The sequence below is a fragment of the Salinimicrobium profundisediminis genome (genome assembly GCF_026241755.1).
Classification (GTDB): domain Bacteria; phylum Bacteroidota; class Bacteroidia; order Flavobacteriales; family Flavobacteriaceae; genus Salinimicrobium; species Salinimicrobium profundisediminis.
The window spans coordinates 1-49,279 of sequence record NZ_JAPJDA010000029.1 but is presented as its reverse complement, the minus strand read 5'-3'; the positions used below and the strand labels follow the sequence as shown (position 1 = coordinate 49,279).

Genomic DNA, 49,279 nt, shown 5'->3' with positions numbered 1-49,279 from the left:
TAGGTATTATATACCCTCATCACATCTTCTTTGGTCACTTTTTTGATATTTTCTATATCTTTTTCAATGTAACCCGGGTCTCCGGTGAAGACATCATATTGGGCGAGCTGGAAGGATTTTCCAAGTACGCTGCTTATGCCGTTGTAAAAATCGGTTTCAAGACCTGCTTTTATGCGTTCAATATCCCGTTCTGTAACTCCTTCTTTTTCAAAACGATCAAAGGCTTTTTCAATACCGGCTTCAACACTGTCTAAATCTACCCCTGCGTTGGCAGTGACCAGGATTCGAAATTTCCCGGCAATTTGATCAGAGCTGTTGAAGGCTATTGGTTCAGAGGCCAGTTCTTCTTCTTTTACCAGTACTTCATACAGTGGCGCTTCTTTTCCGTCGGAAAGGATCTCTCCCAGGAAATCGAGCGCATAGGCATCGGCAGTATAATGTTCAACTGTAGGCCACACCATATTGAGCTGAGGTGCGGTAGCAAAGTTATCTTCATGGTAAAGCCTTTTAGTTTCTGAAAGCTTTACGTTTTGTACCTCAAGCGGGGCAACTTCCTGACGCTTTTTTATTTCGCCAAAATACTTCTCGATCATTGCTTTGGTCTCGTCCCTGTCAAAATCTCCGGCAATCACCAGGGTGGCGTTGTTGGGGCCATAAAATTTGTCGTAGAATTCCTTAACATCAGCTATAGTGGCACTTTGAAGGTCTTCAAGTTCGCCTATCACCTGCCAGCTGTATGGGTGGCCATCAGGGAAAAGGTTTTTATCGATCACCCAGCCGGTGTGTCCATAAGGGTTGTTGTCTACCCGCTGGCGTTTCTCATTCTGTACTACCTCCTGCTGGTTGGCAAATGCAGCTTCAGTTACAGTATTAATGAAATATCCCATACGGTCAGATTCCAGCCAGAGCACCATTTCAAGTGCATTTTGGGGTACTACTTCATAATAAACAGTACCATCCTGCCAGGTACCGCCGTTTAGGGTTCCACCCACATCCTGGATTTTTTTAAAGAATTGATCTTGTGGTACATTTTCAGATTCCTGGAATAACATGTGTTCAAAGAGATGCGCAAAACCTGTGCGGCCTTTTTTCTCCCGGTTAGAACCCACCCCGTACTGGATGGCAACTGACACAATAGGATCTGACTTGTCCTGGTGCAGTACCACATTTAGACCGTTGTCAAGTTCGTATTTTTCGTACTCAATAGACAGGCTCTGGTCCTGGAGACTGTCAGTTTCTTTTCCCTGCAGGTCATCACAGGAAGTAAAGGTGGAGGTTAACAAGGGCAGCATAAGTGCCATTGCGAGGAACCTTACTTTTTTCATACTTCTTTTGGTTTTAGTTAAAATTTGCTGAATATAATAAGTGCTAAATAGTAATGTGTCTGATTTTCAGCAGTAATGTTACAATATTAAATGAAATGAAGTGAAAAAAATATAAAGTTCTTCAGAAGCTAATGTAGTCACTTATAAAGCTGGGGAAGGAGATAAAGTGACTGTATGATTACTTGTATTCAGAAATCAGGCTGTTCCATTCCATGGTTTTCAGCGTTCCAATAAGAATAGGGTCTATTTGGTTTACAAGTTTAGAGTGCTTTGGGAAACTATAACTGTAGTAGTCTTTTTTGAGGCTGTTTTCAAGAACGGTAAGTTCCTCCTGCAGTTCTTTTTCTTCAATATAATAGCTAAGAATAGGTTTATCGTATACCAGCACGTTTTTATCATTCTCCAGGAGCGCTTCCAGGCCCTCGTTGGCATTGAGAACTTTATAGGAATCAATGTTGTACTGGTCCAGTAATTCCTGTGCACTGGAACTTTTTACGGTATAGATCTCAAATCTTTCCAGATCCTGAACCGTGCCAATTTCATCCTGAATGTTTTGTACGGTAAGGGAAGAGGCAATTCCCGCTGTAAGGGTAGAGATCATGATAATAGCTATGAACATCCAGATAAAACCTACAACTCTCCCACCAAAAGTACGTGGCGACTTATCCCCGTAGCCCACGGTGGTCATGGTCACTGCACTCCACCAGAAGCCCTGGAGTATTCCTTTGGCACCGGGCCCAAATTCTTCTTTGTTCTTTTTTCGTTCAAAGATCCAGACCAGCATTCCAAAAATAAAGATGACCCCCACCAGGATAAGTATGGCCGAGAAGAAGTTCCAGCTAAAAATATTAGAGAGGTATCTCCAGACTGCAGAACCACTTTTTCTTGCAATCCCGGTGTAAGAGATGAAGTAGGGCTGTGAAAAATCCATTTTTTGCATTCTCTTATCGGTAACAGTGATGGGGTTGATGCTAAGATCAACTTTTCCCTGTTCTACCGCCTGTAGCAGCGCATCAAGAGTTTCGAATTGCTTATACTTATAATTAGCATTCAATTCCCTGTTTACCAGCTTCCATGATTCAATACTAAGACCCGCAAAATCGCTTCCCTCCTTCATCACAAAAGGAGGAGCCTCGGTTAATCCAATAATAAGTTCGCCTGCAGTATTTAAAGAATCCTGTGCCTGAGTCGTTACAATGCTTAAACTAAAGAAAAGAAAAAAGATATATTTATTCATAAGGCTAAAATAGGATCTCAATTTATAAATTTATAGATAAAGACCTTTTTAGAGTGCTGAAGAGCAAAAAATGCAGGATAACCTGTAATTTTGTAAGAAAAGTAAACCTTAGATAGGGTGGAGAAATTCTGCAGGGTGATAGTCAATATATTTGATAATTAGTAGGAAAGTGAATTATTGGATATTCCCTGACAGGTAATTTGTTTATTACTTTTAATTATTAGAATATTGTGACCATGGGTAAACAGGGGAAATACCAGATCATACTTGTTCTGCTTGCAGGTCTTGCCTTTGGAATTTATTTCCAGGGCGCTTATGCGCAGGATTCGAAGAACCCACCACCGCCTATGATGCAAAGCACCCAGGACTCCACGACAGATAATGGTTGTGGAGAAACTGATGATCCAGGAGACGGCAGTCCACCACCACCACCGGGTTTTTGCTTACCTATAAACGATTATTTGTTGCCCCTGTTCCTTTCGGGGGTTGCGCTTGGAGCATTCCAGTTATTCAGACTCAGGAAGAAAGAGGAGGAACTTAAGGATTTAACTGAGTAAGTCGCTTTACATACTTCCCAATAACGTCAAATTCCAGGTTGACTCTGGTTCCCTTTTTGATCATTTTAAAAGTGGTATGCTCAAAGGTGTAGGGAATAATAGCCACGCTAAAGTTGTTCTTACCCGAATTCACAACGGTTAAGCTTACCCCGTTTACAGTAATAGAACCTTTTTCTATAGTGATGTTTTGCAGCCCAGGGTCATATTCAAAAGTAAACTCCCAGCTGCCATTCTTTTCCGCCACTGCGGTGCATAAAGCGGTTTGGTCTACATGGCCCTGCACAATATGGCCGTCTAGCCGGGCGCCCAATTGCATACCCCGCTCCAGGTTTACCACATCTCCTTTCTTTAATTCTCCCAGGTTGGTTTTTGAGAGGGTTTCAGCAATAGCAGTAACAGTATATTCCCCCTGTGCAATATCTACCACAGTCAAACATACGCCGTTATGAGCTACACTTTGATCTATCTTCAGCTGTGAAGTAAAGTTGGCTTTAATACTAATATTAAGGTTGTCTCCACTTTTAGTCAGTGCCGTGACTACTCCCAGTTCTTCAATGATGCCTGTAAACATTCTCCTATTATTAATTACCTTTGCAGGTATAAAATTAGTGTAAATACAGGAAAACATTATGAAATCATCCGACAAAATAAAAGTGGGAATTAGTATTGGAGATCTCAACGGAATTGGAAGTGAGATCGTGCTTAAGACTTTTGAGGATGTTAGAATGATGGAGCTCTGCACACCGGTTGTATTTGCATCGGCCAGAACCATTACGTTCATCAAGAAAAAACTCAATATCGATATTGCCTTTCAGGGGGTTGATGATGCAGCCCAGGCCATTGATAATAAGTTCAATGTGGTAAATGTCTGGAAAGAGAATGTGACGGTGAATTTTGGTGAGGAGACAGAAGAGGCCGGCAGGCATGCCTTTCTTTCGTTACAGGCAGCAACCAATGCTCTAAAGCAGGGTGATGTTGATATTCTTGTTACCGCGCCTATAAATAAACACAACATTCAGAGTGAAGAGTTTCGCTTTCCGGGCCATACAGATTATCTGGCAAAGGAATTGGGAGGGGAAAGCCTCATGTTTATGATCACCGATACCTTAAAAGTTGGGCTTTTGACAGATCATGTGGCGGTAAAAGATGTAGCTGCAGCTATAACACCCCAATTGATCGAAAAGAAAGTGAGGATCATTCATAAAACGTTGCAGCAGGATTTCAGGATCTCGCAGCCTAAAATTGCGGTGCTGGGAATTAATCCGCACAGTGGTGACGGCGGAGTTATTGGAAATGAGGATGAGGAGATCATGAAGCCCACTCTTGAAAAAATAAGGAACTCCGGAAAGCTCATTTTTGGCCCCTATTCTGCCGACAGTTTCTTCGGAAGTGGTAATTATAAAAATTTTGATGCAATTATTGCAGCTTATCACGACCAGGGATTAATTCCTTTTAAAACCCTTTCCTTCGGAAGCGGGGTTAATTTCACAGCCGGTCTTAGTAAGGTGCGCACTTCGCCCGATCACGGTACGGCATACGAGATTGCCGGAAAGAACGAGGCCGATCACCACTCATTTAAAGAAGCCGTGTTCAAGGGAATAGATATCTTTAAAAGCCGTCAGGAATATGAAGAACTCACCCAAAACGTCCTGAAGAAACAGGGCAAGAAGATATAAACAAAAAATTGTTCATAAAGAATAGGCAGTTAATTAATTTTTATATCTTTGCACCCGCCTTATCCTGAGGGGTAGGCACTTGAAACTGATGATGAAATGAGGAAACTAAAGGAGTTTACGATCCCCTTTGTGGGTCTTAAACAAGGTAAACACCAGTTCAAGTACGAGGTTGACAATAAGTTCTTTGAACATTTTGATTACGATGAATTTAACAGTGCCAACATAAAGATAGATCTTCTTTTTGAGAAGAAATCGACCATGTTGGAGCTCACTTTTAAAGCATCGGGAATGGTAAACGTTTACTGCGACCTTACAAACGAACCTTATGACCAGCCAATAGACAGTGAGCTATTTCTGGTAATTAAGTTTGGGCAGGAGTATAACGATGACAATGAGGATATTTTGATCTTGCCGCATGGTGAGTACGAGGTAAATATCCAACAGTACATTTATGAAATGCTGGTTTTGGCCGTTCCGTCAAAAAGAGTTCATCCTGGAGTGCTAGATGGCACTTTAAAGTCAGATGTACTTGAAAAGCTGGACGAGTTAAGTCCGCGAGAAAAAGAGACTAAAACAGAGGAGGACATAGATCCCCGCTGGGAAAAATTGAAAAATTTATTAAACGATAAATAATACGCAGCCATGGCACATCCTAAGAGAAAGACCTCAAAGACGAGGAGAGATAAAAGAAGAACGCATTATAAAGCCTCTGTACCACAAATAGCTACAGATCCTACTACAGGAGAAGCTCATTTGTACCACAGGGCACACTGGCATGAAGGTAAATTATACTACCGTGGTCAGGTGTTAATTGACAATACAGAAGAAGTAGAAGCTTAATATTCAAGAGCTTTGAAAATACTCCAAACTCTCACATAGTGAGAGTTTTTTGTTTTAAGTTGATAAAGTGCTAAAAACACCTTAATTTGCACCGCTGTATTGTGAGTTTTATTAGTCTACTGTTTCTCAGTAATTTAACCATTTTGCAGAGGCATTAAATGCATGTTTATGAGTAAAACAACAGCAGCGATTACAGCTGTAGGCGCGTATGTACCGGAATTTGTTCTTTCAAACAAAATCCTTGAGACTATGGTTGATACCAACGACGAGTGGATCACCTCAAGAACCGGCATCAAAGAGCGCCGCATCCTTAAGGATGCTGATAAAGGAACTTCCTACCTGGCAATTAAAGCCGCCCAAAACCTTATAGATAAATCTGGAATAGACCCGGCAGAAATTGACCTGCTAATTATGGCTACGGCAACGCCCGACCTTCCGGTCGCAGCGACAGGTGTTTACGTGGCATCACAAATAGGTGCCGTAAATGCTTTTGCTTACGACCTGCAGGCTGCCTGCTCCAGTTTTCTCTACGGGATGTCTACCGCCGCAGCATATATTGAAAGCGGCAGGTACAAAAAGGTTCTTGTTATAGGGGCCGATAAAATGTCTTCAATTATTGACTATACAGATAGAACTACCTGTATCATCTTTGGAGATGGCGCAGGGGCTGCTTTGTTTGAACCCAATGAAGAAGGTCTTGGGCTACAGGATGAAATTCTTAGAAGCGATGGCGCCGGAAGAGAATTTCTCAAAATTTCTGCCGGTGGCTCTCTTATTCCTGCAACGGCACAAACAGTGGCCGATAAGCAACATTATGTCTTTCAGGATGGAAAGACCGTATTCAAATTTGCCGTTACCAATATGGCCGATGTGAGTGCAAAGATCATGGAGCGAAATAATCTTTCAAATGAAGATGTCAACTGGCTGGTGCCACACCAGGCTAACCGCCGGATTATAGATGCAACTTCAAGCCGAATGGGGATCGATGATTCCAAAGTGCTTATGAATATTCATAGGTATGGTAATACAACTTCGGCTACTTTGCCTTTACTATTAAGCGACTTCGAAAAACAGTTTAAAAAAGGAGATAATCTTATTTTTGCTTCGTTTGGAGGTGGCTTCACCTGGGGTTCTATCTACCTCAAGTGGGCTTATAATTCTTAAAAACACCCAACACTAAATAATATGGATTTAAAAGAAATTCAGAATCTCATCAAGTTTGTGGCAAAATCTGGAGCCAGTGAAGTAAAGCTGGAAATGGATGATGTAAAGATCACCATCAAAACCGGATCTGACGAAAGGGAAACCACAATCCTGCAGCAGGTACCTATGCAGGCTGCACCACAAGTGCAACAGCCGGTGCAGCAACAGCTTTCTTCTCCACAACAACAGGAGAGTGCTACAACCGGGGGCGAAGCCAATGCCGCACAGGAAGATAAAGGATATGTTACTATTAAGTCTCCTATAATTGGAACCTTCTATAGAAAACCATCTCCAGACAAAGGTCCTTTTGTAGAAGTTGGAGACTCTGTAAAAGTAGGTGATGTTCTTTGTGTGATTGAAGCTATGAAGCTCTTCAACGAGATTGAAAGTGAGATTTCCGGAAAGATCGTGAAGGTACTGGTTGATGATTCATCACCAGTAGAATTTGATCAACCTCTATTCCTGGTAGATCCGTCATAATAGCTGTAAGGAGCTACCCTAAAGCCAAAACTAAACAGTATGTTTAAAAAAATATTAATTGCCAACAGGGGAGAAATTGCCTTGCGCGTTATTCGCACCTGTAAAGAAATGGGCATTAAGACCGTTGCGGTATACTCTACCGCCGATGCAGAAAGTCTTCATGTTCGTTTCGCCGATGAAGCAGTTTGCATTGGCCCTCCTCCCAGCAACCTTTCCTATTTAAAGATTTCAAATATCATAGCAGCGGCCGAGATTACCAATGCAGATGCTATTCATCCGGGATATGGTTTTCTTTCTGAAAATGCTAAATTTTCGAAGATCTGTGCTGAACACGATATCAAATTTATTGGTGCCAGCCCCGATATGATAGATAAGATGGGAGATAAAGCCACGGCTAAAGCTACTATGAGAGCTGCCGGGGTGCCTTGTGTTCCCGGGTCAGAAGGCATTCTCGAATCTTATGAAGAAGCCGAGAAGATCGCCAATGATATGGGTTATCCCGTTATGCTGAAAGCTACCGCCGGTGGTGGTGGTAAAGGAATGCGTGCCGTTTGGAAAAAGGAAGATCTGCAAAAAGCATGGGAATCGGCCAGGCAGGAAGCAGGTGCAGCCTTCGGTAACGATGGCATGTACATGGAGAAACTCATTGAGGAGCCGCGACATATTGAGATCCAAATCGTGGGAGACAGTTCAGGTAAAGCCTGTCACCTCTCAGAAAGGGATTGTTCTGTACAGCGACGCCATCAAAAACTTACCGAAGAAACTCCGTCTCCTTTTATGACCGATAAACTTCGGAAACAAATGGGAGATGCTGCAGTTAAAGCAGCCGAATACATCAAGTATGAAGGCGCCGGTACCGTAGAGTTCCTTGTAGATAAACACAGGAACTTCTACTTCATGGAAATGAATACCCGTATTCAGGTAGAGCATCCTATTACCGAACAGGTGATAGATTACGACCTCATTCGGGAACAGATCCTTGTGGCAGCAGGAGTGCCTATCTCAGGTAAGAACTACGAGCCACAGTTACACTCTATTGAGTGCCGGATTAATGCTGAAGACCCATATCACGACTTTAGACCTTCCCCCGGAAAGATTACCAACCTGCATGCACCGGGTGGGCATGGAGTGCGTATAGATACTCATGTGTATAGTGGTTATGTGATTCCGCCTAACTACGACTCTATGATTGCCAAATTGATTACTACCGCCCAAACCCGCGAAGAAGCGATTAGTAAAATGAGACGGGCTCTTGACGAGTTTGTAATTGAAGGTGTGAAAACCACAATTCCGTTTCACAGGCAGTTGATGGATGAGCCAGATTATGTTGCGGGGAACTACACCACCAAGTTCATGGAGAGTTTCAAAATGAAACCAAGAGAGTAATATTATATGGGGATTGCTACAGCGATCCTTAATTACTATACCTTAGACCTCACAGGTTTTCAAAACCTGTGAGGTCTTTTTTATTTATTGTCTTGAATTCCTGCTCCTGGAAGGCAGCGGTATTTTTTATCTCCTTCAGCGAAAAGCGTGTTCCGAAAATTTCATTGCTACTTCAAAATTTATTTCAAAGGTTTTGCTTTACAGGGGTTTAGCAATAAATTCTTATCTTAAAGGAAATGTTTATCTACCGTGGTGGCCGGTGTAGCATTAAACATTTTAGTTAATTCTTTAAACCTAAAATTATGAAGAAGGTATTTTCAGTTCTACTTTTATTATTTCTCAGCAACTCCTTAAGTGCACAGGAGATTACCGGCGACTGGTATGGCGAATTGATTGTACAGGACCGTAATATGGGAATTGTCTTCCATATTTCTGAAAATAAGGATGGCTATACCACTACCTTAGATAGTCCTGCACAAAATGCTTTTGATATTCCTGTTGAGTCTACATCTTTTAAAGATAATGTATTGGAGGTAAAGGCACCGAAGCTTGGAGGGTTCCATTTTAAAGGAAGACTAAAGCAAGAGGAACTTTCCGGCTCATTAAGACAAGGCGGAGCACTCGTTCCTCTTAAACTTTCAAGAGGGAAACCCGAAGACGTAAAAGAAGAGGCAAAAAAAGAATAACTTTGGCTACAAAATGGCATTTTTATGAGCTTTTCTTTTTGGGAACACGATTCCTGGTTTTCTAATATTGATTTTACCATTGTTGGCAGCGGGATTACCGGACTTACCTGCGCCCTGCAATTAAAAACCCGTTATCCCGAAGCAAAGGTGGTAATCCTCGAAAGAGGACTTCTACCCAATGGTGCTAGTACAAAAAATGCGGGTTTTGCTGCTTTTGGAAGCCTTAGCGAAATTCTGGACGACCTGCAGCATCATTCCGAAGAAGAGATGGTAGAACTGGTGAGAAAACGGGTACAGGGGCTTGATCTACTCAAAAGAACTTTGAATAGTGATGGTATTGATTTGCAGGTAAATGGCGGATATGAACTATTTACTGCAGCCGAAGAAGATCTCTTTGAAGCTTGTGTGTCAAAAATGGCAAAAATAAACAGCCTTCTAAACCCCATTTTTGGAGAGGATGTCTTCAGCATAACCAATAATAAATTCGGATTTGCAAAAGTAGATAACAGCCTGATCTACAATAAATTTGAAGGCCAGCTTGATACCGGGAAAATGATGAGTGCCCTGCTTCAGAAGGTGCAGGCAGCCGGCGTGAAGATCCTCAATTCGGTTACCGTAAATGGTTTTGCTGAAGTAGATGATTCCGTAGAAGTAGAAACAGAACATTTTAGTTTTTACACCGGGAATTTGCTTATTGCCACCAATGGCTTTGCTTCACAACTGGGCATTCCAGAGGTTAAGCCGGCCCGGGCACAGGTGTTGATCACAGCTCCTATTCCCAACCTTCATCTAAAAGGCACTTTTCACCTTGAAAAAGGTTTTTATTACTTCAGAAATATTAACGATAGGATTCTGCTGGGCGGAGGCAGGAACCTCAACCTTAAAGGAGAAGAAACCACCGAAATGGCATTGACGGCACTGGTGCAACAGCGGCTTGAAAGCTTGCTCAAAAATGTCATTTTACCCGATACTCCTTATAAGATCGAAAGAAGGTGGAGCGGAATAATGGGCATGGGGGAACAGAAGAAACCTGTGGTTAAAAAAGTTTCGAAACACGTGTTCTGCGGAGTGCGTTTAGGCGGAATGGGTATAGCAATTGGCAGTCTCGTAGGAAAAGAACTGGCCGATCTAATTGAATAAAAATGAAAAGATTTTTCAGGTTTTTACTGAAACTGGTGCTGGGATTGTTTCTCTTCAGCATATTTATGGTTGTGGTCTATAAGTGGGTGCCGGTACCCTTTACTCCGTTAATGGTCATCAGGTACTTTGAAAATCCTGATGAAGACATAAAACATGATTGGGTGCCCATGGAGGAGATTTCTGACAACCTGAAGCTGGCAGTGATTGCCAGTGAAGATCAAAATTTCCCCAGTCACAATGGGTTTGACTATAAAGCGATTCAAAAGGCCATGGAAGACAATAAAAAAGGGAAAAGAGTAAGGGGCGCCAGCACTATTTCGCAGCAAACTGCCAAGAACGTTTTTCTATGGCCACAGCGCAGCTGGTTTAGAAAAGGCCTGGAAGTTTATTTTACCTTTTGGATAGAACTTTTGTGGAGTAAAGAGCGCATTCTTGAGGTTTACCTTAACAGCATAGAAATGGGCAAAAGCGTTTATGGCGCCGAAGCTGCTGCTCAAGCCTGGTTTAAAAAGAGTGCAGAGAACCTTACCGCCTATGAAGCCGCTGCCATTGCAGCCATACTCCCAAATCCTCGGGAATACAGGGCGAATCCTGCCAGCAGTTACATTGGGGGCAGGAAGAGCTGGATTGTGAGGCAAATGAGGAATCTCGGAAAAATTGAGCTTTAATAGAATTTAAGACATTCCAAAAAAACAGGACCAAATAAAATTATATTTACTCAATTTAAAATCAGCAATCAATGAACAGAATACTACCTCTATTATTAATATCCATGTTGTTTTGTTTTCATGGATATTCCCAGGAGACTGAAGAAATAGCTACCCCACACGAGCAGGTACCTTATTCCGGTAAAAACGAATTAAAATTAAATGGAATGTATTTGCTCATTGGTTTCCCCGAGCTTAGCTACGAGCGAATTTTGAATGATGAGTCTGCTTTGGGTATTTCTGTTAACTTTTCTATAGATGATATAGAAATTGATTTTATGGCTATTCCCTATTACAGGATCTATTTTGGTAAAAAACCTGCTGCCGGATTTTTTGTGGAGGGGAATGCGGCCTTTTACGTAGTAGATGATGAAGAATACACCTACTATAACGGGAGTACTTACGAAGTTAAAACTGAAAATGAAATAGGTGCAGGGATAGGTCTTGCGGTAGGATCAAAATTTATGACTGAAAGTGGATGGGTGTTTGAAGTTTTTGGAGGAGCTGGAAGAAACTTTTTAGGTTCAGATAATATAAGCGTTGCTTATCCCAGATTTGGCCTTACAGTTGGCAAGAGATTTTAAAAAACTTCCTGATTGAGGCTTTGACATTAAAATAACAGCAAAGAAAAAATGTCTGAAATAAAAGAAAAGTTGATTGAAGCCTGCGCTGCTTACGTAGAGAAAAAGATCGAAACCGTACAGCATGTCATAGACGATCTTGAAGCTGCTCTAAAACTGGAGACCAAATGCTCTATGGGCGATAAATATGAGACCGAAAGGGCTATGCTGCACCTCGAATTTGAGAAAGTGGCAAACCAGGCCGAAGGTTTTAAAAGGCTTAAAAGAACGCTTAAGGAAGTCCCCACAGGTAGTACGGGGAATGTAGCAGGTTTTGGAAGTATCGTGAAAACTACAGTGGCCAATTATTTTATTGCCATTCCTGCCGGTGAAATTAGTGTGGACAATGAGAAATATTATACTGTAGGGGTAGGTGCTCCAATAGCACAAATATTTATGGGAAAAAAGAAGGGAAGTAGCGTGACGTTTAATGGCAGGGAATTACAAATAGAAGAAATTTTCTAAAGGTAAATATCTGCATTTCTGAATTGCATAATTTCTTCGGAACAAATTCTCACTTAGCCTAACCTTTTTTCAAGTAGATCCTGTTCGATTTGTAAGCGAACAGATTTGCCATTTTCCAGGCCTTCCGGGTGTTCCACGAAAACTGAAGTTCCTTCTATTTCAACTTCAGTAAGAAAAAAACTTCCTTTAAAAAACACATTTTTGACTACCCCCTGATACCTGCCCGATGCTGTCAAATGTATGTCGTGAGGGTAGAGAATTACCTTCTTGCGTACTGGTTGATCGTCAAAGAAGAGGGAAGCCGGGAGTTCATTTACGTCTCCAAACAGGGAAGCAACATAGGCATTTGGCGGGTTATTATAAAGTTCTGTGGGCGATCCCATAGCTATAATCCTTCCGGCTTTCATTACAATGGTCTTGTCGGCAAAAGAAAGTGCATCTGTGCTGTCGTGAGTAGCCAGCATTACGGTAGTGCCCGTTGCTTTCAGGTGGCTAAAGAGGTTCCTGCGCAGTTTGTTCTTTCTGAAATGATCAATATGGCTAAAGGGTTCATCCAGGAGTAAAACTTCAGGAGGATTTGCGAGGGTTCTTGCCAGTGCTACCCGCTGTTGTTGGCCTCCACTCAGGAACTTTGCCTTTGTTTTTGCCAGCTCCTTCATTTCTACCAAAGCGAGAAGCTCGTTTACCCGTTGCTGTTTTTTACGGGGGTAGGCGTTGGAGAGATGTTTGCCCACATTTTCGGCTACTGTCAATGGTGGCATCAGGTCGAAATCCTGCGTGAGGTATTTCATGAAATCTTCGCCGGGAACGAGGTTGAAATTGGGCCCCAGCAACTGCTTTTCTTTCCAGAAGATCTTTCCTTTTACATCATGAAGTCCATAAAGGGACTGGAGCAGGGTGCTTTTACCGCATCCACTGGCGCCAATGATTGATATATTTTCCCCTTTTTGGATGTTAAAGCTGAGGTTCTTTAACACCGGCTTGGCTCCATAAGCAAAAGAAAGGTTTTTGACCTTTAGCATCTTCGTTTGGTTAAGGCTGTAAAATTAGAGCTTTAATAATAAAAAGAGGCTGTCTCAAAGCCTTATTTGTGTTGATCTGCACCTGGTGCAGGTCTCATGTGACTCTAATGATGATCACAGGATCCCTGAAATAAATTCAGAATAACACTTAAGTACTTTCAAACAGCCTCTTTAAAAAGGTCTGAACAAAAATTATTTTACCGGGTTAGGGAGTTTGTTGAATCCCATGTTGTAAAGTGTAAAGCCAAAAATGTCGGCATATTGTTCAATGGTCTTGCTCACCGGGGTACCGGCACCGTGACCTGCATTAGTCTCAATTCTAATCAATACAGGGTCGTCACCTGCCTGTTTATCCTGAAGCTCGGCAGCAAACTTAAAGGAGTGTGCCGGTACTACGCGGTCATCATGGTCTCCTGTAGTGACCAAAGTAGCAGGGTATTCTTCTCCACTTTCTACATTGTGAACAGGAGAGTACCCCTTCAGGTAATTGAACATCTCTTCACTGTCTTCGGCGGTACCGTAATCGTAAGCCCAGCCCGCACCTGCTGTAAAGGTGTGGTAGCGCAGCATATCAAGAACTCCCACTGCCGGCAGGGCAACTTTCATAAGATCTGGTCTTTGGGTCATGGTAGCTCCTACTAAAAGTCCGCCGTTGGAACCTCCCCGAATGGCCAGGTAATCTCTGGAGGTGTAATTATTTTCAATAAGGTATTCGGCAGCGGCAATAAAATCATCAAAAACATTTTGCTTCTGCAATTTAGTTCCGGCATCGTGCCAGTCCTTTCCATATTCCCCGCCACCCCGTAGGTTTGGTACGGCATATATTCCGCCCTGTTCCATCCACACAGCATTGGCAATACTAAAGGAAGGGGTGAGGCTTATATTGAATCCGCCGTAACCGTAAAGGATCGTTGGGTTCTTCCCATTCATTTCAATCCCTTTTTTGTAGGTGATGATCATAGGCACTTTAGTACCGTCTTTAGACGTATAGAAAACCTGTTCGCTGGTATAGTTATCAGGATTAAAGGCCACCTCGGGGCGGTTGTACAACTCTGATGTTCCGGTTTCTACATTGTATTTGTAGATGCTGCCGGGAGTAACATAATTTGTAAAACTGTAATAAAGGTCTTTTTCGTCTTTTTCCCCGCCAAAGCCACTGGCAGTTCCAATTCCGGGAAGATCAATTTCCCTTACCAGTTTTCCTTCATAGTCGTACTGTTTTACATTAGAAACTGCATCCTGCATATATTCAGTAAAAATATATCCGCCTCCGGTTGATGGGCTAAGTACATTTTCGGTTTCAGGAATAAGGTCTTTCCAGTTTTCGGGCTGCGGATTTGCGGCATCTACAGTAACGATCTTTCTGTTTGGCGCGTCTAGATTGGTCACGATAAAAAGCTTGCTGCCGCGGTTGTCCATTACATAACTTTCGCTGTCTTCATGGCCTACTATTGTATCAATAGAAGGATTGTCTTCTGCGAGATCCATCATAAATAGTTTACCTCCCGAAGTTGAAGTCCTTGCCGAGATGAACAGGTAGCGGTTATCTTCTGAAACACTCCCCCCTACATAACGATGCTTTTGCTCGGGAGTAGCGCCAAAGATCACTTTATCTTTACTTTGTGGCGTGCCGAGTTTGTGGTAGTAAAGTTTATGCTGATCTGTCTTGGCTGAAAGTTCGCTTCCTTCAGGTTTGTCATAACTTGAATAGTAGAAACCTTCATTGGCTTTCCAGGAAAGGCCGCTGAATTTTACATCAATCAAAGTATCTTCTTTGATTTCGCGGGTTTCGGCATCCATAACAATAATCTTTCTCCAGTCGCTTCCACCTTCAGAAATACTGTAAGCAAGGGTTTTTCCATCTTCAGAAAAACTCATTCCGGAGAGAGAAGTTGTGCCGTCTTCACTGAATTTATTCGGATCTAAAAATACTTCGGGCGTGGCATTTTCCGATTTTTTGCGGTAAATAACGCTTTGATTTTGGAGTCCGTTATTTTTGCTGAAGTAGATCCAGCCACCTTCTTCACTTGGAGCACTTAATTTCTCGTAATTCCAGAGTTCGGTAAGCCTTTGTTTTAGTTCTTCCCTGAAGGGAATCTGGTTGAGATATTCAAAAGTGACTTCATTTTGTGCCTTTACCCAGGCTTCGGTCTCTGCGCTGCGATCATCTTCGAGCCAGCGGTAAGGGTCTTTCACCTCGTTGCCAAAATAAGTGTCTACGGTATTACCTTTTCGGGTGGTGGGATATTCCAAAGCAGTAGATGGGGTTTGTGTGGTTGTCCCGGGGGCAGGTTCAGGTTGTTGTGAACTTCCGCAGGAGATCAAAGTTCCGGCAGCCAGGGCAGTAATTAATATTCTATTCATTTATCAGTAGTTTAAGAGGTCCTAAAATAGGTAATTTTCTCATTAAAAGATATAAGAAAGGCTGCACAAGAAATATGCAGCCTTTAAATTATTACTCTTCAAAAATGCCATTTTTGGCACCTCATATTTTAAACAAGTTTGTTATCTACCAGGTATTCGGCGATTTGCACCGCATTGGTGGCAGCACCTTTCCGAAGGTTATCGGCTACGATCCACATGTTTAGAGAATTAGCCTGAGAGAGGTCTCTTCTTATACGACCCACAAAAACATCGTCTTTACCTTCGGCATAAATAGGCATGGGATAAGTGTTTACGTCAGTATTATCCTGCACGGTGACTCCCGGGAACTCTTTTAACAGTCTTCGAACGTCATTAACGTCAAAATCCCTGCTAAAAGTGACATTTATAGATTCGCTGTGCCCGCCCACTACCGGAATACGTATAGCGGTGGCTGTAACTTCTACAGCGTTGTCTTTCAGGATCTTTTTAGTCTCGTTGGTGAGCTTCATCTCTTCTTTGGTGTAGCCATTTTCTTCAAAAACGTCACACTGCGGAATGGCATTACGGTGAATAGGGTATGGATATGCCATTTCTCCCTGCTCTCCCTTATATTCGTTCTCTAGCTGCTGTACAGCTTTTACGCCGGTGCCTGTAATAGACTGGTAAGTAGAAACCACCACGCGGGTAATACCGTATTCCTTGTGAAGAGGGGCAAGTGCCATCACCATTTGAATGGTAGAGCAGTTGGGGTTTGCGATAATTTTATCTTCGGAAGTCAATTCTGAAGCATTGATCTCGGGCACAATAAGTTTCTTCTCCGGATGCATTCTCCAGGCCGAGGAATTGTCTATGACGGTAGTACCTGCTTCTGCGAACTTTGGTGCCCATTCAAGGGAAGTTTCACCGCCGGCCGAAAAAAGCGCAATATCTGGCTTTTGTGCCACAGCCTCTTCCAGGCCAATCACTTCATATTCTTTGTTATTGAAGCTTATCTTGTTGCCTACAGATCTTTCTGAAGCTACCGGAAGCAATTCGGTAACCGGAAAGTTTCTTTCTGCCAATACTTTTAACATTACCTGGCCCACCATCCCGGTAGCGCCTACAACTGCTATTTTCATGCTATAGTGATTTAAAGACCTCACAGGCTTCGGAAACCTGTAAGGCTCCATTTCCTGCTCGTCCTGATATTTTATACAAATGTATTGTACTACAAATAATAAAAAGAGTAGACACAAAGAAATTCTGCCTCAAATGACTTTTTATAACCACTTTGTACAGTTTGTTAAATATGGAGGGTTGTAGTAAAAAAAAGACCCCCGGTGGTTCCGGGGGTTTAAGGTTAGGATATGTAGCGTAGCGGTTACTACGTGTTTTAAAGTTCGTTCTCTTGCCGCAAAAATATTTATTTCTTGCTCATGCAGTGATACACAGGCGCGAAAAATGGCATCTTTAGCTGTTCTTTTTCCTTAATTCATCCCGAATTTCGGTAAGTAGCTGTTCCTGTGAAGGGCCTTTAGGTTCAGTGACTTTTGGAGCTTCTTTCGCAGTCTTGGTTCTTTCATAAGCCCGTAAAACCAGGAAAATAAAGAAGGCCACAATCACAAAATAAATAATAGCCTGAATAACATTGCCGTAGGTGAGCACTGCGGCTTCGGCTTCTTTTGCGGCATCCAGGCTTTCATATTCGTTACCGTCAAGAGAAATGAATTTTTGTGAGAAATCAACTCCCCCAGTAATAACACCTATGAGAGGCATGATGATATCGGCTACCACAGAAGAAACTATTTTATTGAAAGCACCTCCTACAACCACGGCGGTAGCAAGGGCAATAATGTCGCCTTTCATTAGAAAAGCCTTGAAATCCTTAAAGAATGCCATAATAAGATTTTTAAGTTAGTAACCTAAATGTATGAATTAATCTGTAATAAGCACTCTCTTCACTCTTTGGGAGATTCCGGTAATCAATTCGTAGGAGATCGTGTTTCCCTTTTCAGCAAAGGCAGTTGCATGTTGAGTTTCTCCAAAAACAATGACTTCATCCCCTTCTTTACAGTCAATTCCGGTAATATCGACCATCACCATGTCCATACAAACATTTCCTAAAATTGGGGCGTAGCTGCCATTAATAGTTACCCCGGCGCGGCCATTGCCGTACTGCCTGTTAATCCCGTCGGCATGACCAATGGGGAGCGTGGCTGTTTTGGTGCGTTTTTCGGCGATAAAGGCGCGGTTGTAGCCCAGGGACTGGCCTTTTTCCAGCACATGGATTTGTGAGACAATGGTTTTAAGCGTTCCAATTGGCCTTAACTTTTCATCATTGGGCTCATCATTTCCAAACCCGTAAAGCCCAATCCCCGATCGCACCATGTCAAAATGGGCTTTGGGATAATTAATGATCCCCGAAGTATTGCAAATGTGCAGCATGGGGCTGTAGCCTAAATCGTCATATAATTTGACAGCTATTTTCCGGAAGGTATGGATTTGCATGAGGGTGAACTCCCGCTCTTTCCAGTCTTCACTTGCGGCCAAATGCGAAAAGAATGATTTCGCTTTAACTGCAGTGGTAGCTGTGAGCAGGTCTTTCACTACATCGGTCTCTTTTTCTGAAAACCCAAGGCGATTGAGTCCGGTGTTGAACTTAATATGTACAGGATATTCTTTCTGATTTTTTTCTTCAGCAGTTTTGACAAATTCCTCTAAAACAAACTTGCTGTAAAGGCTTGGTTCCAGGCAATTTTCAATAATAGCTTCAAAATTGAATGACTGAGGGTGAAGAACCAGGATAGGGGCTTCAATTCCGGCCTCTCTTAAGGCAATACCTTCAGAAGTATAAGCTACCGCAAAATAGTCGGCGCCCAGCTCCACGAGCTTATGGGCTATGCCGGCTACGTCGCTTCCGTAACCAAAGGCCTTGACCACGGCCATAAATTTTACATCTTCATCGAGTTTTGACCTAATGTAATTGTAGTTGTGCGCTAAGGCATCAAGATTTATTTCAAGTACGGTCTCCCTGGCTTTCGGCATGTTCACTTCTTTTGGTGTCTTTTAATTCTTCGGGTTCTGTAACCTCGAAATTTTTTAGCTTTTCTCTTAACCGGGCTTTGTAAAAAGCTCCGCGGCTCAAAGGCTCATATTCTTCGGTCTCTCCCAGCATCACCAGGTCTTCATTTGAAGTCTTGCGGTAGCTGTATTGGGCGAGGTTTCCGGTACGGGTGCAAACGGCGTGTACTTTGGTGACATACTCTGCAGTGGCCATTAAATTTGGCATTGGTCCAAAGGGGTTGCCTTTAAAATCCATATCCAGTCCGGCAACGATCACTCTTACCCCTCTGTTTGCAAGGTCATTGCATACAGAGACAATTTCTTCGTCAAAGAACTGGGCTTCATCAATGCCCACCACATCGCAATCATCGGCCAGCAGCCTGATATTGGCTGCAGCTGGAACAGGGGTGGACCTTATTTCATTAGAATCGTGAGACACCACCATCTCTTCATTGTAGCGGGTATCTATGGCCGGTTTAAAGATTTCGACCTTTTGTTTGGCAAATTTGGCGCGCTTGAGTCTGCGAATCAGCTCTTCGGTCTTCCCAGAGAACATCGAGCCGCATATAACTTCAATCCACCCAAATTGCTCTTTATGATTTACTGTATTTTCAAGAAACATTTTGTATTTTTCAAGACCAAAAAGCAGACTTCGCTTTTGATAAAGGTGACACAAATTTATTAAAAATACAACCGTATTCGGGTTGCAAGAATGAAAGTTATGAAAAAGCAATTGAAAGGGGAATTAGTAGCTTTGGCCGAAAAAGTTGCTCTTTTAAAAGATCAGGACCAGGTCGCGACCGGGGAATTAAAAGAACTTGCCAGGAGATTATACGAAAAGCTTACCGTCTACAATTTTACCGAATCTAATCTCTACACGGCTTCAGAAATAAGAGAGCAGGAAGTAGTAAAAACTGCTCAAAAAGTAGAAGCTCCAAAAGAAAAAGAGGCTCCGGTTAAAGCTTCCGAAGAAAAGAAGGAATCGGTGCCGCCGGTGCAGGAAGAAGATGCTCCAGAACCGGACGAGTATAACCCTACCGGACTTGAATACAACGATTCTGAAGAGATTACCGAGCCAAATACCGAAAAGATCAAGGATATTGTGGCCCAGATGCCACCGGAGACTCAGCAGGTTGACGATCTCTTTGCACATGTAGAACCGCGCAATTACAAGAAGAATGATATGAGCGATATTGGGGGAGTGCATTATGATAACCTGCCGCAGTTTGAACCAGTGAAAAGACAGGGTTCTGCCCAGGAAAAACCAAAATCCCTCAATGACAGGCTCAAGAAAGGTATCAATATTGGACTTAACGACAGAATGGCCTTTGTAAAGCACCTTTTTGACGGGAGTACATCAGATTATAACAGGGTGTTGTCTCAACTTATTACTATAAGGACTAAGGAAGAGGCCTTTAATTTTGTTGCAAACATGGTCAAGCCCGATTATAATAACTGGGAGGGAAAAGAAGACTATGAAAGCAGGTTTTTGGCTATAGTTGAAAAGAACTTCGAATAAGTTTCTATGGCGAAACTATACCTTGTGCCCACGCCTATTGGCAACCTTGAAGATATTACTTTTCGTGCCCTTAGGGTTCTCAAAGAAGTAGATCTCATATTAGCTGAAGATACCCGCAACAGCGGAAAACTGCTAAAACATTTTGAGATAAATACACCTATGCAGAGCCACCACATGCACAATGAACACAAAACGGTAGAAAATGTGGTGCGGCAAATTCAGAATGGGAAAACTGTGGCGTTAATTAGTGATGCCGGGACGCCCGCCATTAGTGACCCCGGATTTTTACTCACCCGGGCCTGTGTTGAAGCAGGGCTCGAAGTAGATTGTCTTCCCGGCGCCACTGCTTTTGTTCCAGCCCTCGTGAACAGTGGGTTGCCCAATGATAAATTCGTTTTTGAAGGTTTTTTACCGGTAAAAAAAGGACGGCAAACCCGGCTGGAATTGCTGGCGCAGGAAACCCGTACCATAATATTATATGAATCGCCGCACAAGCTTCTTAAAACTCTGGGCCAGATAAAAGAATTCTTTGGAGAAGACAGGCAGATTTCTGTATCCCGGGAGATCACCAAACTACATGAGGAAACCGTGAGGGGAACAGCAGCTGAAGTGCTTTCGCACTATGAGACCAAACCTCCTAAAGGAGAGATTGTGGTTGTTGTTGCAGGGAATAAATAGCTACTCTGCGACCTCGATTTTGAGCGTGGTGATTGTTTCAGAAAAAATTTCGGCTCCGTTAGAATCAGCCCTTTTGATCTTTACAACTTCGATCCCGTTAAAGTCGGCTTCTGGAGCGTAAACATAGAAGATGCCTTGCTCGCGGTGCTGAATTTCACTCAGAACCGCATGTGCTGCCTGCTCCGAAATACTGAAACCACCTTCAGTGGGTATTACTTTTGAAAGCAGGTGCTCAAGAGTATCGGCTTTTGAAATGGAAAGTGTTTTTTCAGGTGCTTCTGTTTCTACTGAAGTTATATTTTCGCAGGCCAGGAATATCAGTGCGATGGCGAATAAGAGGATCTTTTTCATTCAGTATAATTTTCAATTAAATTAATAAAGAAATAATTAATTGGCTGAATGAATCTTTATAACTGTGAAATTTCGGTGTCAGATTTTCCTTCAGGTTCTCGATGAGGCCAGTTTGTAGGACGTAAATAATAAAGAACAATAAGTATTTTTGAAAAAAAACTCTATGCGCTGGACACTTAAACCTAAACCCGATCCTTCAACAGTTGAACATCTGCAGGAAGCTTTAGGTGTAGAAAAACCAATAGCTTCATTGCTGGTTCAGCGCGGCATAGAAACATTTGAAGAAGCCAAAAAGTTCTTTCGCCCCAGTCTTGAAGACCTCCACGATCCTTTTCTAATGAAAGATATGGAAGCAGCGGTAAGCAGGATTGAGCTTGCCCTTCAAAAAGGGGAAAATATCATGGTCTTTGGAGATTATGATGTAGACGGCACCACGAGTGTGGCATTGGTTTCTTCTTATCTAAAAAGGATCTACCCAAACGTTGCGACCTATATCCCCGACCGGTATGAAGAAGGATACGGTGTGTCTTATAAAGGGATAGATTTTGCAGCCGATAATGACATTAGCCTCATCATTGCCCTCGATTGCGGAATTAAAGCTATTGAAAAAGTAGCCTATGCCAGTGAAAAGGGCATTGACTTTGTAATTTGTGATCATCACAGGCCGGGGGCAGAAATACCAAAGGCGGTAGCTGTACTGGATCCTAAAAGAGAAGATTGTGAATACCCTTATAAGGAACTCTGCGGATGTGGTGTGGGCTTCAAGCTGTTGCAGGCTCTAAACCAAAAGCGGGGAGAGCCATTTGGAGTGCTCATCCCATACCTGGACCTGGTTGCTACAGCTATTGGGGCCGATATAGTGCCGGTAACCGGCGAAAACCGGATACTTGCCTATCATGGCCTGCAGGTAATAAATGTTGCTCCCCGTGCAGGAATTGGTGCGATCCTCGAACAGGTGAAGAAGGAACAACTCACCCTTACAGATGTGGTTTTTATAGTTGCGCCCCGCATCAATGCAGCCGGAAGGATGAAGCACGGGCTACACGCCGTTAACCTGCTTACTGAAGAAGATAGTGTGCAGGCAAAAATATTTGCAGCCGAAATTGAAGAATACAACACGAGCCGAAGAGAGACAGATAAAGTAATTACTGAAGAAGCACTTGCCCAGATTGACGAACTTTGCGAACAGGAGAGAAAGACCACAGTAGTTTACCGGGAGACCTGGCATAAAGGGGTGATAGGGATTGTAGCCTCGAGGCTTACCGAAACTTATTACCGCCCTACCCTGGTGTTTACCCGCAGCGGTGAAAAACTTGCGGCATCGGCACGTTCTGTCAGTGGTTTTGATGTTTATGATGCTTTGGAAGGCTGCAGTGAATTCATTGAACAATTTGGAGGTCATAAATATGCGGCAGGCTTAACACTGCTCTCTGATCAATATGAGAATTTCAAGAAAAAATTTGAAGAAGTGGTTTCGGCTACAATAGATCCCCGCCTGCTAACTCCCGAAATTCAGATTGATGCCGAAATAGAACTCGGTGATATTACAGATAAGTTCTATAGGATCCTTAAACAGTTTGCACCATTTGGGCCCGGCAATATGTCTCCTGTTTTTATGTCAAAGAATTTGCGGGATACCGGTTACGCCCGCTGTGTGGGTGGAGATGACAAGCACCTGAAAGCCAGGTTTTATCAGAAGGGAAATGATCGCAGCTTTGGCGCCATAGGTTTTGATTTGGGGAAGAAGTGTGAGCTGGTAAGTGAAGGGAAAAAGGTCAAGGCTGCCTATTCTATTGAAGAGAATGAATTTCAGGGCAATATCACGCTACAACTAAATTTAAAAGGCATTGAGGTAAATTAGCGTGACCTTTTGTTAATATTGTTGCTGAATTCTTACAGTACATACCGCCTATTTGCTCTTCAACAATTTTCCATGTACTTCATCTAAAAAAGTTTCTGATAATGAGATGTTTAGCTACTTTAGTAAAGCCATAACATAAGTAGGTTAAGTTCATGGTAGATTTGGGGCAAAAAAAGGTGGAGATATCCACCTTTTTTTATGCGCAGTATTCTGCAAAAAAAAGGCTGCCTTAAAAGCCTTTCCTGGTCAAGCCTGAAGTTGAGGTCCTATTCAACATAGATCCACTAATTCAGAATAACTTTTCAAGTAAGCTTTTAAGACAGCCTTCTGTCTTATTTAAAATCTCTCTCTAATTTGAGACCTTAATTATTTATGTTGTGCATATCGTTTGGAAACTTCTTCCCAGTTGATCACATTGAAGAACGCATCAATATAAGCGGGGCGTTGGTTTTGATACTTTAAATAATAAGCATGCTCCCAAACGTCCATTCCAAGGATTGGATATCCGCCGCAACCTACTCCGGGCATTAAAGGATTATCCTGGTTTGCTGAAGAACATACTTCAAGCTTGCCACCTTCCTGCACGCAAAGCCAAGCCCAACCAGATCCAAACTGGGTAGCACCTGCTTTGGAAAACTCATCTTTAAAAGCTTCGAAAGATCCAAAGTCTTTGTCTATTGCAGAGGCCAGATCTCCCTGAGGCTTTCCACCACCATTAGGTCCCATGATCTCCCAGAAAAGGTTATGGTTAAAATATCCCCCTCCGTTGTTGCGGACAGCTTTATCATCCATGTCAAGGTTATTGAGAATATTCTCAATATTCTTACCTTCCATATCTGTGCCTTTTACGGCATCATTTAATTTGCTGGTATATCCTGCGTGATGTTTATCGTGGTGGATCTCCATTGTTTTTGCGTCAATGTGAGGCTCCAATGCGTCAAATGCATATTTTAATTTTGGTAACTCGAAAGCCATAGTTAAATCGTTTTTATTATTAATTAGGTCAACTTCAAATTTAGAGATAAACCTCATTAATAAGAATTATAAAATGTTATAAAATCCTTAAAGATGTAGCTTTTTAAAAAAGTTAGTTTACAGTTACTTAGAATAATCTCAATTTTTTCTGCATATTTTCCAGCTAATGGATCGGCACGAGAAGGTCAATTAAGATGCATTTCTTACTTTAGTGAAAAAAATTTGAAGGACGCTAACATCTTCAGAATTTACGACGCTTCGGCTGGTTCGGGAAAGACCTATACCCTTGTAAAACAGTATCTTTTACTTCTGCTGTCTTCGCCGAGAATAGACAGTTATAAGAATATACTTGCCATTACCTTTACCAATAAGGCTGTGGGGGAAATGAAATCGCGCATAATTGAGAGCCTGCACGGGCTTGCCAATCCCAGTCGCACCAGCAAAGAAGAAGAATTGCTCACCGTGCTTTCCAAAGACACGGGAATGCCGCCAGAGATCATTCAGAAGAGAAGCAGCGATATCCTAAAGCATATAATTCACAACTATGCAGCCTTTGAAGTTTCTACTATAGATGGTTTCACCCACCGGGTTTTGCGAACCTTTGCCAAAGACCTGGGGCTGCCACTTAATTTTGAAGTGGAACTTAGAACCGATGAAGTACTCGGGGAGGCGGTAGACAGGCTTATAAGCAAAGCTGGAAAAGACAAAGCCATAACCCGGGTTCTGGTCAATTTTGTCCTCTCCCGCACAGATGACGATAAGAGCTGGGACATAGCCCGCGATCTTTTTGCTATTGGGCGTTTGCTCACGCAGGAAACCAGCAGTAAATTCCTGGAGATCCTAAAGACAAAGAAGCCGGATGATTTTGAAGATCTAAAAAAGAAGATCATTCAGGAACAAAAAAAGCTGGAAAGTGCTGTTATTGACACGGCAAATGACTTTTTCCAGTTGCTGGATGAAAACAATCTTGACAATGGATGTTTTAGTGGCGGCTATTGCCCAAAATTTTTTCTGAAGCTTCAAAAAGGGGATTTTAACGTTAACTTTTCCGCAGGTTGGCAAAGGGACCTTGCTGAAAAAGCGCTCTATGCATCTAAACTTGATGCAGCCAAAAAGCAGGTTCTCGATAGCCTTCAGCCGCAAATTGTCGCGCTTTACAATCAGGTAAAAAAATTCATCACCAGCATACAGTTCCTTGAAGCGGTAGACAAGAACCTCGTGCCGCTGTCTCTTTTAAATGCCATACAGGCACAGATTGAAGAGATAAAAGCAGAAAATTCGCTGGTGTTGATTTCCGAATTCAACGCAACGATAGGCAAAGCAGTGAAAGATCAGCCCGCACCTTTTATATATGAGAGGCTGGGAGATCGCTATCGTCATTATTTTATTGATGAATTTCAGGATACCTCCCAGTTACAGTGGGAAAATTTGATCCCGCTTGTTGACAATACACTTTCTATTGAGCATCCGGCCGGCGAATTTGGTTCGCTCACGCTGGTAGGAGATGCAAAACAGTCTATTTACAGGTGGCGTGGCGGTAAAGCCGAACAATTTATGGAGCTATGCCAAAAGCGGCATCCGTTTAGCGTTGAAGACCTGGAAATGCTGGTGCTGCCAAACAACTACAGGAGTGCGAGGACCGTGGTGGAGTTCAATAACGATTTCTTTAAGTATGCTTCAGGATTTTTTCTGAATGAAACCCATAAAAACCTCTTTCTTAACAGCGGCCAGGGCGTTGTGAGCTCCAAAGAAGGTTATGTAAATATCTCCTTTATAGAGGCTGAAAATGCTTCCGAAGAAATGGAGGCGTACCCCATAAGGGTGCTTGAAATTATAACTAAAGTGCAGGAACAGGGCAGGGCACTTTCTGATATCTGTATCCTTACCCGAACACGCCGCGAGAGCATTGCTGTAGCCAATTACCTGAGTGAACATGCTATTCCAGTTATCTCTGCGGAAAGTTTACTCATAAACCGTTCTCCAAAAATCAGGTTTATTACGGCAGTTTTGCAGTATTGCCTCGATCCCGGAGACAGGTCTCTCAAATTTGAGATCCTTGATTATCTTTTGACTGAAACTATTGAAGTAGACAACGATTTCCAATTTTTGGAAGAGCATCTAAAGCCTGAAGGGGAGGAATTCTTTAAAGCTCTGGAAAAAAATGGGATCAATTTTTCACCCGTGGCAGCTACGGCAATGTCGGTTTATGAGGCGGTTGAATATATAATCAGGGCTTTCTCGCTAGAGGCCGTTTCTGATGCTTACCTGCAGTTCTATCTCGATTTTGTTTACGAAGTTTCCAGTACCGAAGGGGTCGCATTTTTCACCTTTTTGGAACAGTGGGAACGAAAGAAAGACGAACTGAGCATTGTGGTACCGAAAGGTGAAAATGCAGTGCAAATAATGACCATTCACAAAGCTAAAGGGCTGGAATTTCCTGTGGTAATTTATCCTTTTGCCAATACCCAGATAAATGACACGGCCAGGGAACATTTTTGGATAGAATTGCCCGAAGAACTCGATACCAATGTAGAAATTGCTTATCTGCGTGCAGCCGATAAGATGAAAGAATGGGATGGCGAAGCGCCTCAAATTTATCATGAGTTGAGCTGTAACAGTCAGCTTGATGCACTCAATGTGCTGTATGTGGCTATGACGCGGCCCGAGCATCAGTTGTATATCATTTCAAAAATGGACCTCGACAAGAAGGGGAACGAAAATACCAACCGCATTTCGGGTCTATTTATATCCTATTTACGGTCTATAGGGAAGTGGAATGACAGTAATGAGTACCACTTCGGAAATATGCATGAAATGATTTCGGAAGAAAAAAAACCTTCAAACACCTTTGAGCAGCAAAGCTTCTTTTCTTCCCCAACCCAGGGCAATGGTATTTCCATCATCACGCGTTCGGGGCTCATGTGGAATACCAAGCAGCAAAAGGCTATTGAAAAAGGTCAGCTTATCCACGATCTTTTTGCGAAAATAGATACGGAAGCAGATGTAGAGCGGGTGCTCGAAAATGGCAAAAATGACGGACTTTTTCCTTCCGAAGAAAAAGAAGAACTTAAAAGATCTATTTTAGAAGTTACAGGCCATAGCGCGTTAAGGAAATATTTTGCCAATGGCGTGGTGAATTATAATGAACGCGCAATAATTTCTGAGGACGGTGCACTCTTAAGACCCGACAGATTAATCTTTTCTGGTAATAAGGTGAATATTATTGACTATAAGACAGGTGCATCAGATCCAAAACACAAGGCGCAGATTTCAGAATATGCTCATATTCTGGCAAAAATGGATTTTGAGATTGAAAACAAGATCCTGGTTTATATAAACGACCAGATTGAAGTAACTTTTGTGTAAAAAGAATGTAATTTTGTAAAAAACCAGTCATTATGTACGGAAAAATGAAAGAATACCTTGAAAAGGAAATAAGCAATATTAAAGAAGAAGGCCTTTATAAAAAAGAAAGGATCATTACTTCACCACAAGGTGCTGAGATCACTCTTGAAGGTGGTAAAAAGGTTCTTAATTTTTGTGCCAACAATTACCTTGGGCTGTCATCACATCCAGAAGTGATACAGGCAGCAAAAGACGCTATGGATACGCATGGCTTTGGGATGTCAAGTGTACGGTTTATATGCGGTACCCAGGATATCCACAAAGAACTGGAGCGCAAGATTGCAGATTTCTACGGGATGGATGATACCATACTTTACGCTGCTGCATTTGATGCTAACGGGGGTGTTTTTGAGCCACTTTTGACTGCTGAAGACGCTATAATTTCTGATTCCCTCAACCACGCTTCCATTATTGATGGGGTAAGGTTGTGTAAGGCAGCTCGCTACCGTTACGAAAATGGAAATATGGAAGAGCTTGAAGCGCAGCTTAAAACAGCTAATGAAAAAGGAGCGCGGTTTAAAATTATTGTTACCGATGGTGTATTCTCCATGGACGGGCTGGTGGCACCCCTTGATAAGATCTGCGATCTTGCCGAAAAGTATGATGCCATGGTTATGATAGATGAATGCCACGCAACAGGATTTATTGGTCAGGACGGGATTGGTACTCTCGAAGAGAAAGGAGTGCTTGGGCGCATAGACATTATTACCGGAACCCTCGGGAAAGCACTGGGAGGTGCAATGGGCGGATATACTGTGGCCAAAAAAGAGGTTATAGAAATTTTGCGTCAAAGATCGCGGCCATATCTATTCTCCAACTCCCTGGCTCCGGCTATTGTGGGAGCTTCTATCAAGGTTTTTGATATGTTATCTAAAGACGACTCTCTTAGGAACAAGGTCAAGGAAAATACAAAATACTTCAAAAAAGGTATAAAAGATGCCGGATTTGAAATCATTGACGGGAAAGCTGCCATTGTACCGGTAATGCTTTATGATGCAAAACTTTCACAAAAAATGGCCGACAGGCTTTTAGAGGAAGGGATCTATGTAATTGGATTCTTCTACCCTGTAGTGCCTAAAGGAAAAGCGAGAATAAGGGTACAGCTCTCGGCTGCCCACACTCAGGAACACCTTGATAAAGCTATTGCCGCCTTTAAAAAAGTGGGAAAAGAGCTTGATATCATTAAATAAGGTTAAAAATAAAAAAGGTGTTTCTGTCTAGGAACACCTTTTTTACATCCATTTCGGGCTTCTTCATCCTTTATATCAGATACTTTAGGAAAGCTTTTTACAGGGCAGAATAACACAACAGCAAAACCTAAAAAATTGTTAATATTTTAAGGTTTTCGCAAAATAATTATGTTGTAAATCCTTTGTAACTGCTCCAAATGCCAGTCTTATTAAGAAAACTTTATTAAATTGGGCTTTGTTAATACTGAATATCGGTCTACTTTTGTTTCTGCTAACTAATTAAAATATTAAACTCAGCAATATGAAACATCTAAACAGATTATTATTGGCTTCACTATGCATTCTGAGCTTCAGCACTATGCAGGCGCAGGATGACAATAATCCATGGGCTATTGGAATAGGAGTAAACGCAGTGGATTTTTATCCTACAGGTGAAGACGCACCTCTAGGGGGGTATTTTGATGAATTCTTCAACACCGGAGATCACTGGAATGTACTTGCAGGTATTTCTAGAATCTCTGTTGCCCGTAACATTGGCGCAGGGTTCTATTTTGAAGCAGCTGGTTCGGTTAACCAAATCGGTAAATATGGAGATGAAGGATGGGATGACCTAATGTATTACGGTCTTGACGGTACCTTCAACTACAGCTTTCGTAATGACGCCAACGCAGGTTGGTTAGATCCTATTGTGGGAGTTGGTGGGGGTTACACCTGGATTGACGAAGAAGGCTTCGCAACTCTTGATGGAACTGTAGGTTTCAATTTCTGGTTTACAGATAATCTTGCCCTTTCAGTCCAAACTATCTACAAGCATGGATTTGACGATGATATGAACTCTCACTTCCAACACGCAGCAGGAATTAAGTTTGCCTTTGGAGGACAGGATACTGACGGAGATGGTATCTACGATAAGGATGATGAGTGTCCTGAAGTAGCCGGATTAGAACAATTCAACGGTTGTCCTGACTCTGATGGTGACGGGATACAGGACAGGTTGGACGAATGTCCTAATGAAGCAGGTCTTGCACAATTTAACGGTTGCCCAGATACAGACGGTGATGGTATTGCCGATCCTCAGGATGAATGTCCTACTGTAGCCGGTCTTGCTGCATTGAACGGATGTCCAGATGCCGATGGTGACGGAGTTAAAGATAGCGAGGACGAATGTCCAAACGAAGCAGGTCCAAAAGAAAACAACGGATGTCCATGGGAAGATATGGATAACGATGGAGTGCTAGACAAAGATGATGAATGTCCAGAAGTAGCAGGAACTGCTGCAAACAACGGATGTCCTGAACCAACTGTAGAGGTAATCGAAGAATTGAATGAATACTCAAGAACTATTCTTTTCGATCTTGATAAAGCTACAATTAGATCTGAGTCAGAAGAAACTCTTCAGGCTATCGCCGATATCATGAAAGAATATCCTAACACAATTTTCCATATTGGAGGACACACAGATAGCACTGGTAGTGAATCTTACAATGAAAAACTATCCAGAGAAAGAGCACAATCTGTAGAAACTTTCCTTGAAAACACTGGTATTCCTTCTAGCAGATTAACTTCTGAAGGATATGGTGAATCTCAACCAATCGCTTCTAACAGCACTGCTAAAGGAAGACAGGAAAACAGAAGGGTAGAGATATCTTTAGATAAAGAAAAAGAGATGAGAGATAATCAGGGCGGAATGTAACCTGACTTTCACTAAATTTATTTAGAAAAACGCCCCGGTTTGACCGGGGCGTTTTTTATTTTTAAGGCATGATATCATTTATTGAACAGGTGCTTCAGGAGTTACTATCCCGAAACGCAAACATTTCTGAAACCACATTTATCCTGCCCAGTAAAAGAGCAGGTGCCAGCCTGGTGAACAGGCTTTCCCGCCTTTCTTCAAAGCCTATGTTTGCTCCCAGGGTGTTGAGTATTGAAGACTTTTCCGAAGAAATAGCAGGGCTTAAATCTATTGATAATATCACAGCCCTTTTTGAATTTTATTCCGCTTACCGGGCCTGTACGCCAAAAGATCAATGTGAAAGTTTTGAAACTTTCTCTGCCTGGGCGCAAACGCTGCTCTACGATTTCAACGAAATTGACCGCTATCTTATAGACTATAAAACGTTTTTTGGTTACCTGGGTGATATCCAGGAAATGAACCACTGGTACCTTCAGGAAGAGAAAACTCCACTCATGGAGAACTACCTGCTCTTCTGGAATAAACTTCCCGACTATTATGAGGCACTCCAAAAGCAGCTTGAAGAGAAGGAGCTGGCCTATCAGGGAATGGTCTACAGAAGGGCTTCTGAAAGAATTTCTGAATATGCCGGGAGAGTAGCCGGGCCATTTGTATTTATAGGTTTTAATGCGTTAAATACTGCGGAACAAAATATTTTTCAGTTTCTTCTTGAAGCCGGTAAAGCTGAAGTATTCTGGGATATAGATGAAGTCTTTCTTCAGGATGAGCAGCATGATGTTTCACTTTTTCTACGGAATTATCTCAAATCCTGGCCCTATTTTAAGAACCATAAGCCACAGTTTATTTCCCGCTCGTATAGTGAACCCAAGGATATAAAGATGATTGGCGTTCCCAAAAATATTGGGCAGGCCAAGTATGTGGGAGAATTATTGTCTAAGCTTTCGCCTGAAGAACTAAAGGAAACCGCCGTGGTTCTTGGCGACGAAAGCCTGCTGCTCCCGGTGTTGAATTCCCTGCCGCCCAATGTAGAGGAGGTAAATATTACCATGGGCTTTGCACTGCAAAATGCCCCTGTTGCTTTCCTTCTTGAACACCTGCTTAAAATACATACGGTGCAGGGCGATGGCACTCACTATTACAAAGATCTTATGCTGGTGCTCAGCCACCCGCTGGTACAACAGGTGACAGGTGGATTTTCGCGCCGGTTGCTGGAAAATATCCGCAAGGAGAACCTGGTCTATATAAAAGAAGAGGACCTGTTTAAAGCTGTCCCCACCGAGTTTAAACCGCTTTTCACTGCCTGCTTTGGAGATTGGAAAAATGATCCGAAAATTGCTTTACAGAATCTTCAGGGGTTGATCATGATCTTTAAAGATCGTATGGATAGTGACCGCGATAAAATTACCCTCGAGTTCCTGTATCAGCTGCATTTGTTGCTTAACCAGATAAACAACCTTGTATCAGAATATCCCTACATAGATTCCATTAAGATCCTGTTCTCTGTGTACAAAGATTTCCTGTCTTCAAAGACGGTCGACTTCCGTGGGAAACCTTTTTCAGGGCTACAGCTTATGGGGATGCTCGAGTCGCGGGTGCTCGATTTTAAAAATGTAATCCTTACCTCGGTAAATGAAGGAGTGCTTCCGGCAGGAAAAAGCAGTAATTCCTTTATCCCTTTTGATCTTAAATGCGCTTATAAGTTGCCCACTTATAAAGAAAAAGACGCTGTTTATACCTATCACTTTTACCATTTACTACAGCGGGCAAAACAGGTGCATTTGCTGTACAATACTGAAAGTGACGGACTCAATGCGGGTGAAAAAAGCCGTTTTTTACTGCAGCTTGAAATGGAAGCCCAGAAAGATCACAACATACAGAACTTCAATATTAGCCCCGTAGTTCCACCCGTGTCGGCTCAACTTAAAACCGTACACAAGTCGGCAGAAGTCATTGCAAAGCTCAAGGCAAGAGCGGCAGAAGGATTTTCTCCATCGGCGCTCACCACCTATATCAGGAATCCTTTAGATTTTTATAAACAGTATGTTCTGGGAATAAGGGAGCGCGAAGAGGTAGAAGAAACAGTCGCCTATAATACCCTGGGGACTGTAGTGCATGATACCCTCGAGGTTTTTTACAGAAATATGCTCGAGGAGCAGGTCACTGTTGAAAAGCTCGAAGAAGCCCTTGACAACAGCAATGCCGAAATTGAAAGACAGTTTAGGGAGCACTACACCAAAGCGCCCCTCAACAATGGGCAAAACCTGCTTATTTTTGAAGTTGCACGCCGCTATGTGCGCAACTTTTTAAGATCAGAGATTGTTCACATAAAAGAAGGGAATACTATAAAGATCCTGAAAATAGAAGACAGGCTGAAGGTGCAGATTCCCATTGAAGAGCTCGATTTTCCTGTATTTTTAAAGGGAACTGTAGATCGTGTTGATGAATTCAACGGCAAGATGCGCATCATTGATTATAAAACCGGTAAGGTTGAACAAAACAAAGTTGAGGTAGTAGACTGGGAAGAGATCAGTTTAGATTATGACAAGTACAGCAAGCCATTTCAGATACTCACTTATGCGCTTATGATGAACGAAGATTCGCCACTTCCACAAGATCTTGAAGCAGGGATTATTTCCTTCAAAAATCTGAAAGCAGGATTCCTTCAGTTCTGTAAAAAAGACAAAAAAGGATATGGTGCCAAAAAAGACATTAATATAACTTCAGATACCCTTGCAGAATTTAAAATTCAGCTTAAAAACCTTATTTTAGAGATATGTGATCCCGAAGTTCCTTTTGTTGAAAAAGAAATAAAACAACATTCATGGTAGTAAAAAAGCAAAAGAATATAAGCCTTCCGGGCCTGCACGGGCGGCCAATTCCAACAGATGTATTTTCTTCGGAAGAAGAGGGGCAGAAACCGGTAGTATTGTTCTGTCATGGTTATAAAGGCTTCAAAGACTGGGGCGCCTGGAACCTGATGGCAACCGCATTTGCCCAAAATGGCTTCCTGTTCGTAAAGTTTAATTTTGCCTTCAATGGCGGCACTCTTGAAAACCCTATAGATTTCCCCGATTTAGACGCTTTTGGAGAGAACACGTACACCAAAGAGCTCGATGATCTTAAAGTTTTAATTGACTGGATAAGCAGTGAAGATTTCCCTTACGCTAACCGGGACGATCTTTCCCGTCTCACTTTGATGGGCCACTCCCGCGGCGGAGGTATTGCGGTGGTTAAAGCTGCTGAAGACCCCCGTATCCAAAAGCTCATTACTCTTGCAGCAGTTAGTGACTTTGAAGACCGCTTTCCAAAAGGGGAAGAACTGGAGGCCTGGAAACAAAAAGGAATCTCTTATATAGAAAATTCCCGCACCAAGCAGAAAATGCCGCACCTGTTCGACTTTTACGAAGATTTTAAACAAAATGAAGAGCGACTGAATATCGCCAGGTCGGCGGAAAAGCTCAATATTCCCTATCTCGTGGTTCACGGCACCAATGATCCTACAGTTGCTGTAGATAACGCCCGTCAATTGCATGAATGGTCATCACAATCGGAGTTGTTCCTACTTGATGGCAGCGATCATGTTTTTGAGGCTTCACATCCGTGGGAACGCGAAGACCTCCCGCCGGCCATGGAGAAGATCATAAAAAAAGCTACTGAATTCATTAAAAAGTAACCTGTCAAAAATGGCATTTTTGGAAGGTGTTTTAGTCAAGGTTAATTGATCGTACCATGACCTATCAGATAACTTACCCGACATAACTGTAGACCTCACAGGTTTTGAAAACCTGTGAGGTCTTTATATACGCTAAGCAGTTAGGAACACCCGAAAACGAAAAAACCACCGCGAAACGGTGGTTTTTTGTGGAGAATATCGGAGTCGAACCGATGACCTTTTGGCTGCCAGCCAAACGCTCTAGCCAGCTGAGCTAATCCCCCATTGATGAGGGCAAATTTATAAAATATATTCCAATGTTTAAAGCCTTTATTTCTTTCTATAAAATTATTTTTGTGGAGAAGCCTTTCAAACATGATAAGAACAGCCAAATACCAGGACTTAGCGACCATTAAAAGCCTCACCGAAGCCTGTGCCCACGCCATGCAGAAAAAAGGGATCCTGCAGTGGAATGAATTTTATCCTTCTTTAGAGCGGCTCAAAAATGACATTTTACAGGAGGAATTGTATGTGCTTGAAGAAGAGGGAGAGATTGAGGGGATTATTGTTTTGACGCCTACCATAGATGAAGAGTACCTGCCTATAGCATGGCTCACCCCCAGCGGCAATAATCTTTACGTACACCGCCTGGCTACCAATCCGCAGAAGTGGGGCAGCGGGCATGGGCGTAGGCTTATGGATTTTGCTGAAGATTTTGCCCGTAAGCACAACTATGATTCAGTAAGACTGGATACCTTCAGCCAGAACCAGCGAAATCAAAAATTTTACGAAGCCCGGGGCTACAAAAGGCTGGGGAATATTTATTTTCCGAAGCAAAGTGAAGCCCCTTTCTACTGCTATGAAAAAGTGATAAAGTAATGGCTGTAGTGAACTTCAAAAATATCAATCGGCTTGCAATTCCTGCAATAATCGCAGGCATTGCAGAACCTCTTATCTCCTTAACCGATATTGCCATTATTGGTAATGTAGACCAGGATCCTGTTGAAGCTCTTGCCGCAGCAGGAATTGTTGGTTCATTTCTTTCGGCTATTATCTGGATCGTAGCCCAAACTAAAACCGCTATTTCGGCTTTGGTGTCACAGCATTTTGGTGCAAACCGCATTCATGCAGTTAAAACACTGGTACCACAAGCTATTTTTTTTAACTTTTTACTTAGTCTGTTGATCTATGCCGTGACAGCCTACTTTGCTGCCGCGATCTTTAGCGCTTATAATGCTGAAGGAAAGGTCTTGAATTATGCTGCCGATTATTATCAAATTCGTGCGATAGGCTACCCACTCACCCTGGTCACCTTCGCTCTCTTTGGTGTTTTTCGTGGGCTCCAAAACACGTTGTGGGCCATGAAATGCAGTCTCACCGGCGCGGTTCTAAATGTGGGCCTCGATTTTATGCTGGTTTATGGCATAGAGGGCTGGATTCCCGCCATGCATCTTGAAGGCGCCGCTTATGCCAGTGTTATTGCGCAACTGGTCATGCTGGTCATGGCATTGTATTTTTTCTTTAAAAAAACGCCTTTTCACCTGGGCCTTAGCCGCACCATCAATCCGCAGATGAAAGCCCTGCTTTTAATGAGCGGCAACCTTTTTGTGCGTACTGCGGCTTTAAATTTCGCCATTTACCTGGCTAATGCCTATGCGACAGATTACGGTAAAAACTATATTGCTGCCCAGAGTATCCTCATGAACATCTGGCTCTTTTTCAGTTTCTTTATTGATGGCTATGCCAATGCCGGAAATGCCATGGGCGGCCGACTCCTGGGAGCAAGGGATTACAATGGCTTATGGCAGTTGAGCAAAAAGATCAGCAAATATTCTGTCATCATCGCTGTTTTTTTAATCGGGATTTGTGCGCTGTTTTATGAAGAAATAGGGTTGATCTTCAGCAAAGAAGCGCCTGTGCTGCTGCTGTTCACTTCTGTTTTCTGGATGGTACTGTTCATGCAGCCAGTGAATGCCATTGCTTTTATGTTCGACGGAATATTTAAAGGGCTGGGGGAAGCAAAATATCTTCGGAATGTGTTGCTGGCAGCTACCTTTCTTGGTTTTACCCCGGCGCTGCTCATAGGCGATTACTTCGGATTAAAACTCCACGCCATCTGGATCGCTTTCTTTGTATGGATGCTTATTAGAAGCAGTGCGCTGGTGATAAAATTCCGCAGGAAATATTTGTACAAAGAAACCTAGAGATACAGGACTGAAAATAAAAAATGTAACTTTACGGGAAAGAATAAAAAAATGACCACGAACAGGGAGAATGGAAGTTTATACACCAACATTGTTAACGGGATTGCTTCTCTTGAATTTGGGCACCCGGCAAGTAATTCTTTTCCCGGAGTACTGTTAGAAAGACTTGAAAAGGAACTGCATAAACTGTCAGATGATGATGAGGTAAAGATCATCATTTTAAGAGCTGAAGGAGACAGGGCATTTTGTGCCGGGGCATCATTTGATGAACTTTTAGCGGTAGAGAATATGCAGCAGGGGAAAGTCTTTTTTTCGGGATTTGCCAATGTGATCAATGCCATGCGCAGCTGTAAAAAACTGATTATTGGCCGTATTCACGGAAAAACCGTGGGCGGCGGGGTAGGCCTGGCAGCAGCCTGCGATTATTGTTTTGCTACTGAACATGCCGCAATAAAATTATCTGAACTAAGTATAGGAATCGGGCCCTTTGTCATTGCCCCGGCAATTGAGCGAAAAATGGGGGTGGCTGCCCTTGCCGAACTTACCCTTGCAGCGCATGAGTGGAAAAATGCTTATTGGGCAAAGGAAAAAGGTCTTTATGCCCGGGTTTTTGAAAACACAGGGGACATGGATAAGGAACTGGAATTCTTTTCAGAAAAACTGGCTTCTTACAATCCTGCTGCCCTTCTGGAAATGAAGAAAGTGCTGTGGGAAGGAACCAGGAGCTGGGATTCTTTGCTTCAGGAACGTGCGGCAATTTCGGGAGAATTGGTGCTTTCAGAATTTACACGAAGCGCTTTATCAAAATTCAGAAAATAATATGGAATTAATGAATGTAGTGCTCTTTCAGGAGATAGAGAAAACAAAAGCTTTCCAGGTAGGCTATGAAGTAGGTTATTTTGTAGGTTCTAATTTTTGGGAAGTAGTGACCGCAGCCGTGGTGATTCTGGCTGTTATTCTTTATCTTGCTTTCTTCAGAAAGAAAAAAAGCATCAGCTAAAATGTCATTTTTGACACCTAAAATGCAGGCAGTATGAATTTTCAGCAGGAACATATACCAAAAGATCAACCCGCAAGTGAAAGGGAAGGCTATGGATTTTCTTTAGAGAATTTCCTTGAAGACCAATGGATGTACCTTGTGGGCATCCTTATCATTTTAGGCATATTTTTCTACGCGAGGTATGCCTGGCGCAAAAGAAATGAACGCTAATGCAGGAAGATCTCCCCGTAAATGAGGAAACTTTTGACCTGCTCAGGTTTTTAAGCGGCTATGGCTTTTGGCTGCTCCTCGCAATTTTGTTAATCGTGGTGGTATTGTATAAAAAATTCAGGAAGTAGGTTTTAGCGGGTCTTCAACCAGCCTGTAATGCTCAGTCTTTCGGTTTTTACCGGTTTTACTTCGTGCTCCAGGATCTGGCTTTCAAAAATGACCATTCTTCCGGGGAAAGGGTAAATACTTTTTGGAACTTCCACGCCATTTTCATTGTTATAAATAACAAGTTCTCCTCCATACTCTGGCTGCCAGTCCTGCTCATTGAGGTAACACACCATAGAGAGTTTTCGCCTGTCGTCATTTTGAAAGGTGTCCAGGTGTCGTTTATAGAAGGTGCCTTCGGGATATAGCGCATAATGGAATTCTTTGTGTAGAATGCCGGTAAAGCAGGTGCGGTTAAGGTAATCTACAAAATCGTTGATCCTTCTAAAAAAGGCTTTTTCGGCTTGTGCTGCTTCAGCTTCATTTAACCATAGAATAAAATCCCCGCGAATAGATTTTGCTATAATTTCATTGGTTCGGTTTCCTATCGCAGCCTTTTTGAAGTTGTCTTCTTCATATTTGTGCAGCAGGGAATTGCGCAGCTCCAGGACTTCTTCGGGGCTGAAGAAATCTTCAACAATAGAATATTGCTGCTCAGAAAGATCTGTAATGATCTTTTCATAAACCGGGTTCTCTATAATTTCCAATGTCATTATTTTAGGCGTGCAAATGTACGTTTGAATTTCCCATTTTTTACGTGGTCTTCAAAGCAAAGATTTATAATTTTTTAGGCTGAATAGTTAAATTTCGTGTAGCCAAGCTCTATCTTTGCCCAAAATTAAAGTATGGCAACTATTCGCATCACCAAACAATTTTCTTTTGAGGCAGGCCACGCCCTTTTTGGCTATGACGGCAAGTGTAAGAACGTGCACGGGCATAGTTATAAATTAGGGGTAACAGTGCAGGGAGAGCCCATAAAAGATGAGGATAACGTGAAGCTGGGAATGGTCATAGACTTTGGTGACCTCAAAAAAATTGTAAAACAGGAGATCGTTGATAAATTTGATCATGCTACTGTTTTTAACAAGAACACGCCTCATGTTGAGCTGGCAGAAGAATTACAAAAGAGAGGCCACAACATCATTCTTGTTGAATACCAACCTACCAGTGAGAATATGATCCAGGATTTTGCTGAAAGAATAATGAGCCGCCTGCCAGAGCATATTAAGCTTTTCTCCCTGAAATTACAGGAGACCGAGACTTCTTATGCCGAATGGTATGCTTCAGATAACCTTTAAGGTTTTTCATTTTTCATCCCCGAATACCCGAAGATAAAATTATTGGCCCGGCCCAGTTCCTCAGGTAAGATCACGTGCCCGGCATCGGGGAAAATTTGTAGCTCCACCTGTGCATTTTTGTTCCTTAGAATATCTGCAGTTTGTTGCACCCTTTCGGCAGGTACGTGCGCATCGGGATCGCTGGTGCCTAGGTAAACCGGCGTGCCTTCAAAATTTGTAAGGTAATTTCCGGTGTTGATGTCTTTGCCTATAAGTCCGCCAATAATCCCAATTACCCCGCCGTACCTTTTGGCATTTCGCGTTACATACTCGAGCGTAAGGCAGGCACCCTGTGAAAATCCGAAGAAATAGATATCTTCTGAAGCTATGCCCTCATCGTTGAGTTCCTTTTCCAAAAGCTGAAGCATCTCTACAGCCGAATCCAGCCACGGCTGATTTTGTTGTACCGGGGCCATAAAAGAGAGCGGGTACCAGCTGTTGTTATAAGCCTGTGGCGCAACCAGGGCAAAATCTTCTATTTTAAGATGATCGGCCACTGCCAGGATATCTTCGGCAAAGCCGCCCCTGCCATGCACCATGATAAGTGCTTTTTTTGCATCTTTTAGAGGAGTTCCGTTATACTTGAAATCTTTTTGGTGTAACATGTCTAAAATTTTGAAGGGTTGAGGTTTACCGGTTTTACGGCTTTTTCTATCAGTTCCCTGCGCGATTCATACTGCGGCGGAAGTTTAAGCTCCTGCCCCAGCGTATCCTGCGGTTCATCAATGGCAAAACCGGGTTCGGCTGTGGCTACTTCAAATAAAACGCCTCCGGGTTCCCTGAAGTAAATAGATTCAAAGTATTGGCGATCTAATACCGGCGTGGGGTTATAACCCGAACTGGCCAGCTTCTCCCTAACCCCTAACTGACTTTCTTTATTTGCTGTAGAAAAAGCAAGGTGATGTACCGTGCCGCCGCCGCCAAGGCCCCGCAATGCATCGGGTCTGCATAGAATGTCTACGTAATTTCCCGGTGCATCTGTAGCCGCAAAGCGAAAGCGATTTCCTTTTTCGGCAATTAATTTGTGATCAAGAACTTCCTGCAGTAAACCTGCAGTGCGTTCATAACCTTCCTGCCATATTTCTACGCTGTAGAACCCGCGGATGGAATGCTCCATCGGAATTTGCCCATAGGTCCATCCCGGCCTGTCGTCGCGCTCATTAAAAACCAGCTCCAGCCCCAGCCCGTCGGGATCTTCAAAATAAATTACCGCCTCGCCATCAAACCTGTCCTGCGCAGGTTTAAAGTCGATATTGAACTTTTTAAGACGCTCTTCCCAAAACAGAAGAGAATTTGCAGGCACCGAAAATGTGGTGATGTTGAGCATACCCTTTCCATGGCGGCCTTTCTGGATCCCTTCGTAGGGGAAGAAGGTCATGATAGATCCTGGCCGGCCCTGCTCATCGCCATAATAAAAGTGGTAAACATCGGGGGCATCAAAATTCACTGTTTTCTTGACCATGCGCAGCCCCAAAATCCCTGTATAGAAATCGAGATTTTTCTGCGGCTCACCCGCAAGTGCAGTGACATGATGTATTCCGGTAACTAGCTGGCTCATTATTATCTGTTTCTTTTAAAGATACTTTTAATTAATAAAATGCCCAAGCACAGCGCCGTGGGATGGCAATTTTTCTGAAGATTTTAACTTCGGAAATTTTAAAACTATCTTTACCGGCAAATCCTTAGCATGCAGATACCCGAGGGTAAAAAGATCTATTTCGCAAGTGACAATCACCTGGGAGCACCAACGGCCGAAGAAAGTCGCCCCAGGGAAGCAAATTTCGTGGCCTGGCTTGAGCACGTAAGCCAGGATGCTGCAGCTATTTTTCTTCTGGGAGATTTGTTCGACTTCTGGTTTGAGTATAAACATGTGGTTCCAAAAGGATTTGTGCGAACATTGGGAAAATTAGCCCAGTTGAGGGACCGGGGCATTCCTGTATATTTCTTTGTAGGTAACCATGATCTCTGGATGGATGATTATTTTGAAAAGGAACTAGATATCCCCGTATTCAGAAAGCCGAAGGAGTTTGTTTTCAATGACAGAAAGTTCCTTATTGGTCACGGTGACGGGCTGGGGCCGGGAGATAAAGGTTACAAGCGCATGAAAAAGGTATTTACCAATCCGCTTTCAAAATGGCTGTACAGGTGGCTGCATCCCGATTTGGGCGTGCCTTTGGCGCAGTACTTTTCGGTGAAGAACAAGGCTATTTCGGGAGAAGAGGATGTGCAGTTTTTGGGAGAAGAAAAGGAATGGCTTATTCAATACTGCCGCCGAAAGCTGGAAACACAACATTACGATTACTTTATTTTTGGTCACCGCCACCTGCCTTTAGATATCAGTCTTCAGAAAGATGCTACCTATATGAACCTGGGAGATTGGATCAATTTCTACACTTACGGAGTTTTTGATGGTAAAGAACTTCAGCTTAAAGAGTGGAAAAATGAAAACCTTCAGAAGTAACACACTCCTTTTACATCAGTTTTAGGATAATAATCATCTACACATGCTTAGTTTGATCTTCGGAAGGAATTTCTTCCGAAGAAAATTGGGGCTAAATCTTTTCTGGCTTCAGGAGAATTACTGGTGAAAATTTCAGAATTTTTAGGGGAAATATAAATTTACAGAGGTGCCAAAAATGCCATTTTTGACACCCATTTTTCTTCAGTTATAAAATTGCAAAACCTGCAATCGTTTTCGATGCTAAAATGTTGATTTCTTTCATTATGCAAATGATATTTGTCATATTGGTAGGCTTTTTATAGAGGTATCTTTAGGTAATATAAATCAGGAAATGTGTACGGCAGTTTCCGCAATTTTTAAAGCCATGAAAAATATCCTAATCCCCTTCGATTTTTCTGAAGTATCTAAAAATGCTTTGGATTACGCTGTGAAATTTGCAGATAAGGATCCGTTAATTAATTTATTCCTACTCAACATTACTGAAGAAGGTGCTGATGTTAATGCTATACGTGAGAATTTTAAAAAAATCATCAAAAAATATAAAAAACCGCTCTCTCCCGAGATCTATACCTTGGTGCAGACCGGCGAATTGGTTTCCTCTATCATTCAGCTTCAAAAAGAGTTAAAGGTTGATATTATTATGATGGGAACCAGAGGTGCCAATCTCGAAGAAGAAAATGTGGCAACTACCACTTCACGCCTGGTACAGGAAGCCGACCTCCCAGTTTTGGTGATTCCAGAGAAATATAAAAAATTTAGACTTGAAAGTATAATCCTCTCTTTAGGTAACGAAAAGATTGCCGACAGATCTCCTTTATATGTGTTACTTGATGTTTCAAGAAAACACAAGGCGCAGGTCCATGTTTTAACCATACAACAACAAGAGATGGCAATGGGCTATAGCGAAGATGATGAGAGTAATGAAACTACCCTCAATTATTTTCTTGAAATGTTCTATTCTCACCACACCTTCCATGAAAGTGAAGACATTGAAGCTGGAATTTTGAATTACATTAAAAAGAACGATATGGATATGCTGGCCATTATGCCAAAAACCCACTTACCGGGTGATGAAGCTTCTCCAGGCCGTCTTACAAGATTGCTCACGCTACACTCAAATGTTCCATTACTGGTGCTTGATTAAGCAAAAGCAGGAACACCAACTTTCTCACTGCTGGTGAGAATATAAACTTTATTACCGCCATAGATTATGGCACCATTTATAACCACTCAATATTTAGATCATGAAAAATGTTTTAGAAAGACCTCAAGCCACAAACCTCGATAAATACGGGTTGAAAAACTGTAGAGTGAACTGGAACCTTTCTGGAGAAGAACTTCAGGAAATCGCTGTACGTAAGGGAATGGGTACCGAAACTGAAAATGGCACCCTTAGTGTCAATACAGGAACTTTTACCGGTAGATCTCCACAGGACCGCTTTTTGGTAAAAGACGATTACACCAAAGACAAAGTGTGGTGGGGAAATATCAATAAACCTTTATCTTCAGAAAACTTCGGATTACTGTATGATAAAATGACCGAATACCTATCTGGCAAAGAAATTTACGTTCATGACGGTTATGTGTGTTCCCACCCAGATTACCGAATGAATGTGCGTACCATTGCTGAATATCCATGGTCTGCATTCTTTGTAAAGAATATGTTTTTAAGGCTTAAGGAAGAAGAACTTGAAGATTTTTCTGAAGAATGGCTGGTATTATGTGCTCCCGGTTATGTTGAAGCCGAACCTGCCAAGTACGGTTTACGCCAGGGGAACTTCAGTATTCTTGACTTTACCAGAAAAGTTGCACTGGTAGGAGGTTCTGCCTATACAGGAGAAATGAAAAAAGGTATTTTCTCTGCTCTTAACCTTATCCTTCCGGTTGAAAAAGATGTGCTACCTATGCACTGTTCTGCTAACGTAGGACAGGAAGGCGATACTTCAATTTTCTTCGGACTTTCAGGAACAGGAAAAACAACTCTTTCTGCCGATCCCGATCGTAAACTGATTGGAGATGATGAACATGGGTGGACATCAGAAGATGTGATCTTTAACTTTGAAGGTGGTTGTTATGCCAAGGTTATTGGGCTTACCGAAGAATCTGAACCAGATATCTTTCGCGCAATTAAACCAGGGGCTTTACTTGAAAACGTGATCTTCAAAAAAGGCACTAAAGAAGTAGACTTTTTTGATGCAACCATCACTCAAAATACCAGGGTGAGTTATCCTATATATCACATTGCCGATATCCAGTCACCATCTTACGCCAAAAACCCAAAGAATATTTTCTTCCTTACCTGTGATGCATTTGGAGTACTTCCTCCGGTTTCAAAACTAACTCCGGGGCAGGCTGCATACCACTTCATTTCAGGATATACAGCAAAAGTTGCCGGAACAGAAGCCGGAATTACTGAGCCTGTACCATCATTCTCTGCTTGTTTTGGAGCTCCATTCATGCCGCTACACCCAACTGTGTATGCTGAAATGCTGAGCACCAAAATGAAAGAAGCCGGGGTTAACGTATGGCTTGTGAATACCGGATGGAGCGGTGGCCCATTTGGAGTAGGATCAAGGATCAAACTGAAATATACCCGTGCCATGATCACTTCTATTTTGAAAGGAGAACTTGAAAACGTAGAATTTGAAATGCACCCAATATTTGGTCTTTATATGCCGAAATATTGTCCTAATGTGCCTATCGAAATGCTGAACCCAATCAATACCTGGCTGCAAAAAGGAGCCTATATTCAAAAGTCAATTCAGCTGGCACATTCTTTCCACCTCAACTTCGAGAAATTCTCTGCTGAGGCATCGGAACAGATCATTAATGGAGGTCCGCTAATTGATGAGCACCACCACATGGAAGCAGAATTTTAACTAGAGCTTTTCTAACCACGAGGAGGCCGTCTTAGATTTCTAAGACGGCCTTTTCATTTTAATACTTACCAGTTAGTTAGGGATGTAAAGACCAAAATGTCTTCTGCTGAATTACTTCGCTGGCTCAACCTATAGTAACCTGACTTACCTGCACAAAAAAAGAGGGAGCTTTTTACAGCTCCCTCTTTTTCTTGAAGTTAAATGATATTTATTTTTTCATTAACCTTGACCTGTTGTACTCGTAGTTCATCCTGGCGATGTTGAGAACCGAAATACCTTCGGGACATTCTACCTCGCAGGCTTCGGTATTGGTACAGTGGCCAAAACCTTCTTCTTCCATTTGGTTCACCATGCTCACCACTCTGGTTGAGGTCTCTTTATCTCCTTGAGGTAACTGCGCCAGGTGTGAGATCTTAGCACTTGTAAAGAGGGCAGCACTTGAATTTTTACAACTGGCAACACAAGCCCCACATCCAATACAAGCCGCAGCATCAAAAGCAGCTTCAGCCTGTTCAAAAGTGACAGGAATTGAGTTTGCTTCGGGAGCCTGGCCTGTGTCTACAGAAACATATCCGCCAGAGGTAATTATATGATCAAGCGCCGATCTATTAACCTTCAAGTCTCTCACGATAGGAAAAGCCGAAGCTTTAAAAGGTTCTACGTAAATTGTGTCTCCATCATTAAAAGACCTCATGTGTAGTTGGCAGGTGGTGGTGTTTTTTAGAGGCCCGTGGGCAATTCCATTGATCATCACTCCACATTGCCCACAAATACCTTCGCGGCAGTCATGGTCAAATTCCACCGGTAAATCTCCCTGCTTTATTAATTTTATATTCAGGGTATCCAGCATTTCCAGGAACGACATGTCTTTGCTTACTTTATCCAGGTGATATTCTTTAAATTCTCCTTTGCTCTGGCAGTCACGTTGACGCCATATTTTTAATGTGATCTTCATAACTTTCTATTTATAACTTCTCACCGTTGGTTTTACGGTATCAAAGACCAAGGGTTCACGGTTTAAAATTGGCTGAGATGCATTGCCTGTCCATTCCCAGGCTGCCGAATAGCAGAAATTCTCATCATCCCGCCGGGCTTCGCCATCTTCAGTTTGAAATTCGGCTCTAAAATGGGCTCCACAAGATTCTTCCCTGTGAAGGGCATCAACGCACATAAGCTCTGCCAGCTCCATATAATCTGCAACCCTGCCGGCTTTTTCAAGCTCACTATTCACCTCTTCGGCACTTCCCGGTACCAGTAGGTTGGTTTTGTATTCTTCTCTTAAATTTCTGATGTTCTCTATAGCTTTTTCCAGACCGTTTTTGGTGCGAAGGAGTCCGCATTTATCATAGAGTTCTTTTCCGAGTTCTTTATGGAATTCTTCGGCTGTTTTTTTACCCTTGCAGCTTAAAAATGACTGCATTTGGTCTTTAACCAGCTTCTCACTTTCCTCAAATGCCGGGTGATCGACCTCGATCTTCGGAATTTTAATTTGATCGGCTAAATAATTCTGAAGGGTGTAAGGCAGAATAAAATATCCGTCTACACAAGCCTGCAACAGGGAATTTGCTCCCAGTCTATTGGCCCCATGGTCTGAAAAGTTAGCTTCTCCAATAGCAAAAAGTCCCGGTACAGTGGTCATAAGTTCATAATCTACCCATAAACCACCCATTGAAAAGTGGGCTGCAGGAGAGATTTTCATAGGCTCCTTATAAGCATCAATACCCGTAATTTTCTTGTACATGGTGAAAAGGTTGCCATATCGCTCGGCAATTACGTCTTTACCGTATTCATTAATAGCTCTGGAAAAGTCGAGGTAAACGGCATTTTTGAGAGGTCCCACTCCTTTGCCCAGGTCTATTTGCTCTTTGGCAGCTCTCGATGAGATATCGCGGGGCGCCAGGTTTCCAAATGATGGATATTTTCTTTCGAGGTAGTAATCTCTGTCGTCTTCCGGAATTTCGCCGGGAGCACGGGTTTCATTTTTATCTTTGGGCACCCAGATGCGGCCGTCATTCCGCAGGGATTCACTCATCAGCGTTAATTTAGACTGATGTTCCCCACTTTGAGGCAGACTGGTTGGGTGAATTTGAGTCCAGCTGGGGTTAGCCATGTAAGCCCCTTTCTTATGAGCCCGCCAAATAGCTGAAGCATTACAACCCATAGCCAGGGTAGAGAGGTAGTAGATCTTTCCAAATCCTCCTGTTGCCAGTACCACAGTGTGTGCGCCGTGACGTTCAATTTCTCCGGTGTCGAGGTTCCTTGCTATAATTCCGCGTGCTCTACCATCAATGATCACCACATCCAGCATTTCGTGACGCGCATAAAGCTTTACCTTTCCGGTATGCTGCTGTCTCAACAAAGCCTGATAAGATCCCAGGAGCAGTTGTTGTCCTGTTTGGCCCCTGGCATAGAAGGTTCTTGATACCTGCACGCCACCAAAAGAGCGGTTTCTCAGGTACCCGCCGTATTCCCGGCCAAAAGGTACTCCCTGAGCTACAGCCTGATCTATAAGACTTGCAGAACATTCGGCCAGGCGGTAGGTGTTGGCCTCGCGTGAGCGGAAGTCGCCTCCTTTTAAAGTGTCATAAAACATACGGTACACACTGTCACCGTCATTTTTATAATTTTTGGCTGCATTCACGCCTCCCTGGGCGGCAACAGAGTGTGCCCGCCTTGGAGAGTCCTGAAAGCAGAAACTTTTTACATTGTATCCCATTTCGGCCAGAGATGCTGCCGCAGATGCTCCTGCCAGTCCTGTGCCCACCACAATTACTTCTAGTTGTTTACGGTTGTTTGGGCTTACAAGACGGGCTTTTGCTTTATAGTTGTTCCATTTCTCGGCTAAAGGGCCTTCAGGAATTGGTGCTTTTAAGGTCTTGCTCATGATTGTAGATTAAAGTAGAGGAATAGAGGAATAATAATATATCCTATGGTAATAATTACAGCGAAGGACTTTCCTACTATGTTTATAATTCGGTTGTACATGGGGTGATAGATTCCCATTGTTCTATGAGCACTAAAGACGCCGTGAAGAAGGTGGTAACCTAAAGCGAGTATGGCTACAATGTATAGCACAACATACCAGAGTTGTTCAAAAGCAACAACCACAATGGTGTAGAGATCTTTATTCCCGTTAGTATCTACCGGAAGTTCACCGAACTTATAGTGGTACCAGAAGTCTTTAAAGTGAATTACCAGGAATACAAAAATTATAATGCCCAGGGCCATCATATTTCGGGAATACCAGGAACTGGCTCTTCCACGACGGTCATAGGAATACGAAGTGCCATTGGCTCTTCTTTTCTTAAAAGAAAGGTAGATGGCATCTATTGAATGCAGGAGGATACATAGGTATAAAACGTACGAAACAAGTTTTATAACGATGTTACCACCTAGCAAATGGCTGTAGGAGTTGTACTGAAGCTGCGCTTCTGCTGCGGGCAACAGTAACTGTAAATTACCTAAAAGATGAATGATTAAAAAGAACGACAAGAACAATCCGGTAATTGCCATAAGGTTCTTTCGGGTAACGGAGTTTTTTATGAATATCATTATTAAGTGAAATTTCGGTCAAAAAAAGAATAAAGAAAGGGAGCAAACTGCTTCAGAAAAACTCCTGAAGCAGTTTGTCCGTTTCTCGGTGTCTGATTTGTTTAAATCAGGAAATCAATATGCCATCTCAAAAAAGGCTTTTTCAAGCTCCTCTCTATGGTCGGGATGAGCAATAGAGATAAGGGCTTTGGCGCGTTCTTTAAGGTTTTTTCCGAAGAGATTGACTACCCCATATTCAGTGGCTACATAATGTACGTGAGCCCTGGTTGTGGTAACCCCTGCACCTACTTTGAGGGAAGGCACAATCTTTGAAATCCCTTTGTTGGTCACCGATGGCATGGCAAAAATGGCTTTACCGCCTTCAGAAAGAGATGCGCCGCGAATAAAATCCATTTGGCCACCCACTCCCGAAAAATGATATTTTCCGATAGTATCGGCGCAAATTTGTCCGGTTAGGTCTATCTCAATAGCCGAGTTAATAGCAGTTACCTTTGGGTTCTGCCTTATAATAGCAGAATCATTGGTGTAAGCAGCTTCTTTAAAATGCACTACAGGGTTATCATCAATATAGTCGTACAACTTCTGACTTCCGGCTGCAAAGCAGGTCACGATCTTTCCGGTTTTGATCTTTTTCTCTTCACCGGTGATAATTCCTTTTTCAATGAGTGGCAACACCCCGTCTGAGAATAATTCGGTGTGAATTCCGAGGCGCTTGTGATTCATTAATTTAGAAAGCACCACATTTGGAATACCTCCTATCCCCATTTGCAACGTAGCACCATCTTCTACCAGTCCGGCCACGTATTCCCCCACTTTTTGCTCGATAGGCGAAGGTGTCGGGATGTCGTGAATATGAATAGGCTGGTCTACTTCAATGGCTGCGTGAATTTGGCTTACGTGAATAATACCATCTCCATGAGTGCGAGGCACCCTGGGGTTCACCTGGGCTATCACCTTTTTTGCAGTTTGTACTGCTGGTAAGGCGATATCTACTGAAACACCCAATGAACAATAACCGTGTTCATCTGGCGGAGAAACCTGTACGAAAGCCACGTCAAGCGGAAGTATATTTCTGCGGAAGAGCAAATGTATTTCACTTAAGAATATAGGAATGTAGGCGCCAATACTGGAGTTGACTGCCTGCCTTACATTACCCGCCACAAAGCAACTGTTGGTCCTGAAGGATTCGTTGTAAGGAGGCTGCGTGTAAGGTGCAGCCCCTTCAGTATGAATATGAATAAACTCCACATCCTGTAATTCACGATAGCGTTGGGTAAGCGTATCAATGAGTACATTGGGGGTCATTGCGGCACCGTGCAGGAAGACTCTATCTCCCGATTTTACGTGAGATACAGCTTCTTCTGGGGAAACTATGTTAAGAGAATCTCTCATAATGCTGAATTTTAATTTTTGTAAATATTAATTCTGAAGGTTTATTCCTCAATAAGGATTTCCAGAAGTTTTATTGCTGCTTCACTAATCTTTGTACCGGGGCCAAAAACGGCTACGGCACCTGC

General features: G+C 42.6%; 48 protein-coding genes and 1 tRNA gene. 30 read left to right on the top strand and 19 right to left on the bottom strand.

Annotated features, from left to right (window positions below):
* Together OQ279_RS15465 and OQ279_RS15460 are read right to left on the bottom strand one after the other, a co-directional pair.
* The coding region (locus OQ279_RS15465) for a M16 family metallopeptidase (protein WP_266070913.1) at window positions 1-1,325 on the bottom strand (1,325 nt) is incomplete at its 3' end.
* Window positions 1,326-1,503: 178 nt separating this feature from the next.
* Window positions 1,504-2,562, bottom strand: a complete 1,059-nt coding sequence (locus OQ279_RS15460; RefSeq protein ID WP_266070912.1) for a transporter substrate-binding domain-containing protein — start codon at window positions 2,560-2,562, stop codon at window positions 1,504-1,506.
* Between the two features lie 230 nt (window positions 2,563-2,792).
* On the opposite strand from OQ279_RS15460, the gene OQ279_RS15455 reads away from it, so the two are divergent.
* Entirely contained in the window at window positions 2,793-3,119 is a 327-nt protein-coding gene (locus OQ279_RS15455; RefSeq protein ID WP_266070911.1) for a hypothetical protein, read from the top strand.
* Here the strand turns inward: OQ279_RS15455 and OQ279_RS15450 are convergent.
* The gene (locus tag OQ279_RS15450; RefSeq protein ID WP_266070910.1) at window positions 3,100-3,690 is read right to left on the bottom strand and encodes a riboflavin synthase; all 591 of its coding nucleotides are present in this window, start codon (window positions 3,688-3,690) and stop codon (window positions 3,100-3,102) included. The genes OQ279_RS15455 and OQ279_RS15450 overlap by 20 nt on opposite strands.
* Window positions 3,691-3,748: 58 nt before the next feature.
* Between OQ279_RS15450 and pdxA the strand changes: the two genes are divergently transcribed.
* The 11 genes from pdxA to OQ279_RS15395 all read left to right on the top strand — a co-directional run bounded on the left by pdxA (window position 3,749) and on the right by OQ279_RS15395 (window position 12,322).
* Complete coding sequence (gene pdxA, locus OQ279_RS15445) at window positions 3,749-4,795, top strand: 4-hydroxythreonine-4-phosphate dehydrogenase PdxA (RefSeq protein WP_266070909.1); 1,047 nt, start codon at window positions 3,749-3,751, stop codon at window positions 4,793-4,795.
* Between the two features lie 96 nt (window positions 4,796-4,891).
* Window positions 4,892-5,428 carry a YceD family protein gene (locus OQ279_RS15440; protein WP_266070908.1) on the top strand — a complete coding sequence of 179 codons (537 nt, stop codon included), beginning with the start codon at window positions 4,892-4,894 and terminating at the stop codon, window positions 5,426-5,428.
* Window positions 5,429-5,437: 9 nt separating this feature from the next.
* The gene (gene rpmF / locus OQ279_RS15435; RefSeq protein ID WP_006988996.1) at window positions 5,438-5,635 is read left to right on the top strand and encodes a 50S ribosomal protein L32; all 198 of its coding nucleotides are present in this window, start codon (window positions 5,438-5,440) and stop codon (window positions 5,633-5,635) included.
* A gap of 168 nt (window positions 5,636-5,803) precedes the next feature.
* Window positions 5,804-6,799: a beta-ketoacyl-ACP synthase III gene (locus OQ279_RS15430; RefSeq protein WP_266070907.1), complete on the top strand. Its 996-nt coding sequence runs from the start codon at window positions 5,804-5,806 to the stop codon at window positions 6,797-6,799.
* Window positions 6,800-6,820: 21 nt separating this feature from the next.
* Complete coding sequence (accB, locus tag OQ279_RS15425) at window positions 6,821-7,318, top strand: acetyl-CoA carboxylase biotin carboxyl carrier protein (RefSeq protein WP_266070906.1); 498 nt, start codon at window positions 6,821-6,823, stop codon at window positions 7,316-7,318.
* Window positions 7,319-7,357: 39 nt separating this feature from the next.
* A complete protein-coding gene (gene accC, locus OQ279_RS15420) occupies window positions 7,358-8,704 on the top strand; it encodes an acetyl-CoA carboxylase biotin carboxylase subunit (RefSeq protein ID WP_266070905.1) in 1,347 nt (448 codons plus the stop codon).
* Between the two features lie 302 nt (window positions 8,705-9,006).
* Complete coding sequence (locus OQ279_RS15415; protein WP_266070904.1) at window positions 9,007-9,390, top strand: hypothetical protein; 384 nt, start codon at window positions 9,007-9,009, stop codon at window positions 9,388-9,390.
* A gap of 24 nt (window positions 9,391-9,414) precedes the next feature.
* Window positions 9,415-10,530 carry an NAD(P)/FAD-dependent oxidoreductase gene (locus tag OQ279_RS15410; RefSeq protein ID WP_266070903.1) on the top strand — a complete coding sequence of 372 codons (1,116 nt, stop codon included), beginning with the start codon at window positions 9,415-9,417 and terminating at the stop codon, window positions 10,528-10,530.
* 2 nt (window positions 10,531-10,532) lie between these two features.
* Window positions 10,533-11,198, top strand: coding sequence for a monofunctional biosynthetic peptidoglycan transglycosylase (gene mtgA, locus OQ279_RS15405; RefSeq protein WP_266070902.1), 666 nt, complete (start codon window positions 10,533-10,535; stop codon window positions 11,196-11,198).
* Window positions 11,199-11,269: 71 nt separating this feature from the next.
* Complete coding sequence (locus tag OQ279_RS15400; protein ID WP_266070901.1) at window positions 11,270-11,821, top strand: DUF3575 domain-containing protein; 552 nt, start codon at window positions 11,270-11,272, stop codon at window positions 11,819-11,821.
* 48 nt (window positions 11,822-11,869) lie between these two features.
* Window positions 11,870-12,322: a hypothetical protein gene (locus OQ279_RS15395; RefSeq protein ID WP_266070899.1), complete on the top strand. Its 453-nt coding sequence runs from the start codon at window positions 11,870-11,872 to the stop codon at window positions 12,320-12,322.
* Window positions 12,323-12,375: 53 nt separating this feature from the next.
* Here the strand turns inward: OQ279_RS15395 and OQ279_RS15390 are convergent, their stop codons facing one another.
* The 6 genes from OQ279_RS15390 to OQ279_RS15365 all read right to left on the bottom strand — a co-directional run bounded on the left by OQ279_RS15390 (window position 12,376) and on the right by OQ279_RS15365 (window position 19,372).
* Window positions 12,376-13,344 (bottom strand): ABC transporter ATP-binding protein, encoded by a 969-nt coding sequence (locus OQ279_RS15390; protein WP_266070898.1) that lies wholly within the window; start codon window positions 13,342-13,344, stop codon window positions 12,376-12,378.
* A gap of 192 nt (window positions 13,345-13,536) precedes the next feature.
* Window positions 13,537-15,708 carry a prolyl oligopeptidase family serine peptidase gene (locus OQ279_RS15385; RefSeq protein ID WP_266070896.1) on the bottom strand — a complete coding sequence of 724 codons (2,172 nt, stop codon included), beginning with the start codon at window positions 15,706-15,708 and terminating at the stop codon, window positions 13,537-13,539.
* A gap of 128 nt (window positions 15,709-15,836) precedes the next feature.
* Complete coding sequence (locus tag OQ279_RS15380) at window positions 15,837-16,826, bottom strand: aspartate-semialdehyde dehydrogenase (protein WP_266070895.1); 990 nt, start codon at window positions 16,824-16,826, stop codon at window positions 15,837-15,839.
* 331 nt (window positions 16,827-17,157) lie between these two features.
* On the bottom strand, window positions 17,158-17,586 hold the full coding sequence (mscL, locus tag OQ279_RS15375; protein WP_266070894.1) for a large conductance mechanosensitive channel protein MscL: 429 nt from the start codon (window positions 17,584-17,586) through the stop codon (window positions 17,158-17,160).
* Between the two features lie 36 nt (window positions 17,587-17,622).
* On the bottom strand, window positions 17,623-18,732 hold the full coding sequence (gene alr / locus OQ279_RS15370; RefSeq protein ID WP_266070893.1) for an alanine racemase: 1,110 nt from the start codon (window positions 18,730-18,732) through the stop codon (window positions 17,623-17,625).
* Complete coding sequence (locus OQ279_RS15365) at window positions 18,704-19,372, bottom strand: thymidine kinase (protein WP_265162214.1); 669 nt, start codon at window positions 19,370-19,372, stop codon at window positions 18,704-18,706. Before OQ279_RS15365 ends, alr begins: the two co-directional genes overlap by 29 nt.
* Before the next feature lie 99 nt (window positions 19,373-19,471).
* On the opposite strand from OQ279_RS15365, the gene OQ279_RS15360 reads away from it, so the two are divergent.
* Both OQ279_RS15360 and rsmI read left to right on the top strand, forming a co-directional pair.
* Entirely contained in the window at window positions 19,472-20,269 is a 798-nt protein-coding gene (locus OQ279_RS15360) for a DUF8457 domain-containing protein (RefSeq protein ID WP_266070892.1), read from the top strand.
* A 6-nt stretch (window positions 20,270-20,275) separates the two neighbouring features.
* A complete protein-coding gene (gene rsmI / locus OQ279_RS15355) occupies window positions 20,276-20,947 on the top strand; it encodes a 16S rRNA (cytidine(1402)-2'-O)-methyltransferase (RefSeq protein WP_266070891.1) in 672 nt (223 codons plus the stop codon).
* Here rsmI and OQ279_RS15350 read toward each other — a convergent pair whose 3' ends face one another.
* Window positions 20,948-21,298 carry a hypothetical protein gene (locus tag OQ279_RS15350; RefSeq protein WP_266070890.1) on the bottom strand — a complete coding sequence of 117 codons (351 nt, stop codon included), beginning with the start codon at window positions 21,296-21,298 and terminating at the stop codon, window positions 20,948-20,950.
* 163 nt (window positions 21,299-21,461) lie between these two features.
* On the opposite strand from OQ279_RS15350, the gene recJ reads away from it, so the two are divergent.
* Window positions 21,462-23,159 (top strand): single-stranded-DNA-specific exonuclease RecJ, encoded by a 1,698-nt coding sequence (gene recJ, locus OQ279_RS15345; RefSeq protein ID WP_266070889.1) that lies wholly within the window; start codon window positions 21,462-21,464, stop codon window positions 23,157-23,159.
* Window positions 23,160-23,525: 366 nt separating this feature from the next.
* Here the strand turns inward: recJ and OQ279_RS15340 are convergent, their stop codons facing one another.
* Window positions 23,526-24,134: a superoxide dismutase gene (locus tag OQ279_RS15340; protein WP_266070888.1), complete on the bottom strand. Its 609-nt coding sequence runs from the start codon at window positions 24,132-24,134 to the stop codon at window positions 23,526-23,528.
* Window positions 24,135-24,356: 222 nt separating this feature from the next.
* On the opposite strand from OQ279_RS15340, the gene OQ279_RS15335 reads away from it, so the two are divergent.
* From OQ279_RS15335 to OQ279_RS15315, 5 genes are all read left to right on the top strand, one after another.
* Entirely contained in the window at window positions 24,357-27,500 is a 3,144-nt protein-coding gene (locus OQ279_RS15335) for a UvrD-helicase domain-containing protein (protein ID WP_266070887.1), read from the top strand.
* A gap of 32 nt (window positions 27,501-27,532) precedes the next feature.
* Window positions 27,533-28,729 (top strand): glycine C-acetyltransferase, encoded by a 1,197-nt coding sequence (gene kbl, locus OQ279_RS15330; RefSeq protein WP_266070886.1) that lies wholly within the window; start codon window positions 27,533-27,535, stop codon window positions 28,727-28,729.
* 301 nt (window positions 28,730-29,030) lie between these two features.
* Window positions 29,031-30,422 carry an OmpA family protein gene (locus OQ279_RS15325; RefSeq protein WP_266070885.1) on the top strand — a complete coding sequence of 464 codons (1,392 nt, stop codon included), beginning with the start codon at window positions 29,031-29,033 and terminating at the stop codon, window positions 30,420-30,422.
* A gap of 68 nt (window positions 30,423-30,490) precedes the next feature.
* On the top strand, window positions 30,491-33,250 hold the full coding sequence (locus OQ279_RS15320) for a PD-(D/E)XK nuclease family protein (RefSeq protein WP_266070883.1): 2,760 nt from the start codon (window positions 30,491-30,493) through the stop codon (window positions 33,248-33,250).
* The gene (locus OQ279_RS15315) at window positions 33,244-34,095 is read left to right on the top strand and encodes an alpha/beta hydrolase family protein (protein ID WP_266070882.1); all 852 of its coding nucleotides are present in this window, start codon (window positions 33,244-33,246) and stop codon (window positions 34,093-34,095) included. Before OQ279_RS15320 ends, OQ279_RS15315 begins: the two co-directional genes overlap by 7 nt.
* Before the next feature lie 189 nt (window positions 34,096-34,284).
* Here the strand turns inward: OQ279_RS15315 and OQ279_RS15310 are convergent.
* Window positions 34,285-34,358, bottom strand: a tRNA-Ala gene (locus OQ279_RS15310).
* A gap of 91 nt (window positions 34,359-34,449) precedes the next feature.
* On the opposite strand from OQ279_RS15310, the gene OQ279_RS15305 reads away from it, so the two are divergent.
* From OQ279_RS15305 to OQ279_RS15280, 6 genes are read left to right on the top strand one after another with little or no spacing between them, the layout of a single operon-like run.
* The gene (locus tag OQ279_RS15305) at window positions 34,450-34,953 is read left to right on the top strand and encodes a GNAT family N-acetyltransferase (RefSeq protein ID WP_266070881.1); all 504 of its coding nucleotides are present in this window, start codon (window positions 34,450-34,452) and stop codon (window positions 34,951-34,953) included.
* Complete coding sequence (locus tag OQ279_RS15300; RefSeq protein ID WP_266070880.1) at window positions 34,953-36,278, top strand: MATE family efflux transporter; 1,326 nt, start codon at window positions 34,953-34,955, stop codon at window positions 36,276-36,278. Before OQ279_RS15305 ends, OQ279_RS15300 begins: the two co-directional genes overlap by 1 nt.
* A gap of 51 nt (window positions 36,279-36,329) precedes the next feature.
* The gene (locus OQ279_RS15295) at window positions 36,330-37,097 is read left to right on the top strand and encodes an enoyl-CoA hydratase/isomerase family protein (protein ID WP_266070878.1); all 768 of its coding nucleotides are present in this window, start codon (window positions 36,330-36,332) and stop codon (window positions 37,095-37,097) included.
* Between the two features lies 1 nt (window position 37,098).
* Window positions 37,099-37,278: a hypothetical protein gene (locus OQ279_RS15290; protein WP_266070877.1), complete on the top strand. Its 180-nt coding sequence runs from the start codon at window positions 37,099-37,101 to the stop codon at window positions 37,276-37,278.
* A gap of 33 nt (window positions 37,279-37,311) precedes the next feature.
* Window positions 37,312-37,488: a hypothetical protein gene (locus tag OQ279_RS15285; protein WP_266070876.1), complete on the top strand. Its 177-nt coding sequence runs from the start codon at window positions 37,312-37,314 to the stop codon at window positions 37,486-37,488.
* Window positions 37,488-37,616, top strand: coding sequence for a hypothetical protein (locus OQ279_RS15280; protein WP_266070875.1), 129 nt, complete (start codon window positions 37,488-37,490; stop codon window positions 37,614-37,616). The genes OQ279_RS15285 and OQ279_RS15280 overlap by 1 nt, the downstream gene beginning before the upstream one ends.
* 3 nt (window positions 37,617-37,619) lie before the next feature.
* On the opposite strand, the gene OQ279_RS15275 is transcribed toward OQ279_RS15280, so the two are convergent.
* Window positions 37,620-38,246, bottom strand: a complete 627-nt coding sequence (locus tag OQ279_RS15275; protein WP_266070874.1) for a 2OG-Fe(II) oxygenase — start codon at window positions 38,244-38,246, stop codon at window positions 37,620-37,622.
* A gap of 132 nt (window positions 38,247-38,378) precedes the next feature.
* Here OQ279_RS15275 and queD point away from each other — a divergent pair, with 132 nt between their 5' ends.
* On the top strand, window positions 38,379-38,831 hold the full coding sequence (gene queD, locus OQ279_RS15270) for a 6-carboxytetrahydropterin synthase QueD (RefSeq protein WP_266070873.1): 453 nt from the start codon (window positions 38,379-38,381) through the stop codon (window positions 38,829-38,831).
* On the opposite strand, the gene OQ279_RS15265 is transcribed toward queD, so the two are convergent.
* Complete coding sequence (locus OQ279_RS15265; RefSeq protein ID WP_266070872.1) at window positions 38,828-39,475, bottom strand: alpha/beta hydrolase; 648 nt, start codon at window positions 39,473-39,475, stop codon at window positions 38,828-38,830. The genes queD and OQ279_RS15265 overlap by 4 nt on opposite strands.
* Window positions 39,476-39,477: 2 nt before the next feature.
* Entirely contained in the window at window positions 39,478-40,428 is a 951-nt protein-coding gene (locus tag OQ279_RS15260) for a ring-cleaving dioxygenase (protein ID WP_266070871.1), read from the bottom strand.
* Between the two features lie 129 nt (window positions 40,429-40,557).
* Between OQ279_RS15260 and OQ279_RS15255 the strand changes: the two genes are divergently transcribed.
* The 3 genes from OQ279_RS15255 (at window position 40,558) to pckA (ending at window position 44,210) form a co-directional block, all read left to right on the top strand.
* On the top strand, window positions 40,558-41,331 hold the full coding sequence (locus tag OQ279_RS15255) for a UDP-2,3-diacylglucosamine diphosphatase (RefSeq protein ID WP_266070870.1): 774 nt from the start codon (window positions 40,558-40,560) through the stop codon (window positions 41,329-41,331).
* Window positions 41,332-41,695: 364 nt separating this feature from the next.
* A complete protein-coding gene (locus tag OQ279_RS15250) occupies window positions 41,696-42,475 on the top strand; it encodes a universal stress protein (protein ID WP_266070869.1) in 780 nt (259 codons plus the stop codon).
* Between the two features lie 100 nt (window positions 42,476-42,575).
* The gene (pckA, locus tag OQ279_RS15245) at window positions 42,576-44,210 is read left to right on the top strand and encodes a phosphoenolpyruvate carboxykinase (ATP) (RefSeq protein ID WP_266070868.1); all 1,635 of its coding nucleotides are present in this window, start codon (window positions 42,576-42,578) and stop codon (window positions 44,208-44,210) included.
* Between the two features lie 208 nt (window positions 44,211-44,418).
* On the opposite strand, the gene OQ279_RS15240 is transcribed toward pckA, so the two are convergent.
* The 4 genes from OQ279_RS15240 to OQ279_RS15225 all read right to left on the bottom strand — a co-directional run bounded on the left by OQ279_RS15240 (window position 44,419) and on the right by OQ279_RS15225 (window position 49,154).
* The gene (locus tag OQ279_RS15240; RefSeq protein ID WP_266070867.1) at window positions 44,419-45,165 is read right to left on the bottom strand and encodes a succinate dehydrogenase/fumarate reductase iron-sulfur subunit; all 747 of its coding nucleotides are present in this window, start codon (window positions 45,163-45,165) and stop codon (window positions 44,419-44,421) included.
* A 6-nt stretch (window positions 45,166-45,171) separates the two neighbouring features.
* The gene (locus OQ279_RS15235) at window positions 45,172-47,094 is read right to left on the bottom strand and encodes a fumarate reductase/succinate dehydrogenase flavoprotein subunit (RefSeq protein ID WP_266070866.1); all 1,923 of its coding nucleotides are present in this window, start codon (window positions 47,092-47,094) and stop codon (window positions 45,172-45,174) included.
* Window positions 47,091-47,762, bottom strand: coding sequence for a succinate dehydrogenase cytochrome b subunit (locus tag OQ279_RS15230; RefSeq protein WP_266070865.1), 672 nt, complete (start codon window positions 47,760-47,762; stop codon window positions 47,091-47,093). The genes OQ279_RS15235 and OQ279_RS15230 overlap by 4 nt, the downstream gene beginning before the upstream one ends.
* 114 nt (window positions 47,763-47,876) lie before the next feature.
* On the bottom strand, window positions 47,877-49,154 hold the full coding sequence (locus OQ279_RS15225; protein WP_266070864.1) for an acetyl-CoA hydrolase/transferase family protein: 1,278 nt from the start codon (window positions 49,152-49,154) through the stop codon (window positions 47,877-47,879).
* Between the last annotated feature and the right edge of the window lie 125 nt (window positions 49,155-49,279).

What these genes read in the sequence shown, in the direction of transcription:
- accC (WP_266070905.1), top strand. Translation starts at nt 7,358, where the DNA reads ATGTTTAAAAAAATATTAATTGCCAACAGGGGAGAAATTGCCTTGCGC.
- OQ279_RS15305 (WP_266070881.1), top strand. Translation starts at nt 34,450, where the DNA reads ATGATAAGAACAGCCAAATACCAGGACTTAGCGACCATTAAAAGCCTC.
- OQ279_RS15350 (WP_266070890.1), bottom strand. Translation starts at nt 21,298, where the DNA reads ATGAAAAAGATCCTCTTATTCGCCATCGCACTGATATTCCTGGCCTGC.
- OQ279_RS15260 (WP_266070871.1), bottom strand. Translation starts at nt 40,428, where the DNA reads ATGAGCCAGCTAGTTACCGGAATACATCATGTCACTGCACTTGCGGGT.
- accB (WP_266070906.1), top strand. Translation starts at nt 6,821, where the DNA reads ATGGATTTAAAAGAAATTCAGAATCTCATCAAGTTTGTGGCAAAATCT.
- OQ279_RS15440 (WP_266070908.1), top strand. Translation starts at nt 4,892, where the DNA reads ATGAGGAAACTAAAGGAGTTTACGATCCCCTTTGTGGGTCTTAAACAA.
- OQ279_RS15385 (WP_266070896.1), bottom strand. Translation starts at nt 15,708, where the DNA reads ATGAATAGAATATTAATTACTGCCCTGGCTGCCGGAACTTTGATCTCC.
- OQ279_RS15450 (WP_266070910.1), bottom strand. Translation starts at nt 3,690, where the DNA reads ATGTTTACAGGCATCATTGAAGAACTGGGAGTAGTCACGGCACTGACT.
- OQ279_RS15290 (WP_266070877.1), top strand. Translation starts at nt 37,099, where the DNA reads ATGGAATTAATGAATGTAGTGCTCTTTCAGGAGATAGAGAAAACAAAA.
- OQ279_RS15320 (WP_266070883.1), top strand. Translation starts at nt 30,491, where the DNA reads ATGATATCATTTATTGAACAGGTGCTTCAGGAGTTACTATCCCGAAAC.
- OQ279_RS15325 (WP_266070885.1), top strand. Translation starts at nt 29,031, where the DNA reads ATGAAACATCTAAACAGATTATTATTGGCTTCACTATGCATTCTGAGC.
- OQ279_RS15315 (WP_266070882.1), top strand. Translation starts at nt 33,244, where the DNA reads ATGGTAGTAAAAAAGCAAAAGAATATAAGCCTTCCGGGCCTGCACGGG.
- OQ279_RS15430 (WP_266070907.1), top strand. Translation starts at nt 5,804, where the DNA reads ATGAGTAAAACAACAGCAGCGATTACAGCTGTAGGCGCGTATGTACCG.
- OQ279_RS15415 (WP_266070904.1), top strand. Translation starts at nt 9,007, where the DNA reads ATGAAGAAGGTATTTTCAGTTCTACTTTTATTATTTCTCAGCAACTCC.
- OQ279_RS15265 (WP_266070872.1), bottom strand. Translation starts at nt 39,475, where the DNA reads ATGTTACACCAAAAAGATTTCAAGTATAACGGAACTCCTCTAAAAGAT.
- OQ279_RS15460 (WP_266070912.1), bottom strand. Translation starts at nt 2,562, where the DNA reads ATGAATAAATATATCTTTTTTCTTTTCTTTAGTTTAAGCATTGTAACG.
- OQ279_RS15280 (WP_266070875.1), top strand. Translation starts at nt 37,488, where the DNA reads ATGCAGGAAGATCTCCCCGTAAATGAGGAAACTTTTGACCTGCTCAGG.
- OQ279_RS15300 (WP_266070880.1), top strand. Translation starts at nt 34,953, where the DNA reads ATGGCTGTAGTGAACTTCAAAAATATCAATCGGCTTGCAATTCCTGCA.
- OQ279_RS15240 (WP_266070867.1), bottom strand. Translation starts at nt 45,165, where the DNA reads ATGAAGATCACATTAAAAATATGGCGTCAACGTGACTGCCAGAGCAAA.
- OQ279_RS15285 (WP_266070876.1), top strand. Translation starts at nt 37,312, where the DNA reads ATGAATTTTCAGCAGGAACATATACCAAAAGATCAACCCGCAAGTGAA.
- OQ279_RS15365 (WP_265162214.1), bottom strand. Translation starts at nt 19,372, where the DNA reads ATGTTTCTTGAAAATACAGTAAATCATAAAGAGCAATTTGGGTGGATT.
- OQ279_RS15225 (WP_266070864.1), bottom strand. Translation starts at nt 49,154, where the DNA reads ATGAGAGATTCTCTTAACATAGTTTCCCCAGAAGAAGCTGTATCTCAC.
- alr (WP_266070893.1), bottom strand. Translation starts at nt 18,732, where the DNA reads ATGCCGAAAGCCAGGGAGACCGTACTTGAAATAAATCTTGATGCCTTA.
- OQ279_RS15400 (WP_266070901.1), top strand. Translation starts at nt 11,270, where the DNA reads ATGAACAGAATACTACCTCTATTATTAATATCCATGTTGTTTTGTTTT.
- OQ279_RS15235 (WP_266070866.1), bottom strand. Translation starts at nt 47,094, where the DNA reads ATGAGCAAGACCTTAAAAGCACCAATTCCTGAAGGCCCTTTAGCCGAG.
- rpmF (WP_006988996.1), top strand. Translation starts at nt 5,438, where the DNA reads ATGGCACATCCTAAGAGAAAGACCTCAAAGACGAGGAGAGATAAAAGA.
- OQ279_RS15230 (WP_266070865.1), bottom strand. Translation starts at nt 47,762, where the DNA reads ATGATATTCATAAAAAACTCCGTTACCCGAAAGAACCTTATGGCAATT.
- OQ279_RS15410 (WP_266070903.1), top strand. Translation starts at nt 9,415, where the DNA reads ATGAGCTTTTCTTTTTGGGAACACGATTCCTGGTTTTCTAATATTGAT.
- OQ279_RS15250 (WP_266070869.1), top strand. Translation starts at nt 41,696, where the DNA reads ATGAAAAATATCCTAATCCCCTTCGATTTTTCTGAAGTATCTAAAAAT.
- OQ279_RS15255 (WP_266070870.1), top strand. Translation starts at nt 40,558, where the DNA reads ATGCAGATACCCGAGGGTAAAAAGATCTATTTCGCAAGTGACAATCAC.
- OQ279_RS15390 (WP_266070898.1), bottom strand. Translation starts at nt 13,344, where the DNA reads ATGCTAAAGGTCAAAAACCTTTCTTTTGCTTATGGAGCCAAGCCGGTG.
- rsmI (WP_266070891.1), top strand. Translation starts at nt 20,276, where the DNA reads ATGGCGAAACTATACCTTGTGCCCACGCCTATTGGCAACCTTGAAGAT.
- mscL (WP_266070894.1), bottom strand. Translation starts at nt 17,586, where the DNA reads ATGGCATTCTTTAAGGATTTCAAGGCTTTTCTAATGAAAGGCGACATT.
- OQ279_RS15340 (WP_266070888.1), bottom strand. Translation starts at nt 24,134, where the DNA reads ATGGCTTTCGAGTTACCAAAATTAAAATATGCATTTGACGCATTGGAG.
- recJ (WP_266070889.1), top strand. Translation starts at nt 21,462, where the DNA reads ATGCGCTGGACACTTAAACCTAAACCCGATCCTTCAACAGTTGAACAT.
- OQ279_RS15295 (WP_266070878.1), top strand. Translation starts at nt 36,330, where the DNA reads ATGACCACGAACAGGGAGAATGGAAGTTTATACACCAACATTGTTAAC.
- queD (WP_266070873.1), top strand. Translation starts at nt 38,379, where the DNA reads ATGGCAACTATTCGCATCACCAAACAATTTTCTTTTGAGGCAGGCCAC.
- OQ279_RS15380 (WP_266070895.1), bottom strand. Translation starts at nt 16,826, where the DNA reads ATGAAAATAGCAGTTGTAGGCGCTACCGGGATGGTGGGCCAGGTAATG.
- kbl (WP_266070886.1), top strand. Translation starts at nt 27,533, where the DNA reads ATGTACGGAAAAATGAAAGAATACCTTGAAAAGGAAATAAGCAATATT.
- OQ279_RS15360 (WP_266070892.1), top strand. Translation starts at nt 19,472, where the DNA reads ATGAAAAAGCAATTGAAAGGGGAATTAGTAGCTTTGGCCGAAAAAGTT.
- OQ279_RS15275 (WP_266070874.1), bottom strand. Translation starts at nt 38,246, where the DNA reads ATGACATTGGAAATTATAGAGAACCCGGTTTATGAAAAGATCATTACA.
- pdxA (WP_266070909.1), top strand. Translation starts at nt 3,749, where the DNA reads ATGAAATCATCCGACAAAATAAAAGTGGGAATTAGTATTGGAGATCTC.
- pckA (WP_266070868.1), top strand. Translation starts at nt 42,576, where the DNA reads ATGAAAAATGTTTTAGAAAGACCTCAAGCCACAAACCTCGATAAATAC.
- OQ279_RS15395 (WP_266070899.1), top strand. Translation starts at nt 11,870, where the DNA reads ATGTCTGAAATAAAAGAAAAGTTGATTGAAGCCTGCGCTGCTTACGTA.
- mtgA (WP_266070902.1), top strand. Translation starts at nt 10,533, where the DNA reads ATGAAAAGATTTTTCAGGTTTTTACTGAAACTGGTGCTGGGATTGTTT.